Origin of the sequence: Sunxiuqinia rutila (assembly GCF_050589705.1) — a bacterium.
In the GTDB taxonomy this organism is placed as follows: Bacteria; Bacteroidota; Bacteroidia; order Bacteroidales; family Prolixibacteraceae; genus Sunxiuqinia; species Sunxiuqinia rutila.
In genome coordinates, this window is record NZ_JBNGOT010000005.1 from 288,358 (window position 1) to 346,028 (window position 57,671).

The 57,671-nt window shown below is 43.4% G+C and carries 50 protein-coding genes (2 of these 50 only partly in view); 30 read left to right on the top strand and 20 right to left on the bottom strand.

From position 1 onward, the window contains the following. Together ACRD6K_RS08340 and ACRD6K_RS08345 are read left to right on the top strand one after the other, a co-directional pair. On the top strand, nt 1-587 hold the 3' portion of the coding sequence (locus ACRD6K_RS08340; protein ID WP_299577029.1) for a dihydroorotate dehydrogenase-like protein. The gene continues 400 nt to the left of window position 1, outside the view; the window shows 587 of its 987 coding nt (coding positions 401-987); its start codon lies beyond the left edge, outside the window; the stop codon is at nt 585-587. A gap of 90 nt (nt 588-677) precedes the next feature. After that, complete coding sequence (locus tag ACRD6K_RS08345) at nt 678-3,812, top strand: PKD domain-containing protein (RefSeq protein ID WP_430972889.1); 3,135 nt, start codon at nt 678-680, stop codon at nt 3,810-3,812. 49 nt (nt 3,813-3,861) lie between these two features. On the opposite strand, the gene ACRD6K_RS08350 is transcribed toward ACRD6K_RS08345, so the two are convergent. The 3 genes from ACRD6K_RS08350 to ACRD6K_RS08360 form a co-directional block, all read right to left on the bottom strand. Continuing rightward, nucleotides 3,862-4,836, bottom strand: a complete 975-nt coding sequence (locus tag ACRD6K_RS08350; protein ID WP_430972890.1) for a PorP/SprF family type IX secretion system membrane protein — start codon at nt 4,834-4,836, stop codon at nt 3,862-3,864. 109 nt (nt 4,837-4,945) lie between these two features. Next, nucleotides 4,946-5,923 carry a type IX secretion system membrane protein PorP/SprF gene (locus tag ACRD6K_RS08355; protein WP_430972891.1) on the bottom strand — a complete coding sequence of 326 codons (978 nt, stop codon included), beginning with the start codon at nt 5,921-5,923 and terminating at the stop codon, nt 4,946-4,948. 185 nt (nt 5,924-6,108) lie between these two features. Then, nucleotides 6,109-6,657 carry a HEAT repeat domain-containing protein gene (locus ACRD6K_RS08360; RefSeq protein ID WP_430972892.1) on the bottom strand — a complete coding sequence of 183 codons (549 nt, stop codon included), beginning with the start codon at nt 6,655-6,657 and terminating at the stop codon, nt 6,109-6,111. Nucleotides 6,658-6,765: 108 nt separating this feature from the next. Here ACRD6K_RS08360 and ACRD6K_RS08365 point away from each other — a divergent pair, with 108 nt between their 5' ends. Continuing rightward, nucleotides 6,766-8,100, top strand: coding sequence for an MATE family efflux transporter (locus ACRD6K_RS08365; protein ID WP_299577039.1), 1,335 nt, complete (start codon nt 6,766-6,768; stop codon nt 8,098-8,100). 145 nt (nt 8,101-8,245) lie between these two features. On the opposite strand, the gene ACRD6K_RS08370 is transcribed toward ACRD6K_RS08365, so the two are convergent. Beyond that, nucleotides 8,246-10,027 (bottom strand): hypothetical protein, encoded by a 1,782-nt coding sequence (locus tag ACRD6K_RS08370; RefSeq protein ID WP_299577042.1) that lies wholly within the window; start codon nt 10,025-10,027, stop codon nt 8,246-8,248. 152 nt (nt 10,028-10,179) lie between these two features. Then, nucleotides 10,180-12,984, bottom strand: coding sequence for an excinuclease ABC subunit UvrA (gene uvrA, locus ACRD6K_RS08375; RefSeq protein WP_430972893.1), 2,805 nt, complete (start codon nt 12,982-12,984; stop codon nt 10,180-10,182). Between the two features lie 160 nt (nt 12,985-13,144). Between uvrA and ACRD6K_RS08380 the strand changes: the two genes are divergently transcribed. The 14 genes from ACRD6K_RS08380 to ACRD6K_RS08445 all read left to right on the top strand — a co-directional run bounded on the left by ACRD6K_RS08380 (nt 13,145) and on the right by ACRD6K_RS08445 (nt 26,264). After that, complete coding sequence (locus ACRD6K_RS08380) at nt 13,145-13,738, top strand: RNA polymerase sigma factor (protein ID WP_430972894.1); 594 nt, start codon at nt 13,145-13,147, stop codon at nt 13,736-13,738. 71 nt (nt 13,739-13,809) lie between these two features. Continuing rightward, nucleotides 13,810-14,040 carry a hypothetical protein gene (locus ACRD6K_RS08385; protein ID WP_299577048.1) on the top strand — a complete coding sequence of 77 codons (231 nt, stop codon included), beginning with the start codon at nt 13,810-13,812 and terminating at the stop codon, nt 14,038-14,040. Nucleotides 14,041-14,135: 95 nt separating this feature from the next. Further along, nucleotides 14,136-14,981 carry an SPFH domain-containing protein gene (locus ACRD6K_RS08390; RefSeq protein ID WP_430972895.1) on the top strand — a complete coding sequence of 282 codons (846 nt, stop codon included), beginning with the start codon at nt 14,136-14,138 and terminating at the stop codon, nt 14,979-14,981. Between the two features lie 171 nt (nt 14,982-15,152). After that, the gene (locus tag ACRD6K_RS08395; RefSeq protein ID WP_299577052.1) at nt 15,153-15,329 is read left to right on the top strand and encodes a type II toxin-antitoxin system antitoxin; all 177 of its coding nucleotides are present in this window, start codon (nt 15,153-15,155) and stop codon (nt 15,327-15,329) included. Nucleotides 15,330-15,403: 74 nt separating this feature from the next. Next, complete coding sequence (locus tag ACRD6K_RS08400) at nt 15,404-15,613, top strand: zinc ribbon domain-containing protein (protein ID WP_299577054.1); 210 nt, start codon at nt 15,404-15,406, stop codon at nt 15,611-15,613. Nucleotides 15,614-16,051: 438 nt separating this feature from the next. Then, nucleotides 16,052-16,654 carry a Crp/Fnr family transcriptional regulator gene (locus ACRD6K_RS08405; protein ID WP_299577167.1) on the top strand — a complete coding sequence of 201 codons (603 nt, stop codon included), beginning with the start codon at nt 16,052-16,054 and terminating at the stop codon, nt 16,652-16,654. A 138-nt stretch (nt 16,655-16,792) separates the two neighbouring features. Further along, complete coding sequence (locus tag ACRD6K_RS08410) at nt 16,793-17,839, top strand: multiheme c-type cytochrome (protein WP_299577056.1); 1,047 nt, start codon at nt 16,793-16,795, stop codon at nt 17,837-17,839. Between the two features lie 81 nt (nt 17,840-17,920). Next, nucleotides 17,921-18,301: a hypothetical protein gene (locus ACRD6K_RS08415; protein ID WP_299577058.1), complete on the top strand. Its 381-nt coding sequence runs from the start codon at nt 17,921-17,923 to the stop codon at nt 18,299-18,301. A 23-nt stretch (nt 18,302-18,324) separates the two neighbouring features. Further along, entirely contained in the window at nt 18,325-19,266 is a 942-nt protein-coding gene (locus ACRD6K_RS08420; protein WP_299577060.1) for a DUF5777 family beta-barrel protein, read from the top strand. A 23-nt stretch (nt 19,267-19,289) separates the two neighbouring features. After that, the gene (locus ACRD6K_RS08425) at nt 19,290-19,712 is read left to right on the top strand and encodes a c-type cytochrome (protein WP_299577062.1); all 423 of its coding nucleotides are present in this window, start codon (nt 19,290-19,292) and stop codon (nt 19,710-19,712) included. Nucleotides 19,713-19,762: 50 nt separating this feature from the next. Continuing rightward, entirely contained in the window at nt 19,763-20,707 is a 945-nt protein-coding gene (locus tag ACRD6K_RS08430; protein WP_299577064.1) for a cytochrome c3 family protein, read from the top strand. A gap of 2 nt (nt 20,708-20,709) precedes the next feature. After that, on the top strand, nt 20,710-21,366 hold the full coding sequence (locus ACRD6K_RS08435; RefSeq protein ID WP_299577066.1) for a cytochrome b/b6 domain-containing protein: 657 nt from the start codon (nt 20,710-20,712) through the stop codon (nt 21,364-21,366). Nucleotides 21,367-21,492: 126 nt separating this feature from the next. After that, on the top strand, nt 21,493-22,995 hold the full coding sequence (locus tag ACRD6K_RS08440) for a cytochrome c3 family protein (protein WP_430972898.1): 1,503 nt from the start codon (nt 21,493-21,495) through the stop codon (nt 22,993-22,995). Nucleotides 22,996-23,144: 149 nt separating this feature from the next. Then, nucleotides 23,145-26,264 carry a cytochrome c biogenesis protein gene (locus ACRD6K_RS08445; protein ID WP_430972899.1) on the top strand — a complete coding sequence of 1,040 codons (3,120 nt, stop codon included), beginning with the start codon at nt 23,145-23,147 and terminating at the stop codon, nt 26,262-26,264. 82 nt (nt 26,265-26,346) lie between these two features. Here ACRD6K_RS08445 and ACRD6K_RS08450 read toward each other — a convergent pair whose 3' ends face one another. Together ACRD6K_RS08450 and ACRD6K_RS08455 are read right to left on the bottom strand one after the other, a co-directional pair. Then, on the bottom strand, nt 26,347-27,789 hold the full coding sequence (locus tag ACRD6K_RS08450; protein WP_299577071.1) for an SDR family oxidoreductase: 1,443 nt from the start codon (nt 27,787-27,789) through the stop codon (nt 26,347-26,349). 71 nt (nt 27,790-27,860) lie between these two features. Next, nucleotides 27,861-29,006 (bottom strand): glycerate kinase family protein, encoded by a 1,146-nt coding sequence (locus tag ACRD6K_RS08455; protein WP_430972900.1) that lies wholly within the window; start codon nt 29,004-29,006, stop codon nt 27,861-27,863. Between the two features lie 221 nt (nt 29,007-29,227). Between ACRD6K_RS08455 and ACRD6K_RS08460 the strand changes: the two genes are divergently transcribed. Further along, nucleotides 29,228-30,046 (top strand): alpha/beta hydrolase, encoded by an 819-nt coding sequence (locus ACRD6K_RS08460; RefSeq protein WP_430972901.1) that lies wholly within the window; start codon nt 29,228-29,230, stop codon nt 30,044-30,046. Nucleotides 30,047-30,284: 238 nt separating this feature from the next. Then, complete coding sequence (locus tag ACRD6K_RS08465) at nt 30,285-31,943, top strand: diphosphate--fructose-6-phosphate 1-phosphotransferase (protein ID WP_299577076.1); 1,659 nt, start codon at nt 30,285-30,287, stop codon at nt 31,941-31,943. Nucleotides 31,944-32,035: 92 nt separating this feature from the next. Here the strand turns inward: ACRD6K_RS08465 and ACRD6K_RS08470 are convergent, their stop codons facing one another. After that, nucleotides 32,036-33,277 carry a PQQ-binding-like beta-propeller repeat protein gene (locus ACRD6K_RS08470; RefSeq protein WP_430972902.1) on the bottom strand — a complete coding sequence of 414 codons (1,242 nt, stop codon included), beginning with the start codon at nt 33,275-33,277 and terminating at the stop codon, nt 32,036-32,038. 78 nt (nt 33,278-33,355) lie between these two features. Further along, nucleotides 33,356-33,772: a gamma-glutamylcyclotransferase family protein gene (locus ACRD6K_RS08475; protein WP_430972903.1), complete on the bottom strand. Its 417-nt coding sequence runs from the start codon at nt 33,770-33,772 to the stop codon at nt 33,356-33,358. Between the two features lie 147 nt (nt 33,773-33,919). On the opposite strand from ACRD6K_RS08475, the gene ACRD6K_RS08480 reads away from it, so the two are divergent. After that, entirely contained in the window at nt 33,920-34,777 is an 858-nt protein-coding gene (locus tag ACRD6K_RS08480; protein WP_430972904.1) for a sugar phosphate isomerase/epimerase family protein, read from the top strand. A gap of 127 nt (nt 34,778-34,904) precedes the next feature. Here ACRD6K_RS08480 and ACRD6K_RS08485 read toward each other — a convergent pair whose 3' ends face one another. Both ACRD6K_RS08485 and ACRD6K_RS08490 read right to left on the bottom strand, forming a co-directional pair. After that, nucleotides 34,905-36,062, bottom strand: coding sequence for a BT_3928 family protein (locus tag ACRD6K_RS08485; RefSeq protein WP_430972905.1), 1,158 nt, complete (start codon nt 36,060-36,062; stop codon nt 34,905-34,907). 4 nt (nt 36,063-36,066) lie between these two features. Continuing rightward, on the bottom strand, nt 36,067-36,609 hold the full coding sequence (locus ACRD6K_RS08490) for a DUF1599 domain-containing protein (protein WP_299577087.1): 543 nt from the start codon (nt 36,607-36,609) through the stop codon (nt 36,067-36,069). A 110-nt stretch (nt 36,610-36,719) separates the two neighbouring features. Here ACRD6K_RS08490 and folP point away from each other — a divergent pair, with 110 nt between their 5' ends. The 3 genes from folP (at nt 36,720) to ACRD6K_RS08505 (ending at nt 39,467) form a co-directional block, all read left to right on the top strand. Continuing rightward, complete coding sequence (gene folP / locus ACRD6K_RS08495) at nt 36,720-37,601, top strand: dihydropteroate synthase (RefSeq protein ID WP_430972906.1); 882 nt, start codon at nt 36,720-36,722, stop codon at nt 37,599-37,601. Continuing rightward, complete coding sequence (gene cdaA / locus ACRD6K_RS08500) at nt 37,598-38,395, top strand: diadenylate cyclase CdaA (RefSeq protein ID WP_299577091.1); 798 nt, start codon at nt 37,598-37,600, stop codon at nt 38,393-38,395. Before folP ends, cdaA begins: the two co-directional genes overlap by 4 nt. Nucleotides 38,396-38,564: 169 nt before the next feature. After that, nucleotides 38,565-39,467: a mechanosensitive ion channel family protein gene (locus tag ACRD6K_RS08505; protein WP_430972907.1), complete on the top strand. Its 903-nt coding sequence runs from the start codon at nt 38,565-38,567 to the stop codon at nt 39,465-39,467. Nucleotides 39,468-39,549: 82 nt separating this feature from the next. On the opposite strand, the gene ACRD6K_RS08510 is transcribed toward ACRD6K_RS08505, so the two are convergent. Next, nucleotides 39,550-41,820 carry a TonB-dependent receptor domain-containing protein gene (locus ACRD6K_RS08510; RefSeq protein ID WP_430972908.1) on the bottom strand — a complete coding sequence of 757 codons (2,271 nt, stop codon included), beginning with the start codon at nt 41,818-41,820 and terminating at the stop codon, nt 39,550-39,552. Nucleotides 41,821-42,052: 232 nt separating this feature from the next. Continuing rightward, nucleotides 42,053-42,430 carry a hypothetical protein gene (locus ACRD6K_RS08515; protein WP_430972909.1) on the bottom strand — a complete coding sequence of 126 codons (378 nt, stop codon included), beginning with the start codon at nt 42,428-42,430 and terminating at the stop codon, nt 42,053-42,055. 214 nt (nt 42,431-42,644) lie between these two features. On the opposite strand from ACRD6K_RS08515, the gene ACRD6K_RS08520 reads away from it, so the two are divergent. The 7 genes from ACRD6K_RS08520 to ACRD6K_RS08550 all read left to right on the top strand — a co-directional run bounded on the left by ACRD6K_RS08520 (nt 42,645) and on the right by ACRD6K_RS08550 (nt 52,834). Beyond that, nucleotides 42,645-43,106: a DUF4268 domain-containing protein gene (locus ACRD6K_RS08520; protein ID WP_430972911.1), complete on the top strand. Its 462-nt coding sequence runs from the start codon at nt 42,645-42,647 to the stop codon at nt 43,104-43,106. A gap of 177 nt (nt 43,107-43,283) precedes the next feature. Next, nucleotides 43,284-43,871, top strand: coding sequence for an RNA polymerase sigma-70 factor (locus ACRD6K_RS08525; protein ID WP_430972912.1), 588 nt, complete (start codon nt 43,284-43,286; stop codon nt 43,869-43,871). Nucleotides 43,872-43,964: 93 nt separating this feature from the next. Next, complete coding sequence (locus ACRD6K_RS08530; protein ID WP_430972913.1) at nt 43,965-44,972, top strand: FecR family protein; 1,008 nt, start codon at nt 43,965-43,967, stop codon at nt 44,970-44,972. A gap of 187 nt (nt 44,973-45,159) precedes the next feature. Beyond that, nucleotides 45,160-48,450: a TonB-dependent receptor gene (locus ACRD6K_RS08535; protein WP_430972914.1), complete on the top strand. Its 3,291-nt coding sequence runs from the start codon at nt 45,160-45,162 to the stop codon at nt 48,448-48,450. 20 nt (nt 48,451-48,470) lie between these two features. Beyond that, nucleotides 48,471-49,964 carry a RagB/SusD family nutrient uptake outer membrane protein gene (locus ACRD6K_RS08540; protein WP_299577107.1) on the top strand — a complete coding sequence of 498 codons (1,494 nt, stop codon included), beginning with the start codon at nt 48,471-48,473 and terminating at the stop codon, nt 49,962-49,964. A 322-nt stretch (nt 49,965-50,286) separates the two neighbouring features. After that, nucleotides 50,287-51,192: an exodeoxyribonuclease III gene (locus ACRD6K_RS08545; RefSeq protein ID WP_430972915.1), complete on the top strand. Its 906-nt coding sequence runs from the start codon at nt 50,287-50,289 to the stop codon at nt 51,190-51,192. Between the two features lie 214 nt (nt 51,193-51,406). Then, nucleotides 51,407-52,834: a RapZ C-terminal domain-containing protein gene (locus tag ACRD6K_RS08550; protein WP_299577111.1), complete on the top strand. Its 1,428-nt coding sequence runs from the start codon at nt 51,407-51,409 to the stop codon at nt 52,832-52,834. 4 nt (nt 52,835-52,838) lie between these two features. Here ACRD6K_RS08550 and ACRD6K_RS08555 read toward each other — a convergent pair whose 3' ends face one another. The 7 genes from ACRD6K_RS08555 to ACRD6K_RS08585 form a co-directional block, all read right to left on the bottom strand. After that, entirely contained in the window at nt 52,839-53,213 is a 375-nt protein-coding gene (locus tag ACRD6K_RS08555) for a hypothetical protein (protein ID WP_430972916.1), read from the bottom strand. Between the two features lie 59 nt (nt 53,214-53,272). Beyond that, nucleotides 53,273-54,199 (bottom strand): DnaJ C-terminal domain-containing protein, encoded by a 927-nt coding sequence (locus ACRD6K_RS08560; protein WP_430972918.1) that lies wholly within the window; start codon nt 54,197-54,199, stop codon nt 53,273-53,275. Between the two features lie 82 nt (nt 54,200-54,281). Then, entirely contained in the window at nt 54,282-54,728 is a 447-nt protein-coding gene (locus tag ACRD6K_RS08565) for an Hsp20/alpha crystallin family protein (protein WP_430972919.1), read from the bottom strand. Nucleotides 54,729-54,787: 59 nt separating this feature from the next. Further along, the gene (locus ACRD6K_RS08570; protein ID WP_430972920.1) at nt 54,788-55,237 is read right to left on the bottom strand and encodes a hypothetical protein; all 450 of its coding nucleotides are present in this window, start codon (nt 55,235-55,237) and stop codon (nt 54,788-54,790) included. Between the two features lie 162 nt (nt 55,238-55,399). After that, nucleotides 55,400-55,852 carry an Hsp20/alpha crystallin family protein gene (locus tag ACRD6K_RS08575; protein WP_430972921.1) on the bottom strand — a complete coding sequence of 151 codons (453 nt, stop codon included), beginning with the start codon at nt 55,850-55,852 and terminating at the stop codon, nt 55,400-55,402. Nucleotides 55,853-56,154: 302 nt separating this feature from the next. Then, on the bottom strand, nt 56,155-56,661 hold the full coding sequence (nuoE, locus tag ACRD6K_RS08580; RefSeq protein WP_430972922.1) for an NADH-quinone oxidoreductase subunit NuoE: 507 nt from the start codon (nt 56,659-56,661) through the stop codon (nt 56,155-56,157). A gap of 67 nt (nt 56,662-56,728) precedes the next feature. Further along, nucleotides 56,729-57,671: the 3' portion of an NADH-dependent [FeFe] hydrogenase, group A6 gene (locus tag ACRD6K_RS08585; protein WP_430972923.1), read on the bottom strand. The gene runs 803 nt beyond the window's last position; only the last 943 of its 1,746 coding nucleotides appear in the window; its start codon lies beyond the right edge, outside the window; it ends in the stop codon at nt 56,729-56,731.

Genomic DNA, 57,671 nt, shown 5'->3' on the forward strand with positions numbered 1-57,671 from the left:
TTGTTGTACCAACTGATCGTCATCAGTCAGGCGAAGAGATTGAGCAGTTGTATGTTGATGTACTTACTAAAGTCAAGAAAGAGGTTAGCATTCCGGTTTCCGTAAAAATCGGGTTTTACTTTTCAAACCTGGTTTCTATGGCCGAAAAACTGAAAGCCAATGGAGCGGCTGCCGTAACCATGTTTAACCGTTTTTACGAGCCGGACATCAACCTGGATAAGCTTGAGCTTTCGGCTTCCGAAGTTTTTAGCGAACCGTCTGATATCCGTCGTTCACTGCGTTGGGTTGGTTTGGTTAGCGCTGCGCTTCCTAAGCTTGAAATAGCGGCTTCAACCGGAATTCATGATGGCGCTGCTGTGGCCAAACAATTGTTAGCTGGCGCTCAGGTGGCTCAACTGTGTTCGGTAGTTTATATTGAAGGCGCTCAGGTGATTAATGGGATCTTGAAAGATCTGGAGGCTTTTATGGATAAGTGGAATTTTGAAACCATCGATGCTTTCAGAGGTCGCTTGTCGTATGCCCGGATTAAAGATCCGATGATGTATGAGCGTTCGCAGTTTATGAAATATTTCTCTTCCAGAAACTAGAGGCCGGAGCCTGAATGCTCCACTCCGGTTTTGTATAACGAACAACTAACTTATCTCTGATGACCAGGACATCATTATAACATCTGTTTTATGAAAAGGAATGTGCTGGTCATCGGATTTGTTTTTTGCAGCCAATTGTTATTGGCTCAGCCTGAAATCAGTTCCATTGCTTTGCCACCGGTTGATTATTGCAGAGAACCTGTTGAATTTGGGGAGCGCATCCGCATTGAAGGCGATGCCGTAGAAGATGGACTGAAAGTTTCAATTTCAAACTACATTCAGGGAGAAGATCAGCTGAGTCTGGTTGAAACCACCAACATTTCCGGGCGATGGGATTCTGAGCTTGGGACACTTTTCTTGACCGGAGCAGCCACGGCTGCAGCGTACGAGGAGGCGATACAGCGTATTGTTTATACCAACCTTGCTGACTCACCAACCAATGGGACACGATCCATTGCCATTACTTTGCAGGATGCCGATTACTTACCTGCCACAGGGCATTTCTATCAATACATCAGCAGTCCCGGAATCTCCTGGACCGATGCCAAGCTTGCGGCAGAGGCCAAAAGATACCACAACTTAAAGGGCTATTTGGCCACAATCAAGTCGAAGTCGGAAAATGATTTTATCTGGACCAAAGTGCAGGGAGTGGGGTGGATTGGTGCCAGTGATGCACAAAAAGAGGGAGACTGGCGTTGGGTGACCGGGCCTGCTGCCGACCGAACCTTGTTTTGGCGAGGCAATTATAATGGGGCTCCTGTTAATGGTGAGTATTCGTTTTGGAGTTCAGGCGAGCCTAATAATTTGGGGGATGAGGACTATGCCCACATCAATCAGAATCCGGCTTACAAAGATAAATCATGGAATGACCTGCCCGATGGAGGGGGTGATGGATATTATTTTCCGCAAGGCTATATTGTTGAGTTTGGAGGAATGGAAGGGGACCCGGAAATTAGCCTGTCAGCTACCTTGGAAATCAATGTTTGGAATATTCAATTTGATACGGATACGGTAAAAACTATTTGTAAAAATGAAGAAGTTCGCTTGAATCAGGAATTTATCGGTTCTTATGAATGGTTTCCAAAAACAGGCTTGGACGATCCAAACAGTTCCAATCCGATTGCCCGGCCGATGGAAACAACGGTTTACAAGGTGGTGTCGAGAAACGGAGTTTGCGCGGATTCCGCTTACTTTAGGGTGATTGTGAATCCTGTTCCGGTTGTGGATTTTGAAGGAGACCGGCATATTTGCATGGGAGACAGCACCGAATTAGATGCTGGCAGTCATGCACTTTATGAGTGGAATACCGGCTTTGACCAGCAAGCGTTCTTTACTTCAGAGGCCGGAGTTTACCAGGTACGGGGTGAGAATGAGTTTGCCTGCTCAACCACGGAAGAGGTAAAGGTGACGGTACATGCCTATCCTGAAATTGACCTGACGGATACCGATACTTTATTCTGCGATTCGAAAACTGCTGAAATAACAGTTGATTTGGATAAGGGACAGTTGGCTTGGCAGCCACTAACTTCAGCCTTGGATTTTTCAGTTAACAACACCCCTGCACAAGCCAATGTTACGGATTGGGGAACTTATAAAACCTACCTGACGGTAACAGACCAATACGGATGTGTGACCAAGGATTCGTTGGATCTGAGTTTTTACAAAACGCCAACGACCGATTTCAGCATTGATGAATCGGAATGTTATGGTTACAACCTGGATGTTGTTTACACAGGTGATGGAACATTGGATGCAAACTACTCCTGGTTTTTCTTGGATTCCATTTACGCCAAAGGTATTGGACTAACCGAGGTTGCCGTTGCGTTGGGCTTTGACCGGGGCGATAACCGGAAGCTGGGCCTGATGGTGAATGAAGGGGGCTGCCTGAGTGATACTTTATGGGAACACATTAAAGTCATTCCAAATATTGAAATCAGTGTGGTGGATGATGAAGGGTGTGAGCCTTTTCTGGCTGAATTTTTAGCTGAAACGAGTGAGCCGGTTTCAGAGTTTATCTGGTTCTTTGGCGACGGTGGGGTAAGCCAGGTGCAAGCCCCGGATTATACTTATACCGGGGATGGTTTTTATGATGTGGGCTTGCGAATTGTTTCGGAGGAAGGCTGCGAAAATTTTGGCTTAATAGAAGACTTCATTAAAGTAAGGCCGGAACCTACGGTACAGACGAATCTTGATCCGGATTCCTGTTTCCCGCACCAGTTCGAGGTTCGGTATACCGGAACTGCCAACTCACAGGATACTTATCATTGGGATTTATCGGCTCTGGGGGCGGAAGAGGTTTTACAGGATCCGGGGAAGGGGCAGGGGCCTTTTCTGCTAAAATTGATTCAGCCGCAGGCCAGCCTCGGACTTCAGATAACCACTGAGTTTGGCTGTGAAAGTGAGCTTCGGAATTTTACGTTTAGGCGAAAGCCCTGGGTTGAATTGTCGGCTGATGTGCTGGAGGGATGTTCGCCTTTGGAGGTAAATTTTCAGGCAATGCCGGTGGATGCTGTAGATGAGTTGAATTACTCCTGGAATTTTGATCAGGGAGAGGGAGCTGTTTCTGGTTCGGCTGAATTGGCAAATACGTTTCAAACCGCTGATCAGCAGTTTTCCGTGTTTGCTATAGCCCGGTCATCGTTAACCGGATGTGAGGACACCACTTGGCTACAGGCTCCAATCCGGGTTTACCCCAAGCCGTTTGCCGCTTTTAGTGCGAATCCCAATGAAGTCAGTATTGTGGAGCCGCTTGTTCATTTTAAAAATGAAAGTGAAGCTGCACAGCGATACGCTTGGTATTTTGGCGACAATGCAGGAACCTCCGCTGAATTTGAGCCGGCATACAGTTACTCCGGCCTGGGATGGTTTGAGGTGGAGCTGATTGCTGAAAATGAATTTCTATGTACCGACACAGCCACTCAGAAGTTAGTAGTAGCGCCCGATCGGATTTTTGCGCCCAACGCTTTTAGTCCGAACAGTTCAAGTGTTGAAAATCAGGTGTTCTTGCTCAAGCACGTTGGCGTTGAGGAAGCCGGTTACCACATGCAAATTTTTAATCGGTGGGGAGAACGGATCTTTGAGGCCAAGGATGAGTTTGTGGGTTGGGATGGCACCATGAAAAATGGTCAGGCAGCACCAACCGGTGTTTACACCTGGGTGTTGGCTTATCAGGATTTCGTGGGGAAAAGCCATCGTCAAACCGGGACGGTCACTTTAGTTTATTAGGAGGAGTTTGGCCGCGATAGGCTTTTCAGGTGCATTTAGCAGGGTTTTACTAAAGCGATGGAATCAGCAAGGCATCACGACTGCTGTGTTTTTCTCCAATAAAAAATGTGAGCGAAAACTCATGCGACCCATTCGAATAATTGGATAACCCCGATAAGGTGTAATCGTAGCTGTAACCTATTTTGAACCGCTCTTTCATAATGCCAATCATCAGGATTAAGGCATCGGGTTGTACGCCCAGGTTTTGCCGGTACCAGACTCCTCCGGCCAACGACTGTTCCAGCATATAAAGGCCCAGGTTGATTTGTTTGAATGCCCCCTGTTGCTGATAAATCAGGTTGGGTGAAAGCGTAAACTCACGCGATAAGAGTCCGCGATGGAATTGGTGTGTTCTTGCACCGGTGTGAAGCGTGATTTTTAGAGGCAACTTCCCTTTTTGATCTCCTGTGAAAACAGATTCGTCGGGTTGGGTTAAATGCATCAGGCTGAATCCAAAGAAGAAAGCATCGTATTGGCCCAGAGCACCAAAGCCGAAATCAGGATAGAGTTTGCTGGCATTTTCCGGTTGGTCCATTGTTCCCGGAAGGCTGATTCCGGTTAGTTGGTCAATCATATCCGGGAAGATGAGCCGCCCATAATCCAGCTTTTTATAGCTCATTCCAAGCTGAAGTCCGGCATCAACGAACAGACGATCATTCACTTTAATGTGGTGCGAGTAAAACAGGTATCCCGAAGAAGTTTCAATCAGTCCGTTCAGTTCGTTGCTGTTTTGAAGCTGGATGCCCAGACCGCCTTTCATTTTGGGGATATACTGATCGTAGGATAAGCTGTAGTTGACGTAGGTCGTTCCCTTTTGAGGCCATTGGTTGCGGTAGTTTACAACCAGCCTTGGAGCAGCAGAAGTTCCTGTCAGCCCCGGATTTAAATATAGCGGGTTGGCGTAGAATTGCGAATATTCTGCATCTTGCCCGTTGGCCAGCATAATCCGGCATAGGAAAAGCACGAGAAAAAAAGCCTTTTTCACGAAGTTTATCGATTAGTAGTCCCCATTGATCACAAATAGTAAAAGTAACATTTAAGTTTGAAAATATTCGGAGCGTGAGCTGAAGCTGTTGAATAACAGTAAATCCGGCTTATAACGATCGAATGAGGGCAGGAACCGGAACATCGAAGCGTTTTAGTTCAGGCAAAATAACCTGCAGGCTGATGTTGTGCATCGGATCCTGAAATCCCTGAGTCGTTTTCAGAAGAGAACCCAGGTAGCTGACTTTTAAAACCTTAAAGTCATAGCCGAGGTGGAGGGAAAAACGACTTTGCGACGTGTCGAAATTTGGCAAAAACCCAATGCCGGATTCCAATTGCTTGCGTTGGACGGTGACCTCCGCAAACAGTTGCGTGAATTCATTTCCGTAGTGTAAAACCGCTTTGGGGCGAATCAGGTAACGACGGCTGAGCAGACCTCGCTGATACCAGGTGAAAATTTTTTCGGCATGAAACAGGATATGCCAATCGAGTTCATTGTACGAGTCGGTGCTTGGGTTTTTCTTATACGATCGTCTGATTTTGCTCGCCACGCCTACAGAACCATGGTAGTTGGAAAGTAAGAGACCTGCACCGGCAACCAGCTCGGTGGTGCGAAAGAAACTGCTTCCGCGCAGCGAACCATCTTCAGGTGAAGGATTCGAATTGGTCATGTGATCGGCCAAATATTGCTCCGGATCCCTAAAAGGCTGATGAACCCCTAAGGTTAAAGAAGGAGTAAAATACTGGCGATGATTTAGAGGGATAAACTTTGCTGCAGAAAGCTCCAGAAATGGAATATAGTCTTGCTTTTGATGATTGCGCCGGATACCGGTGATAAACCCCAGTCCCAGACTTTTCTTCTTCAGGAAAAAATCGTGACTGATAAATTTCTGATAGGACTTGGCATTTTGCCGAAGCGAAGTGTACACCGAAGCCAAAAGCCGGTCTCCTCCGGTTTGTCCGGCATAGGAGGGATTGAGCAGAATGGGGGTTGAGTAATATTGAACCGCACTAAAATCCTGCGCCAATGTAGGTCGTTTGAAGGTGATAAAAACCAGGCAGACCAGTAGGAATCGGATTGTCGTCATGGTTCTTTGTGTTAGAAATGACCGATTAAAGATGCTGTATAAATTAAGAAAAAGTGGAAGGCCTTGCAACCTTCCTTATCCGGAGAATTGTGTGTTGACTTGTTTTGCTCATTCTTTGACGAGCATAAAAGGCGTGGCGGAAAGGAAAGCCAAATTCAAAAAGGCTTCCTTTTTTGGAGAACGATCTAATAAGCTTGGGGCTCAATTCCTCGCTCAAAGTCAGGGAGAAAGTGGAGCAAATCGTGGATCAATTCTTTCTTTTGGTCATCTGCCTGAAAGAAGGCATCTTTTAATCGGGCACTTTCTTTTTCAAGGATTTCTTTCGAGATTTTCCCCGACATATTGGTTATCACCGTGTAGGCTTCAAATGCGACCATCAGCTCGTGTTCAATCACCAGGTTGATAAACAGCGACAAGTGCACGCTAAAGTCCAAGCCGTTTTCCCAGCAGGCCGAAACTAACGGTTGCAGTTCGTTGTTGTACTTTTTGTTTTCAATGGCTTCGATCAGAAATGGAACTGCTTCTGTTTGTTTGATTTCTGAAAAAAGCACACGCAACTGTGCCTTTACTTCCGGATGTTGGGTGGTATGGAGCAATTCCACCAAAGCCGGAATGTAGTTGACATTGCCGTTCTCCTTTAAGTTTGAGATTGCCTGGATGGAGGTATTTACATTGGTTGAGTTTAGCTGTTCAATGATTTGAGCACTAATCTTTTTGGATGTTTCTGTTTTCATGACGGTTAACTTTAAGCTGCAAATTTAATATTTCCGCAGCAATAATGAGAATTGGAGGGTGTCTGATTTGTTGATTTGAATGAGTACCTTTGCACCAATTTTTTTGAAATGGACAAAACAAGCGAGTTGGGTGAGGGAAGTATACCTCGCTTGATGGTGAAATACTTTATTCCTGCGTTTATCGGGGTGTTTGTGAATGCTCTGTACAACATTGTTGACCGGGTTTTTATTGGTCAGGGGGTGAGTGCTGTGGCTTTAAGTGCAGTCTCTGTCATCTTCCCGGTTATGTTGATTGTCATGGCTTTTGGAATGCTAATTGGTATTGGTGCCGGGGTATTGGTGTCAATCAATATGGGGCGCCGGGATATGGATCGGGCCGAACGGGTTTTGGGCAACAGCTTTACCATGATGATCCTCGTTTCCGGATTGATCATGCTTATTGGCTTTGCAATTAAGATTCCGATGTTGAAACTTTTTGGAGCTACACCGGAAACGATTGAGTATGCGAATGATTATCTCAATATTATTCTGCTGGGAGTCGTTTTTCAGGTTGTGGGCTTCTCGCTGAATAATGTTATCCGAAGCGAAGGAAATGCGAAAATTGCCATGTACTCCATGCTTTTAAGTGCAGGCATTAATTTGATTCTGGACCCGATTTTTATTTTCTGGTTTGACATGGGGGTGAAAGGAGCGGCTTATGCAACGGTTATTTCCATGATCGTTTTGAGCGCTTGGGTGCTTGCTCATTTTAAGAGTGGTCGATCAATTGTCAAGTTACGACCACAGTACTTCCGCCTGGAGCTCCCCATTATTAAAGAAATTTTATCCATAGGAATGGCGCCCTTCTTTATGCAGACGGCCAATTCTGCTGTGCAGGCGCTGATTAATACGAAACTGATTCGGTTTGGGGGCGATTTGGCCGTTGGTGCCATGGGCATCATCAACTCGGTGGTGACCCTGATTGTGATGTCTATTGTAGCTATTAATATGGCTACGCAACCAATTATTGGGTTTAACTATGGAGCGAACTCCGGAAGCCGGGTGAAAGAGACTTTACGGTTGGCCATGATTGCCTCGACCCTTATTTCCATTGCTGCTTTTATGTTGGTGCAAGCGATACCGGAGCTTATTGTGGGCTTGTTTAACTCGTCTGATCCGCAGCTGCTGGAGTTGGGTAAACAAGGATTGCGCTTATCGCTGATTGCGCTTCCAATTGTGGGTTTCCAAGTGGTGGCCGGTAACTTCTTTCAATCGATTGGAAAAGCCAATATCGCCACCTTGTTAACTTTGTTGAGGCAAGTTATTGTGTTGATTCCCCTGTTGTTTGTGCTTCCTAATTTTCTGCAGTTGAATGGTATCTGGATTTCAATGCCAATTTCGGATACCTGCTCGGCATTGATTGTAGCTTACTTTATTTCGCGGGAGTGGAAAAAGCTTGATTAAGGTTTTTATACTTCTGGTTCTAGCTGACAGGTAAGTTGACTGACTCCTTTTATTTGGGGATAAACAAGTCGGTAGAGATAAAAAAATCCGGGTATCTGAAGCTGACTTCAACATACCCGGATTTCATTAAGTTAACTCAGATAGTTTAAATACTTATCTGATCCAGTTTTTTAGTGAAGGCTTCCAGTTCGCTGAAAACATCTTTCTTCATTTCCTGAAGTTTAGCTTCATACTTTTTGAAAAACTGCTGGTAATAGCTGATTCCGTCTTTCAGGTTCGACTGAAATTTTCGCAGGTAAACCAATTGTTTGTCATCCTGTTCTTCACGAGCCTCTTTCAAATTGTTTTCAAGATACTCGACATACATTTTGAGTTCTTTTACAAACAGGTTGGGACGCTTGATGTCTTTGAGCAGGTTGATGCGGCCATAGATGTGATCAACCATTTCCTTTAGTGAAACAACTTGTTTGAAATATGCAATGTTTGGTCCGGGGCAAATACTTACGCCGTTGCGTTTGCTGTCGGTAGGAAGACCATTGGCCAAGTAGGTTGAATTGGTCAGTCCCTCGCAAAGGCATTCTTTTTCCGTAAGTTTTGCTTTTTGAGCTTGTTTTCGCTCAGCTGTCAGATCGGACTCGTCAACTTCCTTGAGCTTTTTGCGCAGGTATTGCTTCGATGCCGTACAAATTGGTTTATCGGTATATTCCGTGTTGAAGACCAAGTATTTTTTGGTGCATGGAAAACCGGGTTTTCCTTCTTTCAGGTAGTTCTGAATGGCTTCTTGCTGGCTGGCTCCCCGAACGTTGTTGAAATGCACTCCCAGTGGGGAGGCGTTGCTCAGATACATGTCTTCTTCGCCGGCATTTTTTAAGAGCTCGAGGCTTTTCTCATCAATATTACAGGCCTCAGGAACCAGCATGAACGGGCTTCCCCAGCCAACGCTGTCCAGTTGGTATTCATCCAGCAACAGTTGATGTTCTTCATGGGTTCCAACACCACCTTGCGCTGTAATTTTTACTTCGGGAGCCTGATCCAGCTCTTTAAGTCCTTTGTCTTTCAAGCCGGATTGGTAAACACTGAACGTTGAGTCGATCAGTTCCTGGCGTTTGTCTTTAAATTCCTGCATGATTGGCCCAAGCAAATAGCCTTGGGTAGCAAAGGCGTGTCCTCCGCAGTTCAAACCCGACTCGATACGGTATTCTGAAATCCAGATTCCTTTTTTAGCAAGGAAGCGGCCTTGAACCATGGCTGAACGAAAATCGCTGACTTTCAGTGTGATTTTTTTGCGAAGCTGTCCTTGTTCGTCCGGATAGAAATCGCTGAAGTTTTCCAGGTAGCTGTATAGCCTTGGGTTCATTCCGGCCGAAAGTACGATGGATGAACTCAGGTTACTGGTGGCAAAGCCGCGCAAAGCTGCGTGAGCATCATTGTATTCGATTGGCAACTGCTCGTTGTCTTTGTAGTTTGCCTTATCCAGCTTGGTCATGATGTTCACATCAATGCTCCCGGGCTTTAAGTTGTTACGCAACCAGTTTTTCACATCCTGTAGACTTGTGTTTTCAAGCAAGTGGTTAAACTTTTCGCGAATTTGTGTGGAGTTTGGAAGTAATTCGAAGTATTTCTCAATTTCATTTTCCTTCTTATGAAAGTTCTCCACAAGATCGTCGATTTTTTCGTTTACCAACTTGTCAACCAGGTTCAGGTAAGCGGCAATGCGTTTAGCCCGAAAGTCTTCTACCTTGGAGGTGATGGTTTGGTATGGAAGGTCGAACTTCTTGCTATAGAGTTCGCGCATCTTTTCAATCAGAATATCATCAACGATGGAAATAACGGATGATATTCCCAAGTGTGCCACCCGAACGGGGGTGTCTATGGTGTATCCCAGCCCCATGACCGGAATACTAAAAGTATGCCTATTCAAATTCATTGGATTTTTTTTGGGGAGTTTGCAATTTAAGGGGTGATCTTCTGATCTTTAAATCCCTTGGCAAGTTCCCGTATTTCACTCTTTTGTCGCCTGTAAAGATACGGATTTTTATCTGGCTTGAAAGAAAAACCCCAGAATAGAAAGACTTCGTACTAGCTCATTTTTTCAGCCAGAGCCTTGGCGGTATATGAGTCTGAGTTTTTTATCAAATCTTCCGGTGTTCCTTCAAATAAAATATGACCACCATTTTTACCTCCTTCAGGCCCTAAATCAATGATCCAATCGGCTGATTTAATAATCTCCAGATTGTGTTCAATGATGATGATACTGTGTCCTCGCGAAATAAGCGCGTTAAAGGAGTCCATCAGCTTTTTGATGTCGTGAAAGTGAAGGCCGGTGGTTGGCTCATCGAAAATAAACAGGGCAGGGGAGTCCTTCTCTTTTGATAGAAAGGCGGCCAGTTTTACCCGCTGGCTTTCTCCGCCCGACAAGGTTGAGGAGCTTTGTCCAAGCTTCACATAGCCCAAGCCAACATCCTGTAAAGGTTGAAGCTTTTTGGCAATCTTTTTCTCAAAACTTCCTTTGAAACTGCTGAAAAACTCAATGGATTGGTTGACGGTCATTTCCAGGATGTCGTGGATGTTTTTGCCGTGAAGTTGCACTTCCAGTATCTCGTCTTTGAAACGCTTGCCATGACAGCTCTCGCATTGCAAGTGAATGTCGGCCATGAATTGCATTTCAACTTTGATTTCTCCCTCGCCCTGGCATTCTTCGCAGCGACCGCCATCAACGTTGAATGAAAAATGGGAGGGTTTGAATCCCTGGTATTTCGAGGCTTGTTGTTCGGCAAACAGTTTTCGTATTTCATCATAGGCCTTCAGGTAGGTGACCGGATTAGACCGTGATGATTTCCCAATGGGATTTTGATCGACAAACTCAACCGACGTTAAACGGTTGAAATCCCCTTTGACCGTGTCGTGTTGCCCGGTTTTTTCGCCATAGCCTCCAAAAATTTTGGCCACTGCCGGGTACAGGATGCGGCTGACTAAGGTGGATTTCCCGGAACCGCTGACTCCGGTAACCACCGTCATGGTGTTGAGCGGGAACTTAACGGAGACGTTTTTCAGGTTGTTTTCGCGTGCTCCTTTTATTTCGATGAAATTGTTCCATTTCCGACGTCGCTCGGGAATTTCAATCTTTTTAGTGCCATTCAGGTAGTCAGCGGTCAGGCTGTTTTGGGCTTGCAGCAGCTGTTTATGATTGCCCTGAAACACCAGCTGGCCACCATGTATACCGGCTTTGGGGCCGATGTCGATAATTTCATCGGCAGCACGAATGATTTCCTCATCGTGCTCAACCACCAAAACGGTATTGCCAATTTTCTGCAGTTTTCGTAAAACGTTGATTAATCGCTCGGTATCTTTCGGATGAAGCCCGATACTGGGTTCATCTAAAATATAAAGCGAGCCGACCAAGCTTGATCCCAGCGAAGTGGCCAGGTTGATCCGCTGCGATTCGCCGCCGGAAAGCGTGCTTGACAGGCGGTTGAGGGTAAGATAACCCAAACCGACATCATCCAGAAAATTCAGACGATTACTGATTTCGATCAGAATGCGTTTGGCAACTTGCGTCTCGTGCTCGTTAATGTCCAATTCTTTGAAAAAGGTTTTCAATTCATTGACAGGCAACAAAACCAAATCCTGAATAGAATACCCTCCGACTTTGACATAGCCGGCTTCCTTTTTTAATCGCGTTCCGCGGCAGTCGGTGCAGTTCGTCTTTCCACGGTAGCGCGAAAGCATAACGCGATACTGAATTTTGTAGCTTTTCGATTCCAGCATTTTAAAGAAGGCGTTTAACCCTTCAAAGTAACTGTTGCCGGTCCACAGTAATTCCCGCTGTTCCTCGTTCAGTTCGTAATAAGGTTTGTGTATCGGAAAATTGAATGAGGCTGCATGCTGAATGAGTTCATATTTCCATTTTTGCATGCTTTCGCCTTTCCAGCAGGCCACGGCATCCTGATAGATGGAAAGCGATTTGTCCGGAATGACCAGATCTTCGTCAATTCCGATAACCTTGCCATAGCCCTCACAGGTGGGACAAGCGCCTACGGGATTGTTAAAGCTGAACAGGTGCTCGGAGGGTTCTTCAAATTCAAGACCATCGGCTTCAAACAAATTGGAAAACACGTGTTCCGTTGGTTGGTCTCCCTCATAGGTTTTAACAATTGCGGTTCCACGGCCTTCAAAAAAGGCCGTCTCCACTGAATCAGCCATGCGGCTTACATTGTCTTCGTCCTGGGAGGCTTGCAACCTGTCTATAACAATGTTGCACTGTCCCGAGCAGAAATCTGCTTTCTGGTCGGCTATTAATTGATCGATTCGCTTAATTCCTTCGGGAGTTTCAATTCTTGAAAACCCTTGTTGCAGTAAGAGTTCAGCTTCTTCTTGCACTGTACGTCCGTTTTTGGTTGTCAGTGGTGAGCATATCAGTACGCGGGTGTCGGTTGGGTGAGTACAAATATAGTTGACCACATCGGTTACCCGGTGACGCTTAACTTCCTGGCCGGAAATGGGGGAATAGGTTTTGCCAATGCGGGCAAATAACAGCTTTAGGTAATCATAAATTTCGGTTGATGTTCCTACTGTAGAACGTGGATTTCGGGTGTTTACCTTTTGTTCGATGGCGATGGCCGGAGGAATTCCTTTGATGAAGTCAACCTCTGGTTTGTTGATTCGGCCAAGAAACTGCCGGGCATATGAAGACAGGCTTTCTACATACCGACGTTGCCCTTCTGCATAAAGCGTGTCGAATGCCAGTGATGATTTTCCGGAGCCTGAGAGTCCGGTAATAACCATAAGTTTGTTTCTGGGTATTTTGATTTCAACATTTTGAAGGTTGTGAACCCGAGCCCCTTTGATATGTATTTCCTGAGTTGTTATTTTATTCTTTGCCATCGACGTATCTCTATTTAGGCGGTAATAAATTTGTTTTTTTAGCAAAAAACCAGCATTTTTACCTCGTGCAAAATTAAGAAATTGTTTTACTCACACCTAAAATAGATCGCCTATAGAAGAATTTTACTTTTGTTTATCAATATAATATAAATTGAAAGTAATGTTCGATACAGATACATTGAACGACAATCAACTCGTTCAGAATTTTATAAATGGTGATCAGTTGGCTCTTGAAGAGCTCGTCAAAAGACATAAAAACAGGGTTTTTACCTACATTGTTTTAATTGTCAAAAATCATCAACTCGCAGAAGACATTTTTCAGGATACCTTTATCAAGGTAATCCGTTCGTTAAAAACAGGGAAATATACCGAGAATGGGAAGTTTGTTTCTTGGGTTCTCCGGATTGCCCATAACCTCATCATTGACCATTTCAGGAAGGAAAAGTTGCTGAATACAACGTCGAATGATGATACCGAAATTGACCTCTTCAATTCGCAAAGGTACTCCGACGAAAATATTGAAGATAAGCTGGTGTATGAGCAAATAACTGAAGATGTGCGGAAGTTGGTTGAACTGCTACCGGAAGATCAACGGCAGGTTATTGTGATGCGTCATTACATGGGCTTGAGCTTTAAGGAAATTTCAAAACAAACAGATGTGAGTATTAATACTGCCTTGGGGCGCATGCGCTATGCGCTGATCAACCTGCGAAAATTGATTGAGAAGAATAAGCTGAGTTTGACAAAAATTTAGGGATAGGGTAGACAATAATTGTTAAGGGTTGGCGTTTTCTATTTGAATCTTAAAATGAAACGAAAATGCCTATGAAGAAGAATTTTACCTTAGTTTATTTTATTCATGATTTTGCGATTGATCGGTGTGGACCTCAGGAAATTGAAACAAATGACTTGATGGGAGAAAATGAACATCAACAGGGAAAGGAGCGTTCGTTTACGCCATCAGAAAAGTCAGTTGAGGCAATTTTGAATTTTTCCCGGTCATACGATGTTTTGAATTCGCGTTTAACCGCAAGCATCGAGCTTATTAAGAACTAATCAAAGTGAAAAAGTGGCTGTAAAGCATCTTGACAAAGATGCTTTTTTTTGGTAGCTTAGTGATATCATATTAATATCAATCTAATCTTCAAGCTATGGAAAGAAATCATCATGCGCTATCTGGTTATGTTTTTGTTCTTGTTGAATTTGTACTAATTGTGCTCATTGTTCTTGGTTTTACAATTGGAATGGCTCTTCCTGCCGTTGCTTTAATCGTGGTTTTTATTTTTCTGGCCGTTGGCTTTACAGTTGTTAATCCGAACGAGAGTGTTGTTTTGGTGTTGTTTGGCGATTACCGAGGGACTGTGAAAAAGAATGGTTTTTGCTGGGTCAATCCTTTTTTTACGAAGAAGAAGATTTCACTGCGGGCTCGTAACCTGGATAGTGAGCCAATTAAGGTCAATGATAAAATTGGAAATCCCATTCGGATTGGTGTGGTGCTGGTTTGGCGGGTAAAAAACACATTTAAGGCGGCTTTCGATGTGAACGATTTTGAACATTTTGTAACGATTCAAACGGAAGCAGCGATTCGTAAGCTGGCCGGTCTTTATCCATATGATAATTTTGAAGATCATGAGGCTGAAATTACGCTTCGAAGCGGAGGCGAAGAAGTGAATGAGGAATTAGAAAAAGAAGTAACAGAACGACTGGCAATTGCTGGAATTGAAGTGATGGAGGCCCGGATTAATTACCTGGCTTATGCGCAGGAGATTGCCCAGGCCATGTTGAAGCGCCAACAGGCAACCGCTATTGTTGCTGCACGATTTAAAATCGTGGAAGGAGCCGTTGGTATGGTCGAAATGGCTTTGGACGAATTAGGCGAGAAAGGAATTGTAGAGCTTGATGAAGACAAAAAGGCGACCATGGTCAGTAACTTGATGGTTGTTCTTTGCGGAGACAAAGAGGCTACTCCCGTGGTTAATACAGGCTCTATTTATTAAATGAAAATTTTGTGACGAAAAAGAACCTGAAGTCAGTAAGCACTCTTTATTCTAATGCATTTCAGTTGTATGCAATGCATGTTTGCCTGGACCATGCTGTTGGTTGGAGCCGTCCCCAGCTGATAGCTTGGCCTAAAAATTGGTCGATTTTTAATTATACAGAAGGATAGGATGAGCAAGGGAAAGAAGAAATCATTTGTATTGCGTTTAGATCCGAAAGATTATGCTGCGCTGGAACGCTGGGCAGCGGATGATTTTCGGAGTATTAATGGTCAGCTGGAATGGTTGATAAATAAAGCTTTGAAAGAGGCAGGCCGAAAGCCTGGAAAGGAATCAAAAGACGAGTAGCAGCATCTGGTCAGTTCCGGATGGCTGCTTTTTATAGAATTTGTTTAACATGAAACAGGGATAAGAATATCTGTATGAGAAAAGTTTATGTTTGCCCCAAATGCGGAGGGAAAAAGCCCGAAGTTGATGAAATTCGAACAACCGGATCCGGGTTTACCAAGTATTTTAATATCCAAAACAGACGATTCACCGCAGTTTCTTGCACTGCCTGCGGATATACTGAGTTGTATAAGGGAGCTAAACTGCCGGGAGGGAGCAGCGTATTGGATTTTGTAACCAACTAAACGGTTTTTGGCTAGTTGCCCGGATGTGTTTTGTGAATTGAAGAGATCACGATGGCTCCATCCGGGGTTTCAGGGCGCATTCCTATGTTCCAGAGCATGTTCTGTGGTTAAATGCTGCTTAAAAGGAATATTGTACAACATTTTTTGGGAAAATCCGGTTTCTTAATTCGCGTATTATCAGTATATTAAAATATTGAAAAAAAACAGCGTTTATCCTAGCCCTAAAATAGGATATGATTTATTGAAGCATGCGAATATTAATATATATATTTATACCAGCATGTGATTTAACTCTAACTACAGACTTAAAACCGGATGTTTAAAGAAGCGGAAATAAATGATTGTGTAAATTGTGGATTAACCTGCTGCTTGAATTGTTTGCCTGAGGCAGAGTCCAGTATCTTCGAATGCCTGTCAAAGGAGGATATGGACTACCTGATGACAAGTCGGCGAAATGTAGTCTTTAATCCAGGTGAAACCATTATTAAGCAAAATACATCGACCACACACTTCGTATGCATGAAAAAAGGTTTAGCTAAGGTGGTTGCTGAAGGAAGTACGGGAAAAAATGTCATCATGCGCCTGATTTCTACCCATAATCTGGTGACAGCCGGAGGAGTAATTAGTGATGATATCCGGCACTTTACGGTTACCGCGCTAACAACGGTTGAATGTTGTTTTATTGACTCCAGTCGGTTAAATACGCTGCTTGCCCGCAATAGTCGCTTTGCTTATGAGCTTCTGAAATATAATAATAAGCAAAGTATTCAGATGTTGAATACTTTGATTGGTTTAACTCAGAAATACATGCCCGGTCGCGTGGCAGACACCCTCCTTTACCTGAAGAATGAAATTTATAAAGCAAATCCTTTTCAGTATAAGCTGAGTAAGCAGGAATTTGCCGAAATGTCGGGGATGACAAAGGAGAGCTTTATTCGGAACATGAAAGAATTAGAGGTCTCAGGAATCATCTTGCAGCGACGCAATGAAATTGAGATTCTCAATGAGCCGGAGCTGATAAAAATCAGCAAAAACGGCTAATTGACATATGTCAACTTTTCCTTCGAAATATATCACTGCTTAGGCTTTAGAACTTAGTGCTTTCGGTTATACTTTTATAATCAAACTAAAGAGTTGGAAGGAATTCCAAATTACATGAATGTACTAAATTTTAAGCGTATGAAACTTAGAGAAATAACCAAGTTATTGTTTGTTGCCTCGCTCGTATTATTACTTATTCCAGCGTGTGTTAAAGAAGGACCTCAGGGACTTCCTGGGGTAGATGGTGAAGACGGTCTTGATGGTGCTGATGGTGCTGATGGACATGTAACCTGCCTGGTTTGCCACGGCGGAGAGAATATTGAAGCAATTCAAGGGCAATTTGCAATGTCAGTCCACAAAAGTGGAGTAAATGCAGTTGCTTATGCAGGTGCCAGAGCCGATTGTGCTCAATGTCATTCGCATGAAGGTTTTGTTCAGTTTGCTGAGTTCGGTGAGGTTTTTGGAGCCATTACCAGTCCTAATGCATGGGAATGTGGGACTTGTCATGGTTTGCATAATTCATTCGAGTCTGGAGATTATGCCCTTCGTTTGAGTGATCCTGTTAATCCGATCTTCGATGAAACTGTAACAATGGATTTGATGGGCAATAGTAATTTATGTGCAAACTGTCACCAGTCTCGTCGTGCAGAACCTGCGATTGATAAACCAGGTGATACCTACAGAATTACAAATACTCATTATGGACCGCACCACGGAGCTCAGGCCAATGTTGTTGCTGGTGTTGGTTTTGCCGAAATTGAAGGGTCAACAGAATACCCAACAGCAGGTTCTAACTTACACTTAGCTCAGGCTTCTTGTGTTGGATGTCATATGGGTGATTTTGTGGACGGACAGGGAGGTCACTCCTGGAATCCGAGTGTGAATGCTTGTAATGAATGTCATGATGCAGATGCGACTGATTTCAATTACGGTGGTATTCAAACAGATATTCAAGATAAATTGGTTGAATTAAGAGACTTGTTAATTGCCGCTGGCGTTGTGGCTGGTGATGATGCAACAGGTTATCATCCGGTAGTTGGAGAACACTCAATGGTGAGAGCCCGTGCATTCTTTAACTGGGCTGGCTTGGACGAAGATCGTAGTTTAGGCGTGCACAACCCTAAATATGTGAGAGCTTTGTTGAATAACTCCATCGAAGCATTAGAAGCAGAAGCTGTTAATTAAAAAATACTCCATTTAAAGAAAAAAGCTTCTTCTCCAAACAGAAGCTTTTTTCTTATCGAGATAAGCTAAACACCACGCAAAATGAAAAAAATTAAATTATTCCTGATTATTGCAGTTCTTGGCTTAGCAATTAGCGCATGTGAGTATGATTTTATTGCTCAGGAAGAGCTTCCCGATATTCCTGTCGATGAAGATGTAAGTTTTTCTGAAGTGATTCTCCCCATTTTTACTTCACGTTGTGCTGAATGTCATCAAGCCGGAGGGCAAGCTCCTGATTTAACTGCAGACAAAGCCTATCAGAGCATTAATACGGCTAAATACATTGATACCGCTAACCCCGAATCAAGCTTGATTTATTCCTATGTGGCTCCCGGAGCATCAACGCACGGGCACCGGCAATATACAGCAGCCCAGGCCCAGTTCGTTTTGGTTTGGATTCAGCAGGGAGCGATGAATAATTAGTGAAAATCAAAAGAAATCATACTATGAAGAGTAAAATATTATATATCCTTTTAGGTCTGTTTGTTTGCACTAATTTGTTTGCTCAGGAAGAAACGACTGAAGTTAAAGAGAAGGATAAACCGGTACGGTTTGCCTGGGAAAGCGGAATGTTAATTGACCAGCAAACTTCGATGGTGCCAACCGTGAAAACCCTGGAAATGGTCATTCAGCATAAATTTGGTAGCATCGACAATGGCAGCTCCGATTTATGGGGGATTTATGCGCCTGCTGGTAACATCCGGTTAGGATTGAACTACGTTGTTGCAAACAACGTGCAAATCGGTTGGGGAATCTCGCGCAGGAACATGTATAACGACTTCAACATTAAGTGGACCATTCTGGAGCAAACGCGTAAAAATAAAGTGCCCGTTTTTGTCACAGTCTTTGCCAATACCGCTATTGACGGGATGGATCGTGACGATCTTGAGCTTTATAATTACGACATGCCTTATGCCAGGTCCCGTTTTAATTTGAAGTCTCGCATGTCTTACTTTGCTGAGTTAATTATTGGACGTAAAGTGACCAATGCTTTGTCGGTACAAGGTGCAGTAAGCTTTTCGCATGCAAACTTTGTTCCCCAGTGGCAGGATCACGACCGGGTTGGACTACACTTTAACGGTCGTTTGAAAGTAAGTCCCCAGGGAGCTATCATCTTTAACTTTGATGCTCCTCTGCAAATTGATGATCTCTCAGAACAAAATCCGGGCTGGAATGCGGAGAACACGCCGGGGTGGGATGGACCTTATCATCCGGAGCCAAACCTGTCATTCGGTTATGAAGTGTCAACAAGTACGCATGCTTTCCAAATTTATATGGGTAATTCTCAGGCCATGTTGTTGCAAGACATGATGATTAACAATTATAATGGCATTGATTTTGATAACTTTGCTATAGGGTTTACAATTACCCGGTTATGGAGTTTTTAATTGACATTTTAAAATTGAGAGATATGAAAAAGTACAGAAACCTATTGACATTTTTTGTCATCGTATTTGTCGGCGGAATTTTACTGTCGTTTGTAACCGTTCAAGATAAAGTAAAACCTGCTCCCTGGGATATTCCAGAAAAATATCAGAAAATGGAAAATCCTTATGTCGGAGATGAATCACTGGAGCGCGTAGGAAAGATTCTCTACATCAAGCACTGTCGTTCCTGCCATGGAAACAATGGCGAAGGTGACGGACCAAAGGCTGCTAGCATGAAAACAGAGATCTTGTCATTCACTTCAGAGAAGTTCAAAGAAGAGGCCGATGGCGTTGTTTATTTCCAGTCTATCATTGGACGGGACGAAATGCCTAATTACGAAAGCAAAATCCCGGAAGAGGAAGATCGCTGGGCATTGGTTAACTACATTAAAGCAATGAAGAAGTAAGAACCAGATAAGCCGGAGGTAGCGACTTCCGGCTTTTAAACTTCACTAAAATGTCAATTTTAATCAGGAGTATTTTACTCACCGCATTTCTTTCAGTTGGGATCGTATCCAGTGGGCAGGGTAAGGAAATGCCCGCCGAAAATAGTCATTGTTTAAGTTGTCATGCCAAGCAAACCTACTCTTTTTATAACGATTGGTTAGAGGTAGAAACCAAAAGGATGATGAATCCTTTCTATATTTTAGACTCTACACTGATGGTGGCAGGTGTTCATGGCGGATTTAGCTGCACGGATTGCCATTCGCCCGATTACGAAACCTATCCACACAACGCCGAACTCAAACTGGAACCGTTGGCCACATGCCTCGATTGTCATGGTGGCGATGAGACCTATGCCGATTATCAGTTTGATAAAATTGAAGAAGAGTTTCACAAAAGTGTACACTTCCAGCAAAGCGGCGAGAGCTTTACCTGTTCCAAATGTCATAATCAGCATTACTACCGCGCTACCGCACGAACAAGCAATCAGGTGTCTGAAATTGTTTCTTATAATAATAACATGTGTTTGTCGTGCCATGATGATGTGTTGAAATACCAGACCGTATCATCAGGCGAAAATCCACAGTTGAGCCAGGTACACGATTGGTTGCCAAACCAAAAGCTGCATTTCGAAAATGTTCGATGCATCGAATGTCATACCGTGGTTGTTGACTCATTCTTGGTGTCGCATAATATTTTACCCAAAGAAGAAGCTTTGAGAAACTGCAATGACTGTCATTCATCGAACTCTATGTTGAAAGCATCGTTGTATAAATATGAAAATCTGCAGGCGCGTTCCGAAGAAGGAAAGATTGGTGCAATTCTTACCAATGAAGCCTATGTGATCGGTGCCAACCAAAATCCGTTGCTGAAACTGTTAAGCTTCATTATCTTTGGATTGGCTGTACTCGGAATCGCTATTCACTGGATTTTCAGAATCGTTAAAAAAAGTAAGTAATTATGACTGCTGAGAATAACAAAATATACCTTTACCCGCTTTGGCTTAGAATCTGGCATGGCGTTAATGCTTTGGGGATTATTCTATTGATTTTAACCGGAATTCGTTTGCAATATTCCGAACTAAGCATGCTTCCGATGGACTTTGGATTGGCCGTTCAAATGCACAATATCGTAGGGGTAATTGTAACGCTAAGCTACTTCGTATTTTTTATTGGGAACTTGGTTACCCCGAACAAAAAATACTATAAAATAAAGCCCAAAGGCCTGGTTAAACGACTGACCAAACAGATGAATTATTACATTTCAGGCTTGTTTAAAGGCGAAGAGAGTCCGTTTCCGATTTCTGAAAAAAGAAAGTTTAATCCCTTGCAAAAGTATGCCTACATCTTTGTGATGTATTGCTTTGTTCCCTTGGCAATTGTTACCGGAATTGCTTTGCTTTTTCCTGAATTAATAATTGAACAGGTGTACTCGGTTAGTGGGATTTTTCTGACCGCTGTTTTGCACGGTTCTGTTGGGTTTTTAATTTCTATATTTCTGATCATTCACTTGTATGTGGCTTCCATTGGAAAAAATCCGCTGGATAACTTCCGAAGCATCATCAATGGATATCATGATGTTCATCCAACAGAAAAGGACAAAAAGAAGGAGAAGTAGCCTGCCGGAAACGCGTTTTTTGATAATGGGATTTTGATTTGGTATAAGGTCGCTCAGGGTTATAACAGATCCTAAGGCGTCTGGATATTTGTAAAAGGATTTGCATTCACTTTTAAAACAATCTCCATGAAATTACCACAGTCCGTCAGGAATTTAACTTCGGTTATTGGAGCGTCAATTGCACTGATAAGCTTACTCATCATTCTGTTCTTATTTATAATCTCAGCCATCTTTGACATTGGCAGTTCCTACCTGGGCATTTTTATCTACATCGCTTTGCCCATGGTGCTGGTTGTGGGCTTAATTTTAATTCCAATTGGGGTTCTCAAAGAGAAAAATCGCTTAAAAAAGCACCCGGACGAAGCTCATGTAAAGGATTGGCCGATTATTGATTTCAACCAGACTTCGGTGCGTAATGCTTCCATCATCTTCGTGGCTGGTACAATCTGTTTTCTGATCTTGTCAGCTATCGGAAGTTATGAAGCCTTTCACCTGACTGAGTCGGATGAATTCTGTGGAAAATTGTGTCACCAGGTTATGGAGCCAGAGTATACTGCTTATCAGGAATCGGCTCACGAACGGGTAGGTTGTGTGGAGTGCCATGTCGGTTCGGGGGCCGGTTGGTATGTGAAAAGTAAAATGTCGGGTTTGTACCAGGTTTATTCGGTGCTGTTTAACAAATACCCCAGACCAATTGAAACTCCGATTCATAGTCTGCGCCCGGCACGCGAAACCTGCGAAGAATGTCACTGGACAGAGAAATTTTATGCCCGCAAGATCAACACCAAAAAGTCGTACCTGGCCGATGGAAGCACCACGGAGTGGGACATTCACCTGATGATGAAAACCAGTGCTACTTACAGCGCACAAGGCCTTCAGGAAGGCATTCACTGGCACATCAATCCCGATATTAAAATTGAATATCGGGCGGTGGACGAAGGACGTGATACCATTCCCTGGGTTCGCTATACCAACCTGAAAACTGGTGAAGTTAAAGTTTACCGGGATGAAACGGTGGCAATGTCAGACTCGGAGTTGGAAACAGTGGAATTACGGACCATGGATTGTATCGATTGTCATAACCGTCCTTCGCACAACTATTTGTCTCCTGCCAACTTTATCGATGATTACATTACTGCCGGTGAAATTTCCAGGGAGCTGCCAGACATTAAGCTTGTGGCGATGGATGCTCTGAGTTCGGAATATCCAAAGGTGGACAGTGCCATGAATGCGATTGACGCTTATGCCAAGGAGTATTACGAAATTATGTACCCGGAAGTCATGACTGATCAGAAAGCGCTATACGATCAGGCAATTCAGGCAATTAAAACAGGTTATAAAAAGAATATATTTCCGGTGATGAGGGTAAACTGGACGGTGTATCCAAACCATCTGGGGCACCTTGAAACAACGGGGTGTTATCGTTGTCACAACGATCGTCATGAAACAACGCAGGGCGATGTTATTTCGCGCGATTGTAACCTGTGTCATGATATTCTGGCCCAAGGAACTGCCGACCAACTGGTTTATGGAACATCTGCCAATCCGTTGGAATTTGAACATCCGGTTGATATCAATGAAAAGTGGCGTACAACATTCTGTTCCGATTGTCATTTTAGTTTGTATTGATCAGAATATTTGATTATTTTGGAGCTGGATCGTTGAAGTAAAATAGAATTTGAAAAAGATCGTAATTACTTCAGCCTTACATGAGGTTGGAGTAATTTTTTGTTAAGAGGAAAGATGAACTTGTAAGTTACTACTTAAGCTTGTGAAGAATGAAAAAACTAAAGTCTGCGTTGTTTTCCATGTTAACCAGCTCTTGCCTGGTCGTTATATTTGGGGTAGCCATTGCATATGCTACATTTATTGAAAATGATTATGGCACCCAAACTGCAAAAATCTTAGTTTACAATGCTTGGTGGTTCAATATTTTGTTGGCATTTACAGCATTCAACCTGGTAGGCGGCTTGTTCTACTACAAGGCTTTTCAGCTGAAACGTTGGAGCATGGTACTTTTTCACCTGGCTTTTCTTGTTATTCTGGTTGGAGCGGGTATTACCCGTTTTTACAGTTACGAAGGCATGATGCATATTCGGGAAGGACAGGCTTCGAATCAACTGATATCCACCAATACTTTTATACGACTTGAAGCTTCCACAGCTGAAGCAAACAGCCAGGAAGACTGGTCGGTGATGTTTTCACCTTACACCCGAAACAATTTTGATAAATCGCTGGAAATTGGAAGCCAGGAATTGGAGATTGAGGTACTTGATTATGTTTCTTCAGCAGTTGAAAACATTGTCGCTGATGAAGGAGGACGGCCCATGCTCTCTTTTATCCTGGTTAATCGGAATGCCTCGCGCGATGATGTTGTGTTGGAGCTAAACGAGGAAATTAGTCGCAATAATTTTCGGGTTAGTTTTGAAGGCGAAAACACCAATGCACCCATTTATTTGAAGCGCTCGGCTGATGGTCTTCTGCTGAAAGCAAAAGATAGCATTCATGTGGTTGCCATGACTGGCAATGTGGAGCAAACTGTTGCTCCGGGAGAAGAAATCCCGCTGAAAGGGCAGGGCATGTACCAATTAGGCAACTATATTTTTGCCATGAAAGCTTATTACCCATTTGCCCGCAAAGTGTTGTCGCGTGTTACCGGAGCGGCAGCCAAGCAAGCCAGCGATGCCATTATGGTAAACTTGAAACTGGCTGATCAGCAAAAACAAGTAGCAGTATTTAAAAACTCGGGAGAGCAGGCAAAAACCACGCAAACTCGCCTGGGAGATGTGCATGTAAACGTGGGGTTCGGACCCAAATTAATTGAGCTTCCCTTTAAAATCCACCTGCGCGATTTTCAGCTTGAACGCTATCCTGGAAGCATGAGTCCTTCGTCGTATGCCAGCGAAGTAACGCTTATTGATAGCCGCAACCAGCTTGAAATGCCTTATCGGATTTTCATGAACAACATTCTGGACTACGATGGTTATCGTTTTTTCCAATCTTCCTATGATACGGACGAAAAGGGAACGGTTCTTTCGGTGAGCTACGATTATTTAGGAACGATGGTCACTTACATTGGTTATTTTCTGATGACCTTGGGAATGGTTGCGACCTTTTTTAATAAGAAAAGTCGTTTCCAGTCGCTTTTGCGTTCCAGCTCCCGTTTAAAAGTGTTGAAGAAGAAAAGCTTTGCCGGCCTGTTTGCTGCAGCCTTATTCATCTTGCCCACGGTGGTTAATGCTCAAAATGATAACCTGGTTAAAATTGACAAGGATCATTTGAAGCGGTTTGAAACCTTGCTGGTGCAGGATACCAAGGGACGCGTAGAGCCGGTGAATACACTGGCTTCCGAAGTTATGCGTAAGTTGAATAAGAAAAATACCTTTAAAGGCTTGAGCGCTTCAGAAGTGTTTTTAGGCATGAGCGCCCGTCCTGCAGCCTGGAGAAATGTACCCATTATTCGGATCAATAACAGCGAACTGCGCAAGCAGCTGGGATTTCGGGACGAATATGTTACTTTCAACCAAATGCTGGACCCGAACACCGGCGTTTACAAGCTGCAGCAACTGGTTGATGCCACTTATCAAAAGCAACCTACTCAACGCAATAAGTACGATAAGGAAATCATCAATGTGGATGAGCGTATGAATATTTGTTACCAGATTTTTCAGGGAGATTTTCTCAAGGTATTTCCCCTGGAGAATGATGCGAATAACAAATGGGTGGGGGAGAAGGAATATTATAAAAACCAAGCTAATGAAGGGGGTGATGAACGTTTGTTGACCGGTTATTTTCAGGCGGTAAACGAAGCCATCAGCCGAGGCAACTTCGGGGTGGCCGATCAAAAGCTCGCAGCCCTGAAAGAATTTCAGCACACCCATGGCAACGAAATTATGCCAAGCCAGACGAAAATAAAGTGGGAAATTCGCTACAACAACTGGAATATTTTTGGATGGTTATCCAAAGTTTGTGGCGTGGTGGGCTTTCTGCTATTGATTGTTCACCTGCTTGGTATTTTCAACGAAAAACTAAAGCTGAAAAAAATATTGAGGGCAGGAACCTGGCTGGTTGCTGTTGTGTTTGCAGCCTATACTGCAGGATTGGCCTTGCTTTGGTACATTGCCGGGCATGCTCCCTGGAGTAATGGCTACGAAACCATGCTTTACATTGGTTGGGCTTCGTTGCTGACAGGTTTTGTTTTTCTGAAACGATCGCAGATTACCTTGGCCGTTACCACCATTTTGGCTTCGCTGATTTTAATGGTGGCGGGGATGAGCTGGATGAACCCGGAAATTACGAACCTGGTGCCAGTGTTGAAATCGTATTGGCTGATTGTGCATGTGGCTGTTATTACGGCAAGCTATGGCTTTTTAGGGGTGGCTGCGCTGGTTGGCTTTCTGAACCTGATTATTATGACCTTGCGTAAGCCCGGGAACCTGAAAAATACCTCATTTACCATTGTGGAGTTGGCCATCATTATTGAATTAAGCATGATTGTCGGGTTGATCCTTCTAACCGTAGGAGCATTTATTGGTGGCGTATGGGCCAATGAATCCTGGGGGCGTTACTGGGGGTGGGATCCGAAAGAAACCTGGGCTTTGGTTACCATCCTGGTATATTCTTTCATCATTCACCTACGGAAAGTACCGGGTATGTACAACCACTTTGTGCTGAGTGCACTGGCTTTGGCCGGCTTTAGCTCGGTGCTGATGACTTTCTTTGGAGTGAACTACTATTTGTCGGGAATGCACTCCTATGCTCAGGGCGATGCACCTGCCGTTCCGGGCTTTGTATATGTTGCTGTTGCGGTGGTGTTTGTATCGATCTTTTTGGCAGCTCGGTCAGAAAATAAATATGGCGATGCTGAAAAAGTGGTGAAGTTGGAGGCTAAAGATTAAAAGGAGATTGCAAAACTGGGCAGGAATAGTCCTTGGTTGGTTCTGTTGAAAAATCAAAATATATTAAAAGCCAGTAGCTGTTTTAGTTGCTGGCTTTTAATATGTTTCGGGCCATGCCCCTGAAAATGAAAAGATGGAAAGGCCAGGATAAACCCCAATAAAAGCGGCCCCAGACTCCAATAGGACGATAAGTGGCGGTTTGTATCAGACGGTTTTCATTGCCCGATTGCACAATCTTAAATTCAAGCCAGGCTTCTCCCGGAAGCTTCATTTCGGCATAAAGCAGCAAGCGCTTTTTTTGCTTGTCGGCCAGCAACACGCGCCAAAAATCCAGCGCGTCGCCATTCATAATTTCATCGGGGTTTGTACGCCCACGCCGTAAACCAATGCCACCGGTTAGTTTATCCAGGTAACCTCTTATTTGCCAAAGCCAGGTGCCATAATACCAGCCATTGTCGCCTCCGATCGACCAGATGGTTTGCAACACCTTTTCGGGATCCTGCGTGAAGGGCACCGACTGTTTGTTCCAGTAGCACCCATAGTTCGGAACATCAATATGATCGGCATAATTGGGATTGAATTCGGTGGAACTCAACGCATCTTTCCAGCTGGAGAATACCTGGTTTTGACGAATTTTTGTAAAGGCAGCTTCAACGGCTTCCCGGTAGGTCAGCGGTTCAATCTGAAGCATTTCGGCCAGTGAATTGTCTTTGGCAATCACCTCCACTTTTAAGCTGTTTACCAGGTTAACAGCCAGTTTGTAAGAGGTGGAAGTGATAAAGAATAGCCAATAGGAGGAAAGTCGCGGCGTCATGATGGGCAGGGTAACGATGCGACGTTTTAGCTTGCGGATTTCGGCATACTGGAGCAGCATGTCTTTGTAGGAAAGAATATCTTTTCCGCCAATATCAAAGGATTGGTTGAAGCAGCTTTCGTTGTTCATGACCCCAATCAGAAACTTAAGCACATCCCGAATGCTGATGGGGTGGGACAGGGTGAGTACCCATTGGGGGGTAATCATTATGGGCAGCTTTTCAACCATGTCCCGGATAATCTCAAAGGAAGCACTTCCCGAACCAATGATGATGCCGGCATGCAAGGATGTCAATGCGTAGTTCCCTTTCCCAAGTTCTTTCTCCACATTTAAGCGCGAACGTAAGTGTTTGGAAAGGTACTTGTCGTTGGATATTCCCCCAAGATAGATCACTTGCCTCGCTTGCGATTGGCTAATCAAATTTCTGAAATTGCGTGCTGCTGTCAGTTCCAATTCTTCAAAATCTCCGGAAGTAGAAGCCATCGAATGAATTAAGTAATAGGCAACATCAATTTCCTTTGGGAAATCCTGCTGATTGTGTGGCTTAAGAAAATCGATTTCAACCAGTTGAACCTGGGCGTGGTTGAGCCATTTTTCTTCCACGCGATCCAGGTTTCGGACACAACAAAAGACGTCATGTTTTTGCTCCAGCAAGAGGGGCAAAATTCGCTTCCCAACATAACCTGTAATGCCTGTAAGTAATATTCTCATGGTTTGTCTTTGAAAATTAAACAATCAAAAACATAAAAGGATGAATCATTGATCCTCGGATAAGAACGCGGCTACCCATTAGGAGACGTATAGCTTGTAATTAAACGAAAAACCTGTTCGGCTGTGTCGGCAATCAGTCCAGGAGCTTGTGCCAGACTCTCTTCCAACGAAAGTGGCCCGTTGGGGAGGGCAAACAATGAGCTGAAACCTTCGTGGTAGAGCTCGTGGTAACGATCGCCCAGCAAGCCGGCGATGCCGATGCATGGTTTGTTGTGTTTGCGGGCAAGCTGAGCCACACCCCATGGGGTTTTTCCCTGTTTGGTCTGATGATCGATTCTTCCTTCTCCGGTAAAGACCCAATCAGCCTCTTGGATGGCTTGTTCCATTCCGGTTTGCTCGCTGATGATGGAAAAACCAGTACGTAAGGTTGCTCCGGCAAAAGCCACTAAGCCGGCTCCTAAACCTCCGGCAGCACCGCCGCCCGGTAGCTCAGCAATGGTTAGCTGCAAATCTTGTTGAATGATTTTGGCCAAATGCTCCAGGTTCTGGTCAAGTTGGGAAACCATGGCTGGCGTGGCTCCTTTCTGGGGACCATAAACTGCCGAGGCGCCACGGGGGCCGGTTAGCGGGCTGTTCACATCGCAGGCCGCCACAATCTCGGTTTGTTTCAGAAGTGGAAAGACGGATGACTGGTCAATGTGGTGCAGTTGACCCAAGTACCCGCCTCCTTCGGGGATTTCCTGCTTGTGTTGATTGAGATACCGATAACCCAGTGCCCGCGCCATGCCGGTTCCTCCGTCGTTAGTGGCACTGCCTCCAATGCCGATAATCAGTTTCCGACAGCCCCGCTGCATGGCATCTTTCATCAGCTGCCCTGTGCCTCGCGTTGAAGTGATTAGCGGGTTCCGATCTTCAGGCTTCAGGAGCTCAATACCGGAAGCTGTAGCCATTTCAATAACGGCAGTTTGCCCGTTGTCCACCATGCCGTAGCGGGCATCAATTTCTCTTCCCAAAGGGTCAGTAACTCGACAGCTTATTGGGGTACCTTCTTTTACCGAAAGCATGGTTTCCACAAAGCCTTCACCACCATCTGCTAGCGGAATGCTTCGGATTGTTATATGGGGGGTCACTCGTTTGATTCCTTCCGCTAAATAATTCGCTACTTCAGCGGCAGAGAGACAGTCTTTGAACGAGTCGGGAGCCAGGAGTATTTTCATTTCAGCTTGATTTTGAAGTTAAATTTAGCAGAATGAATTGAATTCTTCGTAACCTGCAGGATAATGCCGGAAAATTAACGGATTTCAAAGCCGGTTAAAGACTCTGTCGGGTGTTTTCTTATCGATAATGATTCGCTTATTTTTTCTGAAAGGGTGGAGATTGTTTTCAACTTGTTATTTTTGTCTGAGTAAATTATAGTTACATTTAATTTGACCAACTAATGAAACGTTACCTTCTGTTTTTTCTATTTGTATTTTTTATTTCTACTACGTTTGCAGCCCGGGTTGATACCCTGAAAGTAGAAAGTGCTGCAATGATCAAGACGATTTCAAACGTCGTGATTCTTCCTGAGGGATACAGTGCTGAAAGCGAAAAGCTACCGGTTATTTACCTGTTGCATGGCGCAGGAGGCAATCATACGGACTGGGTAAGCAAAGTTCCGGCCATTAAAAACTATGTCGATCAATACAATTTGATTATTGTTTGTCCGGATGGCGGTGTTACGAGCTGGTATTTTGATAGTCCGGTTGATCCGGCCATGCAATACGAAACGTATGTCTCCAGTGAATTGGTGCGTGCAGTAGATCAAAAATACCAAACAATTGCCAATCCTGCTGGCCGTGCCATTACGGGGCTTAGCATGGGAGGTCATGGTGCTTTTTACCTGTCTTTTCGTCACCAGGATATATGGGGGGCTGCCGGAAGTATGAGTGGGGGATTGGATATTCGACCTTTCCCAAACAATTGGGATATCCCCAAGCGCTTGGGAAGCTATGCTGAAAACAAAGCTAGGTGGGAAGAAAACTCGGTAATCAACCTGGTTTACTTGCTGGACGGACGAAAATTGAAGCTGATTTTTGATTGTGGTGTGGATGATTTCTTCTACGGAGTTAATCAACGGATGCACCAGAAACTGCTGGAGCGAAATATTCCACACGAATACACCGAAAGACCCGGAGTACACAATTGGGAGTACTGGGCCAATTCAGTAAAATACCACTTGTTGTTCTTTCACGACTATTTTGAAAAGAACCCCTAGAGCCGATCAAGTTCCTTATTATAAAGTGGATTGGGATCCAACTCAATTTTAATCGAAATGTTTATGGGGTGTTAAGTCAGTAAGGCTTAAACGAGAATTGTTCGGGCCTCGGGTTTAAATTTACTTTAAATCAGAAGGACTCTCTGTGCCAACTGGTCCTTTACTCCGATTTTAGGTTATTTTTGCAGCAGATGATCCTAAATATTAAATAGTAATACGATCCTAAAAAATTAATAACATGACCATTAGTGCATTACAAAAAGCCAGGGCTCAATATCAGCCTAAACTTCCTAAATCATTGAAAGGTGCCGTTAAACTTGTTGATGGTGCTGCAACTGAATCGGTTGCTGATCAGGAAGCGATCAAGAACTTATTTCCCAATACTTATGGAATGCCAATTATTACCTTTGAAGAAGGTACTGATGCGGAGAATTTTGCTCCTGTGAATGTTGGTGTTATCCTTTCAGGTGGCCAGGCTCCCGGCGGACACAACGTGATCTCTGGTATTTTTGATGGAATCAAAAAACTGAATGCAGATAGCAAACTATACGGCTTCCTGGGTGGTCCGGGAGGATTGGTAGACCATGAATACATTGAAATTACTGCCGAATACCTGGAAGCATACCGCAACACAGGTGGTTTCGACATCATTGGATCAGGTCGTACGAAATTGGAAGAAGAAGCTCAGTTTGACAAAGGACTTGAGATTTTGAAAAAACTGGACATCAAAGCACTGGTTATTATCGGTGGTGATGACAGTAATACCAACGCTTGTGTACTGGCTGAGTACTATGCCGCTAAAAAAGCAGGTGTTCAGGTAATTGGTTGTCCTAAAACAATTGACGGTGACTTGAAAAACGAAATGATTGAAACATCATTTGGTTTTGACACCGCTGTAAAAGTATATGCTGAATTGATTGGTAACATCCAACGTGATGCAAACTCAGCTAAAAAATACTGGCACTTCATTAAACTGATGGGACGTTCTGCGTCGCACATTGGCTTGGAAGCAGCCTTACAAACACAGCCAAACATCACTTTGATTTCAGAAGAAGTAGCTGAGAAAAAGCAAACACTGGATCAAATTGTAGAATACATGGCTAACATCGTTATCAAACGTTCTGAGAACGGTGATAACTTCGGTGTAGCTTTAATTCCTGAAGGACTGATTGAGTTTATTCCAGAAATGAAAGTTCTGATTGGTGAATTGAATGATTTGCTGGCAGAAGGAACTAAAACAGCTGAAATCTTCCAGGGAGTTAAAAGAAGCTACCGTCGTGAGTGGGTGGCTGAGAAAATTTCAGAAGAATCAGCGGCTGTGTACCGTTCATTGCCATCCGGAATTGCCAACCAATTGACATTGGACCGTGACCCACACGGAAACGTTCAGGTTTCTTTGATTGAGACTGAAAAACTGTTGGGTGAAATGGTAAAAGCCAAATTGGCCGAGATGGCAGAAAAAGGTGAGTTTAAGGGTAAATTCGGAACTCAGTACCACTTCTTCGGCTATGAAGGTCGTTGTGCTGCTCCTTCTAATTTCGATGCTGACTACTGCTACTCGTTAGGAACAACTGCTTCTGTATTGATTGGTGCAGGAAAAACAGGATACATGTCAAGTGTGCGCAATACCACTGCGCCTGCTGAAGAGTGGATCGCTGGTGGAGTGCCAATTACGCAAATGATGAACATGGAAAGACGCCATGGACACATGAAGCCCGTAATTCAGAAAGCTTTGGTTGAGCTGGATGGCGCACCATACAAATACTTGGTAGCTAACCGCGATAAGTGGGCTGTTGAAACCAGCTACTTGTACCCGGGACCAATTCAATACTGGGGACCAAGCGAAGTTTGTGACCGTACAACAGTTACCTTGAAACTGGAACAAGAAGCAAAGTAATTTGCTGATTAAGCAATATAAAGAAACCCTCCCGAATGAATTCGTGGAGGGTTTTTTCGTTTGTTGAAGAGCTTTGTTATCTTAAAATAAGCTCAGGATTGCCTTTGAATTTGGTAAGCTCCCAAATAATTGCCGTGTCGCAGGTAAAGTAAGCCACCGTGAATAACCGGGTGAGCAAAATGCTCCTTGCTGCCCTTTGTTAGTTTGAACGAGCTTCGTGTTCTTAAGCCCTCAGCACTGGCTTCAAGGAGTGAAATGGTTCCTTTATCGCCATAGAAGAAGAGTTTTCCATCAGCCTGAATGGTGCTTCCCCGCCCAATTTTTAGGCTGTCGGTTTGCATGCCGGTCTCGCAGTCGATGGCAATAAACTGATTTTGACGATGGCTGCTGGCATAAAGGTGGTTGTTGGCCAAAACAAAGCCTCCCATGTAATTGTCCAGGTTAGGTGTTTTCCAAAGTTGTTCGATGCCCGTTGCGTCTTCATTGAGCTGCAATTTCACTCCACAGTTGCCATCGCCTGCCGAGTAATAAATAGCGCCTTCGTGAAACAGGATGGTGTTGGCATGGGTGTCGCCTTTTCCGGGAGCGCGCTCTTCTGGTTTCGTATTTGTTTGCTCCTGCGACCAAAGTAGTTGGCCGGTTTCTGCATCAATGCCTAAAAGGTGATAGGCCGAAAAAGTTGCCAGAATCTTTTTTTCACCCCATTCAAACAGCAAGGGAGAGTTGTATCCGGGGCGTTCTCCAAAGCCAGCACTGGACCAAACCAGTTCGCCCGTAAAACGGTTGAGCGCAACGACATTGTGCTGTTCGCCTCCCGGCTGGCAGTAAACCCATTCATTGTTTACCACCAGTGCCTGTGAAAATCCAAAGCGGGGACAGGTTCCCTGAAGGTCTGTGACCATGTTTAAGGACCACAGTCGCTCTCCGGTTTCGGCATTGAGGCAGGAAATATCGCCCAGGCCAGAGCACACATAAATCAGGTTATCAGCGAGGGTAGGGGCACCGCGTGAACCCTTAAAATTGGTGGTCCATTCTTTCCCATAAACCGAGCGCCATACTTCCCGGCCAGTATGATCAAGCTTAAACAAGTAACCAAGACTATCAATTTCTCCGGTGGCGTAAATAAATTCGTCGCTAACAATGGGGCTGCTGTAGCCGTTGCCAAGCGATTCCGTTTCCCAAACGACAAGCGGTCCTTCATCGGGCCAGCTTGCCAGCAAATTAGTGGCAGGGTAGTTTCCTGAGCGGTTTTCGCCACGCCATTGCGTGATTTCGGGGCCTGACTTGCAGCTAACCAGGCAGGCCAATAAAAAGAGAACAGCGAGTTTTTTCATACGGTAGTGAAAATTGGTTGAATTTTCTTTACAAGTATGAAAACACGGACTGGCATTACAGCTGATCGTATAAGAAAATTAATCTGTCAATGAGTTATCAATCCAGTTCCGGAAAGTTTGAATTTCCAAAAGAACGCTTGCCCGGTCCAGCTCATGATTGGGGTTTATAGGTACTCCATCCGCATGGTTTTGTGTGTAAACAAAGGCTTGCTTACGGTCGGTTTTGCATTCAACAGTTTGAAGTTCCCGCCTGTACATTGGCACTTCTTCCCAAAGGTCCAGAATAGCAAGTTCCTGTTCGGTTACAGCAACTAATTTTCCGGAGACTTGCTTGCCAATTGCTGGTTTTACAAAAAAATAGCCCGTGTCTGGGTTGAGCAGGCATTGGTAACCGTTTAATTGCGCGGTTTGATATTCTGCTTTTCGCTTTAGCAGCCCTTCAAAGAATTCCGGATCGCCAATGGTTCCATAAGTAAAAAGCAGAAATTCTCTCATTGTATTCAATTTCGTTCAAATTCCAAAAGTAACAGCTGGTTTTCAGCTATTTTAATTAAATAAGCTGTTTTTCGATCATCCGGATTATTTGTTAAATTTAATGGCATTGAAATGAGGTATCAATACTAACCACTAAAATTAACAATTATGACTACTCGTCGCGATTTTCTTCGAAGCTCTGCAGCCTTTGCAGCCGGAAGCATGTTTGTTCCTATGCTTGCCTGCGGTGATTCAAAAAAAATAATAGGACTTCAACTTTATACGGTTCGCGATAAACTGAAAGCTGACCAAGAAGGAACGCTCGCAAAACTGGCTGAGATCGGTTACAATTCTCTTGAAGCTGCCGGCTACAACATGAATGATCGCACTTTTTACGGCATGGTTCCTCAGGCTTTTGCAGATCATGTGCATAAGCTGGGAATGCCTTTGCATAGCTCACATACGGTTTTTGAGTTGGATCAGGCTGAGGTGGTTTGCGAAGATGCAGCCAAAGCGGGGTGTAAATACATTATTTATCCTTACTTGCCGGATAACCTGAGGCCAAACCTGGATGGCTATAAAGCGACTGCTGAAAAATTCAATCAAATGGGAGCAATCGCACAAAAGCATGGGTTGCAGTTTGGCTATCATAATCATGCCTTTGAGTTTGAAGAAATGGAAGGGCAAATTCCGATGGATGTGCTGATTAGCCAGACCGATCCCGATTTGGTGACTTTTGAGCTGGATTTGTACTGGACAACACGTGGCGGTTTTGATCCGGTTGATTATTTTAAGAAATTCCCCGGACGTTTTGGCCTTTGGCATGTGAAAGATATGGTTACTACTGATGATCAGTTTTTTGCACCCGTGGGGAGTGGACGCATTGATTTTGAGCGAATTTTTGCTGAAAAGGAAACAGCCGGAATGAAGTATTTCTTTGTGGAGCAGGACAGTTTCCGCGATCTTGATCCTTTTGAAAGTGTGGAAATTAGTCTGAACTATCTGAAACAAGCAAAATTTGTTTAAATTCGTTCATTCATTATAATTTAACCCCCCGCCATAAATCCTTTCTCTCACCTTACCGGCGGGGGATTTTTTTTTCCTTATTTTTTTTGCTGATTTTAGGAAGATAATCGTTTGATCCCGCTGATAACTAGTTGTTTTTGTTCTCTAATTTGGCGAAATAGGCCAATTGCATATCCAGTTCTTCCGTGCTCGGGACATCGTTGAAGTGCCATTTTTCCATAATCGTTCCATTTTTAATCAGCATCAGCCCCGGGTTTGAACGAATCATGGTTTTTAGCGTGATTTCATCGGCATTGAATAATTCGAACCGAATGTTATTGTCTGCCCGAAACGCTTCCATATTATCGGCTAATGAAGAGGTCAGCCCAATGAAGTTCATGTTATTGGCTTCGGCATGGTCGGCCAATTGGTTGATGGCTTCCATTTGAGACAAGTCCGTTTCTTCGAGGTTGTAGGCGATGAAGAAAAAGGTATAGTTGTCATCGTACAGGAAGAAATCTTTGATGTCTTCACCTTCCGGCGTTTCAATGAAAAAGTTATGAATCGGTGGTTCATAGCCTTTCTGAACCAGCACCGGATCATCCATCGATACAAATTCCCAGTTGACGGTATCCTGCCAGGGGTAATTGTCCTGATTGAATTTTTCAACGACTCCGGTGTTTTTGTTTTTGTAATGAAAGGTATTCTCATAAACATCTTTGGGAGCTCCTTCCGGAACCTGCATGCTTTCAGGAATATTCACGCCGATTTTGTAAGGGCGAAAGTCCATAATAGGCAGGTGGTTGTAGGAGTAATCAACCAGGTAGGCAAAAACAAAAATGGTTGCCCCTGCCATGATGGTTGCAATCAGCGGGAAATTGGCTGGTTTGTATTTCTTCCGATAAGTAAAAACCACGATGGCAAAAGCCATGAGAACAATGTTTTTCCCGAATGTTTCCCAATTGGTCAGAGTCAGGGCATCGCCAAAACAACCGCAATCGGTGACCGGATTGTTGATTGCAATAACGAGCGTCAGGATGGTGAAAAAGCCCATCATGACCAAGCTCAGCAACGAAAAAAGAGCGATAAAAACATTTAGCACAAGCGCTACACCAATGATGAATTCAGAGGCTGACAGCAGGATTCCGAGCGGAAAAGCAAGGTCGGTGAGCGATTCCATGCCCCAGGCATTGAAATAGTCGGTAAACTTGTAGGCCATTCCATAAGGGTCAATCCCTTTTACGAAGCCCGAAAAAATGAACAGTAAGCCTAATACGATGCGTGCGATGTGCCAAAAAGTTTTCATTTAGTTATTCTTTAAATTCAAGCTTTATTAACGCAAAAACAGCATAATTGATCATATCAAGATAATTGGCATCGATCCCTTCCGAGATGATGGTTTGTCCGGCATTGTCTTCAATTTGCTTGGTGCGCTTGATTTTCATTAAGATAAGGTCGGTGATGGAGCTGACTCGCATTTGTCGCCATGCCTCATCATAATCATGATTTTTATTAAGCATGAGGTTTTTGGCCTGGTTAAAATAATTCAGGTACAACTCATGGGTTTCTTCGTAGCTCAGGTCATCCTGGTCGGCAATGCCTTTTTCCAGCTGAATCAAAGCCATGATGCAGTAGTTGATGATGCCGATATACTCAGAACGGCTGTCTTCGGCTACCTTCATGGTTCCTTTCATTTCAATGCTTCGAATTCGCTGTCCTTTAATGAAAATTTGGTCGGTCATGGAGCTGGGGCGCAGAATTCGCCAGGCAACACCATAATCTTTCATTTTCTTAAGAAAGATATCTTCACAAATTTTGATGACGTGGTTGTATTGTTGAATGGTTTTTTCCATGTTTTGCTTTTTAATATTGGGCCATAAAAATAGAAATTAAATGCGTATTTTGTTGGCTTTATCTTACTTTTGTAGTTGGTATTGTCTAACTCCTCAAATTATTATGTTTTATGTTGGTCACAAGTTCGACGAGTAAGTTTTTTAAACGAAAGCATTCAATTAACCTCAATGGTCAGTTGATTGATCTGAGTAACCCAATTGTGATGGGAATTTTAAACGTAAGTTCCGACTCGTTTTTTGATGGTGGCAAGTATGAAACCGAAGATGCGATTCTACGCCGGGCTGAGCAGATGATCGAAGAAGGCGTTTCGATTATTGATATTGGAGCAGTTTCTACACGGCCGGGCTCAGGTGCTACATCAACCAAGGAAGAACTATTGCGTTTGTTGCCAGCTGTGGCAGCCGTGCGGAAACGGTTTCCGGAAATCCCGGTTTCCATTGATACCTTTCGCTCGTGGGTGGCTCTACGGGTGGTGGATGAATGTGGCGAATGCATTGTTAATGACATCTCTGGTGGCGATTTTGATGAGCATATGTTTGACACGGTAGGTAAAATGGGGTTACCTTATATTTTAATGCATATTCGTGGCAATCCGCAAACCATGCAAGAGAACCCGCAATATGACGATATTATAAAGGATATTTCCAAATATTTTTCAGAGCGCGTACGGCGTTTAACAAAGGCGGGTGTGAAAGATGTCATTCTTGATCCGGGCTTTGGCTTTGGAAAAACCGTTGACCATAACTACGATTTGCTCAACAGGCTGGATGCCTTTAAAGTTTTCCAATTGCCGGTTTTGGTAGGAGTTAGCCGGAAATCCATGATTCAAAAGTTACTGGATGTAGATGCAGCAAATAGTTTGGGTGGAACAATTACAGCAAACACCATGGCGCTGCTGGGCGGGGCTGATATTTTACGGGTGCATGATGTGAAAGAAGCTGTTGAATCCGTTCGAATTTTTACCAAGCTGAAAGAAGTAGCTAGCGTATGAACCTATTTATAACCTTACGATTTCTTGATGTTTTAGACATTTTGCTGGTAGCCTTTCTGCTCTACCAGCTATACTTGCTCATTAAAGGAACCGTAGCGTTCAATATTTTCATTGGCCTGTTCTTAGTGTACCTTTTTTGGTTGTTGGTACGCGCTTTAAACATGGAGCTTCTGGGATCAATTATGGGGCAGTTTATCGGTGTGGGTATTTTGGCACTCATCGTTGTTTTTCAGCCCGAAATCCGTCGCTTTTTGCTGCTTATTGGTAGTAATCCGCAAGTGAAAAGATTCTTGAGTGTTGAAAAACTCTTTAGCTTCGACAAGACTCGAGTCGCTTCAGGGCAGCATTTACGCATGCTTTCCAGAGCCTGCGAAAATATGGCAAAGACGAAAACAGGGGCTTTAATTGTTATTGCGCAGGATTCGGAACTGAAAGATTATGTGCGGACCGGAGAAAAAATTAATGCCCGGATTTCGGATGCACTGCTTGAAACCATCTTTTTTAAAAATACCCCTTTGCATGACGGCGCGGTAATCATTAACCGAAACAAAATTGCTGCAGCCCGCTGCATTATGCCATTAACCAATAAGGAGGATCTGAACCCTTTGCTGGGGCTGAGACACCGCGCAGCGGTTGGAATTACAGAAAACACCGATGCCGTTGCCATTGTTGTTTCAGAGGAAAATGGTCATATCTCTGTTGCCCGGCAGGGTAAACTAACACAGAATATATCTGTTATTGAACTGAGTAATATTTTGGAGGACATTATTATTGAGATAGACGATGTTGACTAGCCTGAGACATATTCGAATCCTACAATCCGGTAGTTTTGAAGTAGACCTGCTGGATTTGATTTTTATTGTTTCCCTTTTAATTTTCAGTTTTTTTCTGCTCCAATTTCTTCATCGCCTCATCAGTAGGTTAAGTGATTCGAAGAAACTTTCTTCCCGGTTTAAACGCTTTTTGCATCAGGGGGCCCGTCTTTTTGTTAGTGGTACCTTTTTGCTTTTATTTCTGAAGGTGCTTGATGTGCAGGTTTCTACGGTGTTTAATTATGAATTGTATGCCGATGAAAAGTTCCAGTTTCGGATCTACAATATTTTTATCATACTCATCTTACTCTATTTCATAAACGGGCTTTCGTTTGCGGTTGAATACTGGTTTGATGCCCGCATTGAAAGCAAGAAACTGGATATTGGCCGAGGCAAGTCTTTTCTTCAAATTGTAAAATACCTCATTTGGCTGGTTGGAATTATTATCCTCATTGGCAGTATGGGGTTTAAGGTGACCCTTCTGATTGCGAGTATTTCAGCCTTGTTGATTGGCGTTGGATTTGGGTTGCAGCATATTTTCAACGATTTCTTCTCTGGAATTATAATTCTGTTTGATGGCTCGGTAAAAGTCAATGATGTGGTGGAGTTGGAAGGTGTTGTTGGGCGTATTTTGGACATTGGCCTGCGTGTATCCAAAATTCTTACCCGCGATAATGTCGTTATCATTGTCCCGAATTCCCGTTTCACAGGACAGGAAGTCATCAACTGGAGTCACAATGCTGATGTCACGCGTTTCTTTGTGTCAGTGGGAGTGGCTTATGGGTCTGATGTCAGACTGGTTGAGCGCATTTTGCTGCAAGTAGCCAAGGAACATTCGCAAGTTGTTAAAACCCCGGCACCCTTTGTTAGGTTCAAGGATTTTGGGGAATCTTCGCTTGATTTTGAGCTTTATTTCTGGACCGCGAATGATTTTCTGGTTGAGAATATTAAGAGTGATATTCGTTTTGAAATTGACAAGCAATTCCGGGAGAATACGGTTGAAATACCATTCCCGCAACGTGATCTTCATCTGAAAAGTAAAAGCTTCGATTAGTTCGTCAGTGAATGTGGTGCTGGCTTAATCATTAAAAACGTCCGGGGTGGATTCCTCCAACCCGAACGAATAATTGCAAATCTTAAAACTGGTAGCTTAAGCTAAAGTTGAAACTCCGTCCTGGTGAATAGATCGGGCGGCTTTCAGCACTTCTCACCGAGCGAGCCAAGTGTTCATAGTAGGCTTTATCAAACAAATTCTGAACAGCAGCTGTTGCCTGCAGACGATTAAACAGGAGATAAGAAACTTTCAAATCGATTAAATCGAAAGCTGGGGTTTTGGTTTCTCCATAAGTCGTAGCAATGCGGTTTTGCTCAAAAGCATGTCGATAGCTAATCTCGGTTCGTAGCTTTTCATCAACAAACTTTCCAAGCAAGCGATAGCGAAATTCCATCGGAGGAATTTCGGGTAGTGCTTCATCAGTTGTCGTGTTTTCTCCATGCGTGTAAGCCAGCGTCGCCACTTGTTGCCAATGCCGAGTAAGCAGTTGTCGCCAACTGAACTCGAATCCGGTAAGTCGAGCCTTATCTCGGTTTACAAATTGACGAACGCCTGGTGACGAACTCATACGGGGTTGCAAGTCTTCTCGTATTTCAGAGCTGATGTAGTTATTTATAAAAGAGGCAAACAAGTTCAGGTCGATAGCTGTTTGATCTGTTTTGTAGTTGAAAACCAAATCGGCTTGGTTATTGCTTTCAGCTTTCAATTCCGGATTTCCAAGCATTTCATAGGGATCAACTCCAATAGGAAGGAAATTGATATAGCGTTCGGCCAGTCCTCCACTTCGTTGGGCACTTCCTAGCCAGAGTCCCATCGAAAAGCGTTCGGTGATTGTTTTTGTTCCTCCCAGGCTGAATGAGGGATTGAACAAGTCTGAGCTCATGTCGGAATAGTTCTCTGCAAACTTTTCATCAGGATTGCCGGCCTCCGCATGGTTTAGTTCCAGGCGTCCGGAGAAAACCAAATGATAGCCTTGTCCTTGATGATGGTACTCTGCAAACAAACCATTTTTCCGGATCGAGGCATCTTGCCAAACATTGTCATATAGGGTTTGTCCCTTCATAGGGCCCATGAGCAGGTTTCGTTCGCGGGTCCCTTCTGCTTTTTCATAGCGCATGTCTGTTCCTACAAAAAACCAGTCATTGTTAAGGTCAAACCTTAATTCTGTGCGTCCTCCGGCATTGTTTGTTTTTGCTGCCGTGCTGGCGTCAACCATTCGGGGGGTGATTTCCTTATCGAAATTATCCATCAGGTGATCGACCCATGTCGCATAAAGGGTCGTGTTCCATGAGGAAAGCTTGCCTTTGTAAAACAAGGCTTCGTGCCCTAAATTCAGCAGCCAGGTATCATCTTTTCGCAAGTCCATCGGGAGAGCGGGGAAATCCACATCTTTGGCATAGTTATTTGAAACCAATAGATGTAGTTGTTGTGTTTGACTGAGCTTAAACCCGAACTTTCCTCCAAAATTGGTTCGATAAAAACGAGCAGGAACGCTAAGCCCATCGCCATCGGTATAATCATCTCCGGTGGATAAAGCCCCAAATAAACGAAGGTCAACAGCTTTGTTACTTAAGCCAACAAGGGCTTCCGACCGGCTGATGGAACCATTGGTTTCAAAGCTGCTTCCCAATCGTCCGCCCAGTTTCGCTTGCTCAGAAAAATGAGATGGTGCACTCTTAAAGTTGATGGTTCCTCCAAAGGCGCTTCCATAACGAAGGCTGTGTGGTCCTTTTAGCACTTCTGCCTGGACGATCATATTTAGTGGAATTTGACTGGATGCGGGATCCATGCGATTGGGACAGCCTGCGGTTGCACTCTGGGTTCCATCAATGACCAGGTTGAGCTGGTCATATTTAAATCCACGGAGTACGGGATCGAAACCATAGGCTCCACTCTTTCGGATGCTCGAAATGGCACTGAATTGCTCCAATACCTGACCGGCATCATGAGCAAGTTTATCCTGAATTCGAAAAGTCATTTCTTCCTGTTCTCCGGCTTCTGGATGAATACTTAAAAAAGTAACAGGTTGTAAATTGTGGCTTTTGGGACTTAGTTCCAACACCTGTTTTTTGATGGCTTCAGCAACTTCTTCAGGCGTGAAACTGAGTTTCCCATATTGAATGTGTGAAATGATTAATGGAACATCTTCTTGATAAACAAATGAGATTTCACCATCGATGGATGAAATGCCTTGTTTTGAGCCGTAGGCATAATTGGCATTTTCAATTGGTTGACGGGTATCTTCATCAACCAGTTTTAAGTAGGGCGTTTGCGCTTGCAGTGTAAAACTGAGAATTAACAAGCTAAGTGTCACCCCAATTCGGCTGTAAAAACGATCAAGTAATTTATTCATTATGAATTGAATAAGGTGTTTGTATTGATTTTGTACTGATTAGAAGCTAGTGTTTGCAGGAAAACTCCGATAACTGCGTTGCGCTCTTTCTGAAAACAGTCATTTACGACCTGTAAACTCCTTGATTATCAGAGATCGCAAGCCTTGTTCTCGAAGTTTTCTTATCAAACACTTCAAGACGTAAGCAGTTTTGGACCGGACACTAGTTTAAAAAGCGTATTCTACGATAAGGTCAGGCTTGATCTTTCGGAGGGTGAAAAAGCGAATAGGCTAATAAAACTCCTTTTGTGTAGACGATTTGATAACCAATGATCTCAACGGTTGGGAATTGCTCTTGTTTTATTCCGGAGTCATCGGTAAATAATTGAATTTCGTATTTCTTGTTTTCGGATTGGGGGGCTTCCTGTTTTTGCTTTTCGTGTTCTTCCAGCTTGTTTTTTAGCTGGCAACATCCTTGGCAGCTCGAGTCGGGGATATCTTTTTCAATACACAGAAATTCCGCAATATAATCCTGATTAATTTTGAAGGAAAAGTAGATGCCTACCTCGGCAAACAGATGTAAGCCGATGGCCAGTATAAGCAAAATCGAAAGGAACTGTTTTGCCGGCATAAGTAGGTTTTTGAAAAAGGTCAACGCTGTGCTTTTTGGTTTTTATTCAAAGACAAAGAAAGAGGGCATTTGTTCAGTTTTGGTATTCATTTTGCAATCCTGTAGCCGAACGATTGTGGCTAATGAATGCCAGAATGAGTGTGGATCCATAATTGCTTACTTTTTGTTTCTCATTCCGAAGAACCATTGTATTTTTGTGGCTCAATTATTTTTAATGTATACACAAGAAGAAGCCAAACAACTGCGTAAGCAATTCTGGATCCTGTTTGGACAACGATGCAAGATTGTTCCTGAACTGCAGGAGAGAGGAAAGAAATGGATGTTGTATGACACCAAAATAGCGGGGCTGGACCTGAAGTTTGAGGTTGACCGGAAAGCTGCCCGAGTTATGATTGAGTTGAATCATCGGAGTGAAAGTAAACGGCTCGATTTGTTTGAGAAATTACAATCATACAAGGCAATTTTGGAAGATGGCTTTGAGAATGGATTGATTTGGGATTTCTTGTTTATACGCGAAACCGGAAAAGAAGTGTGCCGGATATACGTGGAGCAGGAAGGTTTCGATATTCATCGCCAAAACCAATGGCCTGATATTTATAACTTTTTCATTGAAAATATGCTCCGATTGGAGACCAACTTCCTGGATATTCGCGATATTTTGAAGGAACAGGAATGAGGAAAAAACTGTTAGCATGCCTGATGCCTGAATGCTATGAAAACGTTTTCGTTATAAGCTTCTGAGGGGACTGATTGTTGGGGATTTGAGGAAAACTTGATCGTTAAAATGGGAGAAGTAAAATCTCATTGTCGATACAAATTAGTATCATTGCAGTAAGATTAGCAATACCTAACAATGAATACATACCTAAACGATAATGTTGCTATGGTCGAGGTTGCCAAAGGAGACCTTAAAGCTTATCGTTATCTTTTTGACCATCATTTTGCAGACCTCTGCAATTTCCTGTTGATTTATTTACACGATAAAAACCTCGCGGAAGAGCTTGCGCTGGATATTTTCGCTTATGTGTGGGAAAAGCGGGAAGACATCGAAATAAAATCATCGTTTCGAAATTACTTATTTACAGCTGCTAAAAACCAGGCAGTATCCTATTTCCGAAAACAACAAAAAAACTTCTTTACAGACCTTGGATTTGAAGCTCCAGATGCTGTTGATCCCATTTCAGCTGAATATATTTTAGAGAATGAGGAATTACAGCAAATGATCAATAATGCAATCGATAGCTTACCCAAACAAAGCAAGCGGATTTACCAAATGGCTTGGGAGCAAAATCTTTCGTACAAAGAAATCGCGGATGAACTGGGTTTAAGTGTAAAGACGGTGGAGAATCATGTTGGAATAGCCCTGCGGAAACTTCGCGAAAAACTACGGCCCTATTACAAGCAAATCTTCGCTTTTTGGATCATCTCTAATTTTTTTTAAAAAAAAGCATTTTTTGCTTGAGGGATTCATGAGGTATCTGCGACTATAAGAATAAACAGCCTGGTTAAAGCAGGTTGGAAAAATAATTTGTCAATGAAACCGATGAATCAAGAAAAAATACCTTGGGAGATTATTTCAGCCCAACTCAAAGGCAATGCTTCTTCTCAGCAAAAAGAGTTGCTGAAAGATTGGTTGAGTGAGTCTGATGAAAATGCGAAGACTTATCAGCAGATTCTATGTGATTGGCAAATCTCAAATCAGAAGGTCAATTTTTACTCACCCGATACTGAAAAACTATGGGGTAAGCTACTTACCCGAATTGAAAAGCAACCTCAAAAACGTTTGATTCCACTTCGAGTTTATCGTTGGGTCGCTGCAGCCGCGGTTCTTGTCTTGGTTTTCCTCAGTGGAATGTGGATGGGGAACTTTTCCAGCTTTTTTGCAAACGAACAGGTTTACACAACCGTGATCTCTCCAAAGGGGAGTCGCACGCAGGTTATTCTGCCAGACAGCACATGTGTATGGCTTAACTCAGGAGCTGAGATTCGCTACCCAACTTCTTTTAAGCAGAAAACCCGTGATGTTTATATTGTTGGCGAGTGCTTTTTTGATGTGACAAAAGACAAGCAAAGGCAATTTGTTGTACATGCCGAGAAGGTTGATGTTAGGGTGTTTGGAACCCAATTTAATGTTCGGGAAAACGAGAGAAGCAAACAAGTTGATGTGGCACTGCTCGAAGGGAAGGTAAAGGTATTTGGCAAGCAAAACCAACCGCTAACCGAGCTTAAGCCAGGTGAACAGTTTACTTTAGCCAATGGGAAGGGGACAGTTCAACAAGTTTCAAATATTGAACGCTTGGTGGCCTGGAAAGATAACATGCTCATCTTTGTGGATGATCCATTGGAAGAAGTCATTCAGATATTGGAAAGCTGGTATGGGGTCAAAATTACGGTTGATTCACAAATGCTAACAAAGCACAATTATACTTTTAAGGTAAAGACCGAAAGTTTGAGAGATGTGCTGGATCTGATTTCAGTAATTACACCAATTGAATACAAAATTGATGGAGACGAAGTAATGATAAACTATAAGAATAAGTGAAAATAAAACAGGGAAGCGATTAACTCCCCTGCCTTTTTAATGTCGAATCTGAATTTGACAGGTATCCAGCCGTCTACCAAACAAATTGGAACCTTTAAAATTCAAAAACTAATCATTCAAAATTATGAAAAAAAAATGGTTTGAACCTGCATTGGGACTCCCCCGATGTAAAAAACTCTTTCTAATCATGAGACTGACTCTTTTTCTTGTGCTCGGTATCGTCATCAATTCCATGGCTTCCGGATTTGCACAAAACACAAAACTTAACCTAAATCTCGAAAACAAGCAGATTCGTGAAATTCTGAACGAAATTGAAAATCAATCGGAGTACACCTTCATGTACGATAATCAAAAGGTTGATGTGGAAAGACGGGTAACAATTCGCGTCAATACAACTTCTATTGAAAAAACCTTGGCTCAAATTTTTAGAGATGAGCAAATTGATTTTCGCATTATCGATCGCCATGTGATGATTTATCCTAAGGAAGGGAATGGAGTTGTTCAACAACAGGTGAAAATATCAGGACAAATTGTTGATATGGCTGGACAGCCTTTGCCCGGAGTAACTGTTTTGATCAAAGGAACCAACCAGGGAACAGTTAGTGACTTTAATGGAGAATACACCATTGCTGATGTTCCGGTGGAAGGCGTATTGGTATTTTCCTTTGTGGGAATGAAGACGCAGGAAGTTCAGGTTGGAAGACAATCCGTGATCAATATTTCGATGAGCGAAGATGCCATTGGCCTGGATGAAGTTGTGGCGATTGGTTATGGAACACAGAAGAAGATTAACTTGACCGGAGCTATTGCGACAATGACTAGCGAAGACTTAAACAAACGCGTAATCACCAGCCCTGAGTCAATGCTGCAAGGGAAACTTCCGGGATTGCAGGTGATTCAAAATTCAGGAGAGCCTGGAAATAACTCCAATTCGTTGCAAATTAGAGGACTTGGAACTTTTGATGGAGCAGGTAAAAATCCATTGGTATTGATTGACGGAATTCCAGGAGATATGTCATCCATCAACCCAAACAATATCGAAGCAATCACCCTGCTGAAAGATGCTGCTTCAGCTTCAATTTATGGATCGCGGGCTGCCAATGGTGTTATTTTGATAACCACCAAACAAGGAACTAAAGGACAATTGTCGGTTGAATATGGTTTTAACCTGGGGAATTATTCACCAACTGTATTGCCAGACTTAGTTACGAACTCGGCTGATTATATGGAATTGTATAATGAAGCGATGGAGCATACCGGAGGACGTCCGGTACCCTATACGGAAGAGGAAATTAATGCGTATCGAAATGCCACCGACAGGGATAAATACCCCAATACCGACTGGCTTGATTTGATGGTTAATCCAGCCTGGGTGCAAAATCATTTTTTGCGCATGTCTGGTGGTACTGAGAAGACGACTTACAGTGTAAGTTTTGGTCTCAATGATGAGCCAGGGGTTATGAAACCTTTCTACTACAAGAAATATAACACGCAGTTCAATATTACGTCATCTTTGGATGACCGTATTACTTTTGGAGCAAATGTTGGCTTGAACTACGAAATTACGGACCGGACACCTGGTGGCGGTACTGATCAGTATGCAGTTATTCTTTCGCAAGGGCCAACTTACAAACCTAAACTTCCCAACGGCGACTATGTGAAGAATGCTTTTCTCGATGAGTACGAAAATAAGTTTCAACCCAATCCTTATGCGATAATTGAGACAACCTCAAGCAATACCAAAGGATTTGGCATGCAAAGTAGTGCTTTTGTTGATGTTAAGCTGGCTAGCTTCCTTCGTTGGACAGTTAAGGGTGGAATCAACATTAACAATACCAAAAACAAAACCTGGTACTCTGACGGCGTTAAAACCTATCATTACAATACGGGAGAATACGCCGAGCTTTTGGCATATGGAAAAGCTGGGTTGTCAATCTCTCAGTTTAACGACATTCAGCCCGTTTTGTATTCTCATTTAACCTTTGATAAAGATTTTGGGAGTCATAACCTGAAAGCACTTGTTGGATACCAGCAGGAAAGTTACAAGTATGAAACGCTCGGTGGTTTCAGAGAAGGCTTTTTTAACAGTTCAGCACAGGAATTGGATGCTGGATCAAGTAATGGACAAACCGTAAACGGAACGTCAGAGGAATGGGCGATCTTGTCTTATTTTGGACGTTTGAATTACAATTTCAAGGAAAAGTACCTGTTTGAAGTGAATGGAAGATACGATGGCTCTTCCCGGTTTAGCCAAGACAACCGTTGGGGGTTCTTTCCATCGATGTCTGCGGCCTGGCGAGTATCTGAAGAATCATTCTTAGAAGATGTTCAGTCCTTATCAAACTTAAAAGTTCGTGCTTCATACGGCGTGTTAGGTAACCAAGATATTGGCTATTACCCTTACCAGGATATTCTTTCAATTATTAAAGGGTATCCTTTTGATGGAGCTTTGGTGTCAGGTGCGAAGCCAACTTCAATTGTGGATCAGAACATGAAGTGGGAAACCACGCAGATTTATGATATTGGGTTTGACTTGTCGTTGTTTGACAGCCGTTTCAACTTTACATTCGACTGGTTCAACAAGTTTACCTATGATATTCTGAGAAGAAAACAGGTTGGTGGCTTCTATGGCCTTCAAGGACCGGTAATTAATGGTGGTGAGATGAGAAATACCGGATATGAATTTGACGTAAGTTATACGGATAACATCGATGAGTTTAGATATGGTTTGTCGTTTAACTTGCAAAGTTATAAGAATGAGGTAGAGAAATTTGGAGAAAAAGAGATTTCAGGAAATACCATCATTGAAGAAGGAAGACCTTGGAGAACATGGTACATGTATGAATGGGTTGGTATCTTTCAATCACCGGAAGATGTAGAGAATTCAGCAACTCATCCAAATCAGCCTAAGCCTGGAGATATTAAGTTCAGAGATGTGGATGATAACGGAGTTATTGATCAGAATGACCGGGTTTATATGGATGGTGCTTTCCCGAAATTCTCCTATTCGTTTAACCTTAATGCATCATGGAAAAACTTCGATTTTAATGCTCAGTTCTTTGGCGTTGAAGGACGGAAGTTGTATCTGAATGAACAAGGAATGGACCCATTTTATAAAGGAACACCTCCTTCTAAAAAATGGTTGACAGACCGTTGGACTCCCGAAAACCCAACCAATGAGATGCCTGCTATTTATGCTGGTTTCTATCATCGGGCTATTGAAGGATCTTACTCAAGCTACTATTTGCATAATGCTGACTTTTTGAGATTGAAGAACCTTCAAGTTGGTTACACCTTACCTCAACGACTTGTGTCTAAGCTAAAGCTTAAAAATGTACGAGTTTACTATTCAGGAGATAACATTCTGACGTTTAGTAAATTGGATGGGGTTGATCCGGAGCGGGTTTCTAATAGTGGAAAATATGCCGCTTATCCACAAAACAAAGTACACTCTCTTGGAGTGAATGTCAAATTCTAATGTTTTAAAAAGCAGTTGATATGAAAAAGATAATATACCATATTGGAGTACTAGCAATCGTACTTGCTTTGTCGTCTTGTCAAGATAATTTTCTGGATCGAAGTCCCTTGTCAGCTATTTCATCCGAAACTTTTTGGAAAAGTGAACAGGATGTGATGGGGGCACTTTCAGCCTGTTATGACCCACTAAGTCCTGTCGGCTGGGAAGCCGGATTTGGAGGACTTACTGCTCAATGGGAAGCACTTTCGGATGATGGATATACTAATGCCGGCTGGCCAAGTAACTTTCCGGCACCTTCTCGTGGACTAATTGAGTCAACTACCGGAGGAATTGTACGGGATTGGTACTTCTTAAATTATAAAGCCATTGCAACTTGTGATTTCTTCCTTCGCAATATTGATTCGGTTGAAAAACTGGATGAGACCGTCCGCAAACAGTATATTGGCGAAGTGCGTTTTTTAAGAGCGCTGTACTATTCTCGCTTGGTTAAGGTGTATGGCGGCGTTATTATTACAGGCGAAGTTGATATTGATAATATGGACTTGCCTAAAAACACGCGTGAGGAAGTTGTTAAAGAAGTGTTGGATGATTTGGAATATGCCATAGCTAACCTCCCGAATACAGCCTACTCAGGAAGAGCTGTAAAAGGATCAGCACTTGCCCTAAAAGCTCGTGTGTTGATGACTGAAAGTCGTTGGGCTGAAGCTGCTCAGGCGGCGAAGCAAGTGATCGATGATAAGAAATTTTCACTGTCGGATGATTTTGCCGGAATGTTCAATGGTCAAAGTCAGGATGGAAATCCGGAAATCATTTTTTCTTCCGTTTATACAGCTCCTGATAAAGTAAGCCATTTAGATATCATGTATGGTAGTTGGCGTTCTTGTTCTCCTTTGCAAGGATTGGTTGATGCCTATGAATGTAAAGATGGTAAATCAATCTCCGAGTCTCCTTTATTTGATCCGGAAAACCCGTATGAAAACAGAGATCCTCGTCTTGACTTAACGATTTTTCTTCCCGGTGAACCTTGGGAATATGGAAATGGTGTTGTCGATGAGGTATTTCTAACAACAGGCTTTGCCTGGGAAAAGTATATCGATCGCACACAGGCTCCTGTTACCGGCACTATTAAAAGTGCACAGGATGTCATTATTTTACGATATGCTGATGTGTTATTGATGTATGCCGAAGCTAAAAATGAAGCAGATGGCCCTGACCAGTCAGTTTATGACGCCTTGAACGAGGTAAGGGCAAGAGCTGGAGTTGATATGCCTGCAGTCTCAGGTTTGAGCAAAGAAGAACTTCGAGAAAAAATAAGGAATGAACGAAGAGTTGAGTTAGCCATGGAAGGGATCAGGTACTTTGATCTTAAACGATGGGGAATTGCACATACTGTGATCCCTCAAATTGAAGATCCAGGTGTTACACGGATTTTTGAACAAAAACACTATCTGTGGCCTTTTCCACAATCCGAGATTGACATTAATGATAACTTGGTACAGAATGACGGTTACTAATTGGCTATGCGTATCTGCTTAGTTCTCGATAAAGTAATGTCTGTTTTTAAGAGATTACCTTATTGACGAAAATTTCTCGGATACTTATTTAAGATTACAGAAATAATAACTCCATGGTGTGGTTAAAAGCGATTGTTTTTATCTTACGCCATGGAGTTAATAACTATATACACATGATGAGCTTCCTGTATGTTTTTGCTTAGCAAACAACGTTATAGGCTTGAGATCTCTTTGTTCTTCTAGAGTTGCATTAAATTGCACTGAATGGGAATATGTGTTGGCTTGTTAAAAATGATTTGAACCCTTAAAATACGATTTACTCATGAAACGTTTACTACTACTTCTTTCAATTGCATTGTTGACAATAAACTCAGGCTTTTCTCAATCGCCGAAAGAGCAACTAAAAGTGATTAGCTACAACATTTGGAATGGTTTTGACTGGGGAAAAGATGATGCCCGCCGCGTCGCGCTACAACAGTGGGTGGCTGACCAACAGCCCGATGTGGTGGCCTTGCAGGAACTCTGTAAATACACGCCTGAAAAGTTGAAGGAAGATGCCAAATCGTGGGGACATGCTTATTCGGTATTGCTTAGAACCACAGGTTATTCGGTGGGACTCACCTCTCGATTTCCCATTGAATTGAAGGAAAAGCTTTTGGAGGGACTGCATCACGGAGCCTTGCATTGCCAATCAAATGGCGTTGACTTTTTGGTGGTTCATCTGCATCCCGGTAGCATTCAAAGGAGAAGGGATGAAGCGAAATTATTGGTCCACAAAATTGAAGAGATTCGCGAGCAGAATCCCCGCTATATGGTGATGGGCGATTTCAATGCACATTCGCCTTTTGATGCTGATTTGTATGATCCGAACGGTCCTTTGTTGACTCGAATGAAAAAGGGCAATCAAGGAAAAGGACTGGAAGGCAACTTGGTCAATGGCGATTTTGATTATGCGGTTATTTCTTCTTTTCTGTCATTGCCTTTAGGGGATGTCGTTCGTAAGCACACACAGGGAATGGCTCAGCGCGGAAGTTTCCCGGCAAGGGCGCTGGCTGTCGTCAATAAGGAAGAGCCAGAGTCATTGGACAGGCGTAAAGAGCGAATTGATTATATCCTGGTGTCTCCGGAGCTGGAGCAGCAATGTGTGAAAGCCTGGGTTGGCAATGGCGAAACTAACTGGTTATTGTCCGATCATTATCCGGTGATTGCTGTTTTTAGTGCCGAATAGGTCCGATTAACTTGCCGGTTCTTTTTTCTTGCTTTAATACTCTTCTTTCGCTTTGCTGCTGTTTTAGGGAGGCTGGGGGTGAGGTGGTTTCAGAATACTAAAATCCGTAGGAATAAACGATGGGTTGAAAGACCTAAAAACAGCAGACGAATTTAAACTTCGGAGCTGTCGATTTTCTTTTATCTTTGTTTTTCATGACTAAAAAAGGAACGCTTTGGACTTAACGATAAAGGAAGAAATTATTCGACTCTACGAAGGCCATTTCAAGGAAGAAATGACTGCTTTTGAAGTATTGCCGCCATCAGGCTCGTACCGCGAATATTGTCGCATAAAAAGTGCCAATCATCAGGCCATTGGCGCCTGGAATCAGGATGTGAAAGAGAACACCGCTTTCCTGGAGTTCTCGGATCACTTTTTTAGGCAAGGCGTTGCTGTGCCTGAAATTTACACGGTGAACCCGGAGAAAACCTGCTACATTCAGGAAGACCTGGGAGACCTGACCTTGTTTGAATACCTCAGTCGGACACGGGAGTTGGAAGGTTTTTCGGAGAAGATTGTCAACGTGTATAAAAAAGTGTTGATGGAGCTTCCCAAATTGCAAATCACGGCAGGGAAGGGAATCAATTATGATTTCTGTTATCCGCGTGCAGCTTTTGATAAGCAGTCGATGATGTGGGATTTGAACTACTTCAAATATTATTTCCTGAAGCTGGCTAAAATTCCTTTCGATGAGCAGGCCCTGGAAGATGATTTCCAGCATTTCAGTGATTACCTGCTGGCTGCAGACAATGATTTTTTCCTGTTCCGTGATTTTCAGTCGCGCAACATCATGCTTCACGACAACAAGGTTGCTTTTATCGATTACCAAGGGGGCCGGAAAGGTGCTTTGCAGTATGATATTGCTTCCTTGCTTTATGATGCAAAAGCCGATATTCCGCAAGCGATTCGCAACGAGCTGTTGGAGTTTTACCTGGATGAACTGGAAAAGCACATCACGGTTGATCGGGATGAGTTTAAGGCCTATTTTACAGGTTATGCCTTGATCCGGATTATGCAGGCCATGGGAGCCTATGGGTTCCGTGGTTTTTATGAGAAGAAGGAACATTTCCTGAAAAGTATTCCGTTTGCCCTGGAGAACTTGAGCTATTTGCTGAAAAACAATACGATTACGATTGCTTTGCCGGAACTTTTCAAGGTCTTGGAAGCCGTAAGTGAATCGGAATTTCTGAAAAAAATTGGGGTACAACAAGGAAAGTTAACGGTTCGCGTGGGAAGCTTTTCGTATAAGAAAGGATTACCGGCTGACCCGTCGGGCAATGGTGGCGGTTTTATTTTTGACTGCCGTGCAATTCACAATCCCGGGCGCTACGAGCAATACAAGCAGCTTACCGGGAAAGACCAGCCTGTGATTGATTTTCTGGAGGCTAACTCCGAGATTGCTGAGTTTTTAAGTCATGTGTATGCACTGGTCGATCAATCGGTACAAATGTACCTTTCGCGCGGCTTTACGCACTTAAGCGTGAACTTTGGCTGTACAGGAGGCCAGCATCGGTCGGTTTATTCGGCGGAACAGGTGGCTGCACACCTCCAGGCAAAATACGATTTGAATGTTATTCTGACCCATCGGGAGCAGGATTTCTAGCAGTTCAGTCTGAGCGGTCTGCATCTTCAAGCAAGCGATTGATAAGGGCAATCTTAAATCGGTTAAATTTCCGGCTGGACTGGTTGGCGCTGAAAAGCACCAACAGAAAGCCAGCGGCACTCATTTTCCAATCGTGATAAGTTTGCCCACTTTCAACAGCGGTGACAAAAAGTGGTTTGATGTAATGGTGGGGATTGAGCCCCGAGCGGAATAAGCTTTGGTTGGCATGTCGAATTGCCGAAAGCAGTTCTGTTTCATCCTCAACGCCGGCTTGATAAAGATCAGCACACTGGTATTTTAACTCCCGGTCGTGCACCAGCTCATCCAAGGTATTAAGCCATTCAACTTCGTTAGGTGGATAATGAATTAGATCTTTCATGATGTCCTTGTTTTTTCGTCTGCTGAATATTGGTTAAACGGAATTTTCAAATCACTACTTCAGTTGAAACTTAGCCGAAGCTTTTCAAACAGTTCTTTCTGGGCAGGGGTTAGCTTATCCGGAATTGAAACCTGAAGTTGAACCAGTAGGTCCCCCTTTTGTCCGGGCTTGCCATAAACCGGCATTCCCTTGCCCTTTACCCGCAGCACTTTGTCATTTTTTGTTCCGGCCGGAATTTTGATTTTAATTTTGCCGTCCATGGTATTAACCTGAACTTCGCCGCCGAGCACAGCATCAAACAGGTTGATTTGCTGACGCGTTTTTAAGTCATTGCCTACCCGCTCAAAGCTGGGATGTGGCAATAGCTGCACGGTTACCATCAAGTCGCCCTGATTGCTTTTGTCACTTCCTTTTCCGCCTTTCCCTTTTATGCGCAGTACTTGCCCATCGTAGGCTCCGGGTTTAATTTTTAACCTGATTTTTTCATCCTGTAGCTGAATGAGTTTGCTGGTGCCATGAAAGGCTTCTTCCAGACTAAGTGACAGCTGTGCATTCAGGTTTTGCCCTCTGAAATTAAAATTACTTTCTGATCTGCCAGATGGTCTGCCTTGACCAAAAAAAGCTTCGAAAAAATCAGAAAAGCCAGATGAGCCAAAACCTCCGAAAACATCATTCAAATCCTCTTCCGAATAAAACGATTGGCCTTGCTGTCGGTAACCAGCAAATGGATTTTCGCTGCCATATGGTCCTGCTTGTCCATAGCGGTTCCAGTTTTCGCCCAGCTCATCGTATTTTTTGCGCTTGTCGGGTTTGCTGAGGACTTCGTGGGCTTCATTGATTTCCTTAAAGCGGTTCTCGGTTTCCTTATCCCCGGGATTTTTATCCGGATGATACTTGACTGCCAGCTTACGGTAGGCTTTTTTGATTTCAGCCTGTGAAGCATTCTTGTCAACCCCCAGTATTTTATAGTAATCTTTGTATTGCATTGTTTTTTGTTTGCGAATCAATAAAAAAAGGGTGTTCCCTGACGGAGCACCCCTTTAAACTGAAGACAGGTTCCGCCTTCCATTACTTAATTTCAATGTTTCTGGCTGGTTTCGGTTTCGCTTCTTCTTTCTTCGGAATCGCGATTTTTAAAATACCATTGGCATAGCTGGCCGTAATTTTTTCGCTTTCAGCTGACTGTGGAAGCGTAAATGAACGGCTAAACGATTGGTAGCTGAATTCACGCTGGGTAAACTGCTGGCCCTTTTTGGTTTCGCTGTCCACTTTTTTTTCTGAAGAAATGGTGAGCATGCTATTGTCCAGATCGATTTTGAAATCGTTCTTTTCAAAGCCCGGTGCAGCCATCTCAACTTCAAACCCATTGTCGTCCTCCTTGATATTTACGGAAGGAAGCGTCGTATTGGTATTTGAAAAGTTGCGGGTTGAGAAATTCATCCAGTCCCGGTCAAAAAAATCATTGAACAATTTTGGCCAGAGTGGTAAGTTTTCATGTTTTCTAATTCCATTCATAACAACCTCCGTTTTTAATCGTTAAACTTTATTTTTTAGTAATCCCCACAGGGAAAAGTTTATTTGTTCTGCGGAAACTGGTCCATGAAAAAGCGATTCTTCATGGAATCCATTTCCTGAAAAAGAGAGTCCATTCGCTTCATGTTGTTTTGAAACCGTTCGTAGAAAAAGTTTTTCTTGTAGAAATCGTATTGCAACAAGGAGTCCTGAAAAAAGAAATCGTTGAAATACGACCTGTCAGAGAACGGATACTGCAAATTGAAGCGATTTTTGAATTCACTCAAAATGCTGTCAGCCAGAAGGCTGTCTTGTTCAATACTGTTGTAAAACTGTGTATACGTTGAGTCGTACCGGATAAGGTTCCCGTTTTCATCGAATTGTCGGTTAACAACAATGTCGGTTTTGGGTGCTATCGAATCCAGTGATTCCGTTTGTTCCGAACGGGGTTGACCGGAACAACTGCTAAGCAAAAAGAGTAAAAGCGTTGTTGATAAGCCAATGTACTTCATAGTCTTCCTTGTTTTGTGGTTAGACAATTAAGTTGGCAACTGCAAGCTGTCTTTTTATGCGTTCCGTCGATCGTTCCTGGCCTAATTAAGACCAGTGAATGAGCTGTTTATTCAGGAGCGTCCAAACGTGCGGACGCTCCGTTAACAGAGATGAATCAATTTCTATTTAATTTCAATTTGCTTTGGTGGCTTGGGTTTTACTTCTTCCTTTTTCGGAATTTCTACACGCAAGATGCCGTTTTCATATTTAGCTACAATGCTGTCTGTTTTTACGGTGTCGGGCAAGGTAAATGTCCGGCAGAATGATTGGTAGCTAAATTCTCTGCGAGTAAATTGCTGGCCTTCCTTGGTTTCGTCTTCCACTTTCTTTTCCGAAGAGATGGTCAGCAAATTGTTGTTCAGATCAATTTTGAAATCTTTTTTATCAAAGCCCGGAACAGCTACTTCAACCTCAAACCCATCAAGGTCTTCTTTGATGTTGACTGCGGGTAGGGTTGTGTTGGTGTTTGAATAATTCCGGTTTGACCAATCGAATAAATTGTTGTCAAAAAAGCGGTCAAATAAATCCGGGTACTGATTCGAAAATGTTGGTAGTGCCATAATTTTATCCTCCATACTTTTTAGTTAGACATTTAATTTCAACTCGAAAAAATCAAAATAAGTGCCAGTGCATTTGGATGGACAATTTTTCAAGTTCAAGCTGTCATTTGTTCAGTGTCTTCACGCTTATAATTACGATTGCACTGGAAGAAAGATTCATGCATTGAATGTCAATATGGCAGTTTGTTAGCAGGAAAATGGCCATGATTTGCAGGCAAGGAGATTGCCTGTAAAAGGGAGAGGTGAATATGTTTACCTGAGCTTGCTTGCAGTAGACGTAAATCCCTGCAAACAAGCTCAGAATTTCTTTTTATGGGCTAGGCTGATTGTGCCTCGGAAGGACATCCTTCCTGGTACTCCGCAATAATTTTTCCAACCTGCTGCGGAGAAACCCGTCCATAGACTTTTTCGCCTACGGTAACTACGGGGGCTAGCCCGCAGGCGCCTACGCAACGCAGGCTGCTTAGTGAAAATTTACCGTCGGGGGAGGTTTCGCCAACTTCAATATTGAGCTGGCGTTTGAATTCGCTCAGCACCTGCTCAGCGCCACGCACGTAGCAGGCTGTTCCCATGCAAATAGAAATGGGGTGCTCGCCTTGGGGCAGCATGGTAAAAAACGAATAGAAAGTCACCACACCATATACTTTGGCGACTGACATGTTCAGTTCTTTGGCAATTACTTCCTGTACCTCAGCGGGCAAATAGCCCAGCTTGCTTTGCACCTGGTGCAGAACATTAATTAGTTCTCCTTCCTGGTTGTCAAACTGAACACAGATTTCCTTAATCTGGCTAATGGTCTTTTCGGAAAGTTTTATTTTTGGCATTGTCTTCTTTTTAATTCAGTTCTTTTTTGAATACTCGTAACACGAAACGCGATACTCAAGACTCGTTTCAACTTCTGTCAAAATACTCGGTGTGCAGCAGGTGATGTGCTTTTTCACTGAGCGGTTCACCCAGAAACTCATCGTACAGTTTTTTGATGTACGGATTTTCGTGCGATTTGCGAATGGTTTTGCTTTTATCTTCAGCGTAAATTGCTTTCTGGCGCTTTTTCAAAACCTCCACATCGCCATGATGATAAGGCTGGCCACCGCCGCCAATACAACCACCGGGGCAAGACATGATTTCAATGGCATGAAACTCGCTTTTGCCGGCTTTTATTTCTTCCAGCAACTTTCGGGCATTTCCCAGGCCGTGGGCAATCCCAATATTGATTGGTAAGCCGTCAAAGTCGATGGTTGCTTTCCGCAGCCCTTCCATGCCGCGCAATTCTTCAAAATCGAGGCGCTCCAATGTTTTGCCGGTTTGTACTTCGTAGGCCGTGCGCACGGCGGCTTCAATTACACCTCCGGTAGTTCCGAAAATAACACTGGCTCCGGTTGATTCACCCATTGGTTGATCAAATTCTTCATTGGGAAGAGCTTTAAAATCGATGTTGGCCAGGTTGATCAGCTGAGCCAGTTCACGTGTTGTTAGTGCATGATCGACATCCGGATTGCCATTTACGGCAAATTCATCGCGACTGCTTTCGTATTTTTTGGCCACGCAAGGCATGATGGAAACAACCACCAGGTCTTCGCGTTTTACCTTCATCTTATCGGCAAAATACGTTTTGGCAATGGCGCCAAACATTTGCTGGGGGGAGCGTGCTGTTGACGGAATGTCTTTCAGATCGGGAAACTGATGCTCGAAAAACTTCACCCAGGCCGGGCAGCACGAAGTCAGGATTGGCAACTTCACTTCCTGGTCACCGGCCAGGTATTTGTTGAGTCGTTCAAGCAATTCGGTTCCTTCTTCCATGATGGTCAGGTCGGCTGCAAAATCGGTGTCAAAC

Excerpts from the sequence above, each read along its gene's own strand:
- ACRD6K_RS08565 (WP_430972919.1), bottom strand. The coding sequence starts at position 54,728 with ATGAATGGAATTAGAAAACATGAAAACTTACCACTCTGGCCAAAATTG.
- ACRD6K_RS08485 (WP_430972905.1), bottom strand. The coding sequence starts at position 36,062 with ATGAAAACTTTTTGGCACATCGCACGCATCGTATTAGGCTTACTGTTC.
- ACRD6K_RS08370 (WP_299577042.1), bottom strand. The coding sequence starts at position 10,027 with ATGAATTTGAATAGGCATACTTTTAGTATTCCGGTCATGGGGCTGGGA.
- ACRD6K_RS08560 (WP_430972918.1), bottom strand. The coding sequence starts at position 54,199 with ATGCAATACAAAGATTACTATAAAATACTGGGGGTTGACAAGAATGCT.
- ACRD6K_RS08420 (WP_299577060.1), top strand. The coding sequence starts at position 18,325 with ATGAAGAGTAAAATATTATATATCCTTTTAGGTCTGTTTGTTTGCACT.
- ACRD6K_RS08385 (WP_299577048.1), top strand. The coding sequence starts at position 13,810 with ATGAAGAAGAATTTTACCTTAGTTTATTTTATTCATGATTTTGCGATT.
- ACRD6K_RS08480 (WP_430972904.1), top strand. The coding sequence starts at position 33,920 with ATGACTACTCGTCGCGATTTTCTTCGAAGCTCTGCAGCCTTTGCAGCC.
- nuoE (WP_430972922.1), bottom strand. The coding sequence starts at position 56,661 with ATGCCAAAAATAAAACTTTCCGAAAAGACCATTAGCCAGATTAAGGAA.
- folP (WP_430972906.1), top strand. The coding sequence starts at position 36,720 with ATGTTGGTCACAAGTTCGACGAGTAAGTTTTTTAAACGAAAGCATTCA.
- ACRD6K_RS08445 (WP_430972899.1), top strand. The coding sequence starts at position 23,145 with ATGAAAAAACTAAAGTCTGCGTTGTTTTCCATGTTAACCAGCTCTTGC.
- ACRD6K_RS08425 (WP_299577062.1), top strand. The coding sequence starts at position 19,290 with ATGAAAAAGTACAGAAACCTATTGACATTTTTTGTCATCGTATTTGTC.
- cdaA (WP_299577091.1), top strand. The coding sequence starts at position 37,598 with ATGAACCTATTTATAACCTTACGATTTCTTGATGTTTTAGACATTTTG.
- ACRD6K_RS08465 (WP_299577076.1), top strand. The coding sequence starts at position 30,285 with ATGACCATTAGTGCATTACAAAAAGCCAGGGCTCAATATCAGCCTAAA.
- ACRD6K_RS08435 (WP_299577066.1), top strand. The coding sequence starts at position 20,710 with ATGACTGCTGAGAATAACAAAATATACCTTTACCCGCTTTGGCTTAGA.
- ACRD6K_RS08450 (WP_299577071.1), bottom strand. The coding sequence starts at position 27,789 with ATGAGAATATTACTTACAGGCATTACAGGTTATGTTGGGAAGCGAATT.
- ACRD6K_RS08540 (WP_299577107.1), top strand. The coding sequence starts at position 48,471 with ATGAAAAAGATAATATACCATATTGGAGTACTAGCAATCGTACTTGCT.
- ACRD6K_RS08430 (WP_299577064.1), top strand. The coding sequence starts at position 19,763 with ATGTCAATTTTAATCAGGAGTATTTTACTCACCGCATTTCTTTCAGTT.
- ACRD6K_RS08475 (WP_430972903.1), bottom strand. The coding sequence starts at position 33,772 with ATGAGAGAATTTCTGCTTTTTACTTATGGAACCATTGGCGATCCGGAA.
- ACRD6K_RS08390 (WP_430972895.1), top strand. The coding sequence starts at position 14,136 with ATGGAAAGAAATCATCATGCGCTATCTGGTTATGTTTTTGTTCTTGTT.
- uvrA (WP_430972893.1), bottom strand. The coding sequence starts at position 12,984 with ATGGCAAAGAATAAAATAACAACTCAGGAAATACATATCAAAGGGGCT.
- ACRD6K_RS08355 (WP_430972891.1), bottom strand. The coding sequence starts at position 5,923 with ATGACGACAATCCGATTCCTACTGGTCTGCCTGGTTTTTATCACCTTC.
- ACRD6K_RS08415 (WP_299577058.1), top strand. The coding sequence starts at position 17,921 with ATGAAAAAAATTAAATTATTCCTGATTATTGCAGTTCTTGGCTTAGCA.
- ACRD6K_RS08410 (WP_299577056.1), top strand. The coding sequence starts at position 16,793 with ATGAAACTTAGAGAAATAACCAAGTTATTGTTTGTTGCCTCGCTCGTA.
- ACRD6K_RS08460 (WP_430972901.1), top strand. The coding sequence starts at position 29,228 with ATGAAACGTTACCTTCTGTTTTTTCTATTTGTATTTTTTATTTCTACT.
- ACRD6K_RS08440 (WP_430972898.1), top strand. The coding sequence starts at position 21,493 with ATGAAATTACCACAGTCCGTCAGGAATTTAACTTCGGTTATTGGAGCG.
- ACRD6K_RS08525 (WP_430972912.1), top strand. The coding sequence starts at position 43,284 with ATGAATACATACCTAAACGATAATGTTGCTATGGTCGAGGTTGCCAAA.
- ACRD6K_RS08555 (WP_430972916.1), bottom strand. The coding sequence starts at position 53,213 with ATGAAAGATCTAATTCATTATCCACCTAACGAAGTTGAATGGCTTAAT.
- ACRD6K_RS08395 (WP_299577052.1), top strand. The coding sequence starts at position 15,153 with ATGAGCAAGGGAAAGAAGAAATCATTTGTATTGCGTTTAGATCCGAAA.
- ACRD6K_RS08405 (WP_299577167.1), top strand. The coding sequence starts at position 16,052 with ATGACAAGTCGGCGAAATGTAGTCTTTAATCCAGGTGAAACCATTATT.
- ACRD6K_RS08380 (WP_430972894.1), top strand. The coding sequence starts at position 13,145 with ATGTTCGATACAGATACATTGAACGACAATCAACTCGTTCAGAATTTT.
- ACRD6K_RS08490 (WP_299577087.1), bottom strand. The coding sequence starts at position 36,609 with ATGGAAAAAACCATTCAACAATACAACCACGTCATCAAAATTTGTGAA.
- ACRD6K_RS08510 (WP_430972908.1), bottom strand. The coding sequence starts at position 41,820 with ATGAATAAATTACTTGATCGTTTTTACAGCCGAATTGGGGTGACACTT.
- ACRD6K_RS08360 (WP_430972892.1), bottom strand. The coding sequence starts at position 6,657 with ATGAAAACAGAAACATCCAAAAAGATTAGTGCTCAAATCATTGAACAG.
- ACRD6K_RS08530 (WP_430972913.1), top strand. The coding sequence starts at position 43,965 with ATGAAACCGATGAATCAAGAAAAAATACCTTGGGAGATTATTTCAGCC.
- ACRD6K_RS08345 (WP_430972889.1), top strand. The coding sequence starts at position 678 with ATGAAAAGGAATGTGCTGGTCATCGGATTTGTTTTTTGCAGCCAATTG.
- ACRD6K_RS08545 (WP_430972915.1), top strand. The coding sequence starts at position 50,287 with ATGAAACGTTTACTACTACTTCTTTCAATTGCATTGTTGACAATAAAC.
- ACRD6K_RS08455 (WP_430972900.1), bottom strand. The coding sequence starts at position 29,006 with ATGAAAATACTCCTGGCTCCCGACTCGTTCAAAGACTGTCTCTCTGCC.
- ACRD6K_RS08575 (WP_430972921.1), bottom strand. The coding sequence starts at position 55,852 with ATGGAGGATAAAATTATGGCACTACCAACATTTTCGAATCAGTACCCG.
- ACRD6K_RS08400 (WP_299577054.1), top strand. The coding sequence starts at position 15,404 with ATGAGAAAAGTTTATGTTTGCCCCAAATGCGGAGGGAAAAAGCCCGAA.
- ACRD6K_RS08570 (WP_430972920.1), bottom strand. The coding sequence starts at position 55,237 with ATGAAGTACATTGGCTTATCAACAACGCTTTTACTCTTTTTGCTTAGC.
- ACRD6K_RS08470 (WP_430972902.1), bottom strand. The coding sequence starts at position 33,277 with ATGAAAAAACTCGCTGTTCTCTTTTTATTGGCCTGCCTGGTTAGCTGC.
- ACRD6K_RS08515 (WP_430972909.1), bottom strand. The coding sequence starts at position 42,430 with ATGCCGGCAAAACAGTTCCTTTCGATTTTGCTTATACTGGCCATCGGC.
- ACRD6K_RS08520 (WP_430972911.1), top strand. The coding sequence starts at position 42,645 with ATGTATACACAAGAAGAAGCCAAACAACTGCGTAAGCAATTCTGGATC.
- ACRD6K_RS08535 (WP_430972914.1), top strand. The coding sequence starts at position 45,160 with ATGAGACTGACTCTTTTTCTTGTGCTCGGTATCGTCATCAATTCCATG.
- ACRD6K_RS08365 (WP_299577039.1), top strand. The coding sequence starts at position 6,766 with ATGGACAAAACAAGCGAGTTGGGTGAGGGAAGTATACCTCGCTTGATG.